At 60.6% G+C, this 57,671-nt stretch carries 46 protein-coding genes and 2 pseudogenes (1 of these 48 only partly in view); 11 read left to right on the top strand and 37 right to left on the bottom strand.

Annotation, left to right across the window (positions count from 1 at the left end; all coding sequences use genetic code 11):
• Positions 1-2 precede the first annotated feature (2 nt).
• A complete protein-coding gene (locus F8N96_RS20290; RefSeq protein ID WP_150799319.1) occupies positions 3-947 on the top strand; it encodes an alpha/beta hydrolase in 945 nt (314 codons plus the stop codon).
• Between the two features lie 3 nt (positions 948-950).
• On the opposite strand, the gene F8N96_RS20285 is transcribed toward F8N96_RS20290, so the two are convergent.
• Both F8N96_RS20285 and F8N96_RS20280 read right to left on the bottom strand, forming a co-directional pair.
• The gene (locus F8N96_RS20285) at positions 951-2,765 is read right to left on the bottom strand and encodes an ABC transporter ATP-binding protein (RefSeq protein ID WP_150799318.1); all 1,815 of its coding nucleotides are present in this window, start codon (positions 2,763-2,765) and stop codon (positions 951-953) included.
• A gap of 326 nt (positions 2,766-3,091) precedes the next feature.
• A complete protein-coding gene (locus tag F8N96_RS20280; protein WP_150799317.1) occupies positions 3,092-4,132 on the bottom strand; it encodes an AraC family transcriptional regulator in 1,041 nt (346 codons plus the stop codon).
• Between the two features lie 166 nt (positions 4,133-4,298).
• Here F8N96_RS20280 and F8N96_RS20275 point away from each other — a divergent pair, with 166 nt between their 5' ends.
• From F8N96_RS20275 to F8N96_RS20265, 3 genes are all read left to right on the top strand, one after another.
• Positions 4,299-5,150, top strand: coding sequence for a 3-hydroxybutyryl-CoA dehydrogenase (locus F8N96_RS20275; RefSeq protein WP_150799316.1), 852 nt, complete (start codon positions 4,299-4,301; stop codon positions 5,148-5,150).
• Positions 5,137-5,796, top strand: a complete 660-nt coding sequence (locus tag F8N96_RS20270; protein ID WP_150799315.1) for a TetR/AcrR family transcriptional regulator — start codon at positions 5,137-5,139, stop codon at positions 5,794-5,796. Before F8N96_RS20275 ends, F8N96_RS20270 begins: the two co-directional genes overlap by 14 nt.
• A gap of 91 nt (positions 5,797-5,887) precedes the next feature.
• The gene (locus F8N96_RS20265; protein ID WP_138965761.1) at positions 5,888-6,301 is read left to right on the top strand and encodes a VOC family protein; all 414 of its coding nucleotides are present in this window, start codon (positions 5,888-5,890) and stop codon (positions 6,299-6,301) included.
• A gap of 108 nt (positions 6,302-6,409) precedes the next feature.
• Here the strand turns inward: F8N96_RS20265 and F8N96_RS20260 are convergent.
• From F8N96_RS20260 to gabT, 7 genes and pseudogenes are all read right to left on the bottom strand, one after another.
• Positions 6,410-7,157 (bottom strand): annotated as a pseudogene (locus tag F8N96_RS20260) (AMP-binding enzyme); the annotation flags it as partial.
• Between the two features lie 264 nt (positions 7,158-7,421).
• Complete coding sequence (locus F8N96_RS20255) at positions 7,422-8,150, bottom strand: DUF4198 domain-containing protein (RefSeq protein WP_150799314.1); 729 nt, start codon at positions 8,148-8,150, stop codon at positions 7,422-7,424.
• A gap of 17 nt (positions 8,151-8,167) precedes the next feature.
• The gene (locus tag F8N96_RS20250; protein WP_150799458.1) at positions 8,168-10,198 is read right to left on the bottom strand and encodes a TonB-dependent siderophore receptor; all 2,031 of its coding nucleotides are present in this window, start codon (positions 10,196-10,198) and stop codon (positions 8,168-8,170) included.
• A gap of 307 nt (positions 10,199-10,505) precedes the next feature.
• Positions 10,506-12,629: a TonB-dependent siderophore receptor gene (locus tag F8N96_RS20245; RefSeq protein WP_150799313.1), complete on the bottom strand. Its 2,124-nt coding sequence runs from the start codon at positions 12,627-12,629 to the stop codon at positions 10,506-10,508.
• A gap of 208 nt (positions 12,630-12,837) precedes the next feature.
• Positions 12,838-13,326: an Lrp/AsnC family transcriptional regulator gene (locus F8N96_RS20240; RefSeq protein ID WP_150762732.1), complete on the bottom strand. Its 489-nt coding sequence runs from the start codon at positions 13,324-13,326 to the stop codon at positions 12,838-12,840.
• Between the two features lie 47 nt (positions 13,327-13,373).
• Positions 13,374-14,030: an HAD family hydrolase gene (locus tag F8N96_RS20235; protein ID WP_150799312.1), complete on the bottom strand. Its 657-nt coding sequence runs from the start codon at positions 14,028-14,030 to the stop codon at positions 13,374-13,376.
• 92 nt (positions 14,031-14,122) lie between these two features.
• Positions 14,123-15,415: a 4-aminobutyrate--2-oxoglutarate transaminase gene (gene gabT, locus F8N96_RS20230; RefSeq protein ID WP_150799311.1), complete on the bottom strand. Its 1,293-nt coding sequence runs from the start codon at positions 15,413-15,415 to the stop codon at positions 14,123-14,125.
• A gap of 288 nt (positions 15,416-15,703) precedes the next feature.
• On the opposite strand from gabT, the gene F8N96_RS20225 reads away from it, so the two are divergent.
• The 5 genes from F8N96_RS20225 to F8N96_RS20205 all read left to right on the top strand — a co-directional run bounded on the left by F8N96_RS20225 (position 15,704) and on the right by F8N96_RS20205 (position 19,186).
• Positions 15,704-16,630, top strand: coding sequence for a 2-hydroxyacid dehydrogenase (locus tag F8N96_RS20225; protein WP_150799310.1), 927 nt, complete (start codon positions 15,704-15,706; stop codon positions 16,628-16,630).
• 100 nt (positions 16,631-16,730) lie between these two features.
• The gene (locus tag F8N96_RS35095) at positions 16,731-16,910 is read left to right on the top strand and encodes a hypothetical protein (RefSeq protein WP_191635378.1); all 180 of its coding nucleotides are present in this window, start codon (positions 16,731-16,733) and stop codon (positions 16,908-16,910) included.
• A 341-nt stretch (positions 16,911-17,251) separates the two neighbouring features.
• A complete protein-coding gene (locus tag F8N96_RS20215; RefSeq protein ID WP_150799309.1) occupies positions 17,252-18,109 on the top strand; it encodes a GNAT family N-acetyltransferase in 858 nt (285 codons plus the stop codon).
• A 56-nt stretch (positions 18,110-18,165) separates the two neighbouring features.
• Positions 18,166-18,873: a cupin domain-containing protein gene (locus F8N96_RS20210; protein WP_150799308.1), complete on the top strand. Its 708-nt coding sequence runs from the start codon at positions 18,166-18,168 to the stop codon at positions 18,871-18,873.
• Positions 18,874-18,961: 88 nt separating this feature from the next.
• Positions 18,962-19,186 (top strand): twin-arginine translocase TatA/TatE family subunit, encoded by a 225-nt coding sequence (locus tag F8N96_RS20205; protein ID WP_150799307.1) that lies wholly within the window; start codon positions 18,962-18,964, stop codon positions 19,184-19,186.
• Between the two features lie 582 nt (positions 19,187-19,768).
• Here the strand turns inward: F8N96_RS20205 and F8N96_RS20200 are convergent.
• The 14 genes from F8N96_RS20200 to F8N96_RS20135 all read right to left on the bottom strand — a co-directional run bounded on the left by F8N96_RS20200 (position 19,769) and on the right by F8N96_RS20135 (position 36,765).
• Positions 19,769-20,848, bottom strand: coding sequence for a tartrate dehydrogenase (locus F8N96_RS20200; protein WP_150799306.1), 1,080 nt, complete (start codon positions 20,846-20,848; stop codon positions 19,769-19,771).
• A 40-nt stretch (positions 20,849-20,888) separates the two neighbouring features.
• Positions 20,889-22,346: an NAD-dependent succinate-semialdehyde dehydrogenase gene (locus F8N96_RS20195; protein ID WP_150799305.1), complete on the bottom strand. Its 1,458-nt coding sequence runs from the start codon at positions 22,344-22,346 to the stop codon at positions 20,889-20,891.
• A gap of 249 nt (positions 22,347-22,595) precedes the next feature.
• Positions 22,596-23,753 carry an acetylornithine deacetylase gene (argE, locus tag F8N96_RS20190; protein ID WP_150799304.1) on the bottom strand — a complete coding sequence of 386 codons (1,158 nt, stop codon included), beginning with the start codon at positions 23,751-23,753 and terminating at the stop codon, positions 22,596-22,598.
• A complete protein-coding gene (locus F8N96_RS20185) occupies positions 23,750-24,904 on the bottom strand; it encodes an NAD(P)/FAD-dependent oxidoreductase (protein ID WP_150799303.1) in 1,155 nt (384 codons plus the stop codon). Before F8N96_RS20185 ends, argE begins: the two co-directional genes overlap by 4 nt.
• On the bottom strand, positions 24,901-26,289 hold the full coding sequence (locus tag F8N96_RS20180; RefSeq protein ID WP_150799302.1) for an NAD(P)/FAD-dependent oxidoreductase: 1,389 nt from the start codon (positions 26,287-26,289) through the stop codon (positions 24,901-24,903). Before F8N96_RS20180 ends, F8N96_RS20185 begins: the two co-directional genes overlap by 4 nt.
• The gene (locus F8N96_RS20175) at positions 26,271-26,579 is read right to left on the bottom strand and encodes a (2Fe-2S)-binding protein (protein WP_150799301.1); all 309 of its coding nucleotides are present in this window, start codon (positions 26,577-26,579) and stop codon (positions 26,271-26,273) included. Before F8N96_RS20175 ends, F8N96_RS20180 begins: the two co-directional genes overlap by 19 nt.
• A 14-nt stretch (positions 26,580-26,593) precedes the next feature.
• On the bottom strand, positions 26,594-27,262 hold the full coding sequence (locus F8N96_RS20170) for a haloacid dehalogenase type II (RefSeq protein ID WP_150799300.1): 669 nt from the start codon (positions 27,260-27,262) through the stop codon (positions 26,594-26,596).
• Positions 27,263-27,625: 363 nt separating this feature from the next.
• Positions 27,626-29,467: an ABC transporter ATP-binding protein gene (locus F8N96_RS20165; protein ID WP_150799299.1), complete on the bottom strand. Its 1,842-nt coding sequence runs from the start codon at positions 29,465-29,467 to the stop codon at positions 27,626-27,628.
• A gap of 1 nt (position 29,468) precedes the next feature.
• Positions 29,469-30,341, bottom strand: a complete 873-nt coding sequence (locus F8N96_RS20160; protein WP_150799298.1) for an ABC transporter permease — start codon at positions 30,339-30,341, stop codon at positions 29,469-29,471.
• Complete coding sequence (locus F8N96_RS20155) at positions 30,338-31,294, bottom strand: ABC transporter permease (RefSeq protein WP_150799297.1); 957 nt, start codon at positions 31,292-31,294, stop codon at positions 30,338-30,340. Before F8N96_RS20155 ends, F8N96_RS20160 begins: the two co-directional genes overlap by 4 nt.
• Before the next feature lie 43 nt (positions 31,295-31,337).
• A complete protein-coding gene (locus F8N96_RS20150; RefSeq protein ID WP_150799296.1) occupies positions 31,338-32,984 on the bottom strand; it encodes an ABC transporter substrate-binding protein in 1,647 nt (548 codons plus the stop codon).
• Between the two features lie 78 nt (positions 32,985-33,062).
• Positions 33,063-34,337 carry an NAD(P)/FAD-dependent oxidoreductase gene (locus tag F8N96_RS20145; RefSeq protein WP_150799295.1) on the bottom strand — a complete coding sequence of 425 codons (1,275 nt, stop codon included), beginning with the start codon at positions 34,335-34,337 and terminating at the stop codon, positions 33,063-33,065.
• Between the two features lie 36 nt (positions 34,338-34,373).
• Positions 34,374-35,042 (bottom strand): haloacid dehalogenase type II, encoded by a 669-nt coding sequence (locus F8N96_RS20140; protein ID WP_150799294.1) that lies wholly within the window; start codon positions 35,040-35,042, stop codon positions 34,374-34,376.
• Between the two features lie 397 nt (positions 35,043-35,439).
• A complete protein-coding gene (locus tag F8N96_RS20135) occupies positions 35,440-36,765 on the bottom strand; it encodes an NAD(P)/FAD-dependent oxidoreductase (protein WP_150799293.1) in 1,326 nt (441 codons plus the stop codon).
• Between the two features lie 733 nt (positions 36,766-37,498).
• Here F8N96_RS20135 and F8N96_RS20130 point away from each other — a divergent pair.
• Together F8N96_RS20130 and F8N96_RS20125 are read left to right on the top strand one after the other, a co-directional pair.
• On the top strand, positions 37,499-38,962 hold the full coding sequence (locus F8N96_RS20130; protein WP_150799292.1) for an aldehyde dehydrogenase family protein: 1,464 nt from the start codon (positions 37,499-37,501) through the stop codon (positions 38,960-38,962).
• A gap of 34 nt (positions 38,963-38,996) precedes the next feature.
• Positions 38,997-39,125, top strand: a pseudogene (locus F8N96_RS20125) (AraC family transcriptional regulator); the annotation flags it as partial.
• Here F8N96_RS20125 and F8N96_RS20120 read toward each other — a convergent pair.
• The 14 genes from F8N96_RS20120 to tssH all read right to left on the bottom strand — a co-directional run.
• Positions 39,107-39,502 (bottom strand): DUF6124 family protein, encoded by a 396-nt coding sequence (locus F8N96_RS20120; protein WP_150799291.1) that lies wholly within the window; start codon positions 39,500-39,502, stop codon positions 39,107-39,109. The pseudogene F8N96_RS20125 and the gene F8N96_RS20120 overlap by 19 nt on opposite strands.
• A 262-nt stretch (positions 39,503-39,764) precedes the next feature.
• Positions 39,765-40,883, bottom strand: coding sequence for an OmpA family protein (locus tag F8N96_RS20115; RefSeq protein WP_150799290.1), 1,119 nt, complete (start codon positions 40,881-40,883; stop codon positions 39,765-39,767).
• A 15-nt stretch (positions 40,884-40,898) separates the two neighbouring features.
• Positions 40,899-41,345, bottom strand: coding sequence for a type VI secretion system baseplate subunit TssE (gene tssE, locus F8N96_RS20110; protein ID WP_064677099.1), 447 nt, complete (start codon positions 41,343-41,345; stop codon positions 40,899-40,901).
• A 3-nt stretch (positions 41,346-41,348) separates the two neighbouring features.
• A complete protein-coding gene (tssJ, locus tag F8N96_RS20105) occupies positions 41,349-41,885 on the bottom strand; it encodes a type VI secretion system lipoprotein TssJ (protein WP_150799289.1) in 537 nt (178 codons plus the stop codon).
• Entirely contained in the window at positions 41,866-42,963 is a 1,098-nt protein-coding gene (tssG, locus tag F8N96_RS20100; protein ID WP_150799288.1) for a type VI secretion system baseplate subunit TssG, read from the bottom strand. The genes tssJ and tssG overlap by 20 nt, the downstream gene beginning before the upstream one ends.
• On the bottom strand, positions 42,927-44,696 hold the full coding sequence (gene tssF, locus F8N96_RS20095; RefSeq protein ID WP_150799287.1) for a type VI secretion system baseplate subunit TssF: 1,770 nt from the start codon (positions 44,694-44,696) through the stop codon (positions 42,927-42,929). The genes tssG and tssF overlap by 37 nt, the downstream gene beginning before the upstream one ends.
• Positions 44,697-44,719: 23 nt before the next feature.
• On the bottom strand, positions 44,720-46,306 hold the full coding sequence (gene tssA / locus F8N96_RS20090; protein WP_150799286.1) for a type VI secretion system protein TssA: 1,587 nt from the start codon (positions 46,304-46,306) through the stop codon (positions 44,720-44,722).
• Positions 46,303-49,473 carry an ImcF-related family protein gene (locus tag F8N96_RS20085; RefSeq protein WP_412071818.1) on the bottom strand — a complete coding sequence of 1,057 codons (3,171 nt, stop codon included), beginning with the start codon at positions 49,471-49,473 and terminating at the stop codon, positions 46,303-46,305. The genes tssA and F8N96_RS20085 overlap by 4 nt, the downstream gene beginning before the upstream one ends.
• Positions 49,474-49,675: 202 nt before the next feature.
• Entirely contained in the window at positions 49,676-50,914 is a 1,239-nt protein-coding gene (locus tag F8N96_RS20080) for a hypothetical protein (RefSeq protein ID WP_150799284.1), read from the bottom strand.
• Between the two features lie 4 nt (positions 50,915-50,918).
• On the bottom strand, positions 50,919-51,176 hold the full coding sequence (locus F8N96_RS20075) for a PAAR domain-containing protein (RefSeq protein ID WP_082930463.1): 258 nt from the start codon (positions 51,174-51,176) through the stop codon (positions 50,919-50,921).
• Positions 51,173-52,222, bottom strand: a complete 1,050-nt coding sequence (locus tag F8N96_RS20070; protein ID WP_150799283.1) for a type VI secretion protein ImpA — start codon at positions 52,220-52,222, stop codon at positions 51,173-51,175. Before F8N96_RS20070 ends, F8N96_RS20075 begins: the two co-directional genes overlap by 4 nt.
• 1 nt (position 52,223) lies before the next feature.
• Positions 52,224-53,681 carry a hypothetical protein gene (locus tag F8N96_RS20065; protein WP_150799282.1) on the bottom strand — a complete coding sequence of 486 codons (1,458 nt, stop codon included), beginning with the start codon at positions 53,679-53,681 and terminating at the stop codon, positions 52,224-52,226.
• The gene (locus F8N96_RS20060) at positions 53,678-56,278 is read right to left on the bottom strand and encodes a type VI secretion system Vgr family protein (RefSeq protein ID WP_150799281.1); all 2,601 of its coding nucleotides are present in this window, start codon (positions 56,276-56,278) and stop codon (positions 53,678-53,680) included. Before F8N96_RS20060 ends, F8N96_RS20065 begins: the two co-directional genes overlap by 4 nt.
• 2 nt (positions 56,279-56,280) lie before the next feature.
• Positions 56,281-57,671, bottom strand: the 3' portion of a protein-coding gene (tssH, locus tag F8N96_RS20055) for a type VI secretion system ATPase TssH (protein ID WP_150799280.1). The gene runs 1,276 nt beyond the window's last position; 1,391 of the gene's 2,667 nt are visible here — the last part of the coding sequence; its start codon lies off the right edge, out of view — the gene reads right to left on this strand; its stop codon occupies positions 56,281-56,283.

Raw genomic sequence — 57,671 nt, 5'->3', positions numbered from 1 at the left:
CGATGCCCGCTTCCCTCCTCGCTCGTCTACGCCGACGCTGGCTGCCGCTGCTGTGCATGGCCGCACTGCTCGTCGGCCTGCCCGTGGGTTGCGCGGTGCTGGAGCATAAGGAGCGGGAGCTGTTGTTCCGCATCGAACCGGGGACTGCCAGTTGGTACAGCGGTTTGCCGAGCAGCGTCCAGGAGTTCGAGCTGCAGCCGAAAAGCTTCAAGGCCGGGCAAAGTATTCATGGCTGGTGGTGGCCGGCGGAACGGGCGAATGCGCCGGCGATCCTCTATCTGCATGGCGTACGCTGGAACCTCACCGGGCAGCTGTTTCGCATCCAGCAACTGCAGGCACTGGGCTATTCGGTGCTGGCCATCGACTACCGCGGTTTCGGTCAGAGTCACGGCGACCTGCCGTCGGAAACCACGGTGTACGAAGATGCACGGGTTGCCTGGGAACGCTTCACGTTGCTGCAACCGGACGCGAACAAACGGCTGATCTACGGTCATTCGCTCGGCGGCGCCGTGGCCATCGACCTGGCGGCCGAGTTGGGCCAGACAGCCGCAAAAGCGCAGACCCCGGTGCCGGCTCGCGGGCTGGTCATCGAGTCTACGTTCACTTCTCTGGCCGATGTCGCCACGGCGATGGCCAACACGTCCCTGCCGGTGCGCTGGCTGCTGTCGCAGAAATTCGATTCCATCGACAAGATCGCCGGGATCAACATGCCGTTGCTGGTGGTCCACGGGCTGGACGACCGCTACGTGCCGCCGCGCTTCAGCGAGCAATTATTCAATGCGGCCGTAGAGCCCAAGCGCCTGTTGCTGGTGCCCGGCGCATCGCACAACAACAGCATGAGCCGGGGTGGGCAAACCTACCGCAAGGCACTGGATAACTTGATGCAGTCGACACCGCCGGCCCAGGTCGCGGGGCCGGCTGTGCCTCGGCGCGCTCAGGATTCCTGAAGCTCAGCGATACCCCCTGGCCTGCAAGTTGAACAACTGCGCATAGCGCCCGCCCGCGGCCACCAGACTGTCGTGGTCCCCCCGCTCCAGGATCGAACCCTGATCCAGCACGATGATGTGATCGGCATTGCGCACGCTGGAAAAGCGGTGGGAAATCAGTAACGTCATGCGGCCTTCGGTGTGCTCGCTGAAATGCTCGAACACCGCCGCTTCCGCCGCCGGGTCGAGCGCCGAGGTCGGCTCATCGAGAATCAGGATGTCGGCCTCGCGGCGCATGTAGGCGCGGGACAAGGCGATCTTCTGCCATTGCCCGCCGGACAGTTCCTGCCCACCGGCGAACCAGCGCCCGAGTTGGGTCGCATAACCGCGATCCAGACGCTCGATAAACGGCGCAGCCATACCCTCGGCGGCAGCCGCCTGCCAACGCTGTTCATCATTGAACGCCAAGGTGTCGCCGACCCCGATGTTCTCGCCAACCGAAAACTGGTAACGGATGTAGTCCTGAAAAATCACGCCGATGCGTCGACGCAGCGCGTCTTCTTCCCACGCCTGCAGATCGCTGCCGTCCAGCAGGATGCGGCCCTGATCGGGACGGTACAGACGGGCCAGCAGTTTGATCAGCGTGGTCTTGCCCGAACCGTTCTCCCCCACCAGCGCCACACTGTGGCCGGGCACAAGGTGCAGATCGATGCCTTCCAGCGCGGCGCGACTGGCTCCCGGATAACGGAAACCGACGTTCTCGAAACGCAAACCATCGCCGGGCACCGCGCCCACCGTCAGGCTGCCGGTATCGACCACCACCGGTTCGGCCAGATACTCATAGAGACTCGACAGGTAGAGGCCATCCTCATAAAGACCACTGATGGCGCTGAGGCTGCTGCTTACCGCCGTCTGCCCCTGCTTGAACAACACCAGGTACATGGTCATCTGGCCAAGGCTGATGCTGCCGTGCACGGTATCGACCACCACCCAGGCATAGGCCAGGTAAAACGCCGCGGTGCCCAGCAGGCCCAAGCCGAAACCCCAGCCATCACGCCGCAGCGTCAACCGTCGGTCTTCGGCATAGAGACGGGCGAACGTGTCGCGATAACGCTTCAACAGCAGCGGCGCAAACCCGAACAGCTTGACCTCTTTGATATAGCCTTCGTGGGACAGCAGTGTCTCGATGTAATTTTGCTGCCGGCTCTCCGGCGCACGGCGGGTGAACAGCCGGAAGGCATCCCCGGAAAAATGCGCTTCGGCAAAGAACACCGGCAACGCGCCGACCACCAGCAGCACCAGGGCCCACGGCGAAAAATGCACCAGCAACACACCGAAGCTGATCAATACGATCAGGTTCTGGATCAGCCCCAACGACTTCATCACCAGCGCCAACGGCCGGGTCGAGGCCTCGCGCCGCACCCGCACCAGCTTGTCGTAGAACTCGGAATTCTCGAATTGCACCAGCGACAGTGTCTGGGCCTTTTCCAGAATCATCGTGTTGACCTTCTGCCCCAGCTGCACCCGCAACAGCGACTGCTGCACCGACAGCGCCCGCTGGGTCCCGGACAGCAAGGCGAGCACGCCGGCTTCGAACAACACATAACGCACCACCGGCCACAATGGCGCACTGCCCTGCTGCGCGTGCAACTGCATGGCGAAGACCACCGCATCGACGATGCGCTGGCCCAGCCAGGCGGCCAGGGCCGGGAGTACACCGGCGATCAGGGTGGCCAGCACCAGCCCCAGGAACAAACCTCGAGAGGTGCCCCAGACCAGCAGCAAGGCGCGTCTGGCCTGATCGAGTAGCGTAGTGACGCGGGAAAGGGCCGCAGGCATAGGGCGATGGACTCGGCAAAGGCAGGTCGCTGAACACGACAATGCCGCCATGGTACTTCAGCCGGAAGATTGCGCAGGCGGAAACAACTAAACGTTGCTCGCTTGACCCAGGCGTGGCTCTGATGAGGATCGAGTGATCTTCGGCGCTTCCGAGCTGTTCGACACACTTCTACAGTGGGGTGAAACCGAACATTCCAAGTCATCCGCAGTTGCCTGATTAAAGCGAGCTTCCATGTCTTCAAGACTCACGGTTGCAAACAGCGTTGAACAGAGACTAGGAGCTGCGACTCTACAGCCCGAAACCACCGAAAACATCGGGGTCGCGCTTAATCAGATCGGTCTGTCAGAGCCTTCTGACAATTCCCCTGAAACCGCGCCCGATAGCGCCCCGGACTCTCCCCCGTCCACTTCTTGAACGCCCGATGAAACGCACTCGGCTCCTGGAACCCCAACCGCTCGGCAATATCGCCGATGCTCGCCTTGCTCTGGCGCAACTGCTCGAATGCCACCCCGCGCCGCACTTCATCCTTGATCTCCTGATACGAACAGCCTTCGCGCTCCAGTTTGCGGCGGAAGGTGCTGGAACTCAGGTGCTGTTCCAGGGCGAAGGCCTGCAAGGTCGGCCATTCGCTGTAATGGCTGTGGCGCAGGCGCTGATGCACCTGCGACGCCAGGCCGTGCTGGTTGCGGAAGCGGATCACCAGCCATTGCGGGGCGGTGCGCAGGAATATTTTCAACGAGGCCAGGTCCTGAACCACCGGCAAGCGCAGGTAGTGGCTGGCAAATTCGATCTCGGTGCGCTCGGCGCCGAAGGTCAGGTTGTGCCCCCAGAGCAGACGGTCATCGCTCAGGGAGATGCGTTGATGGCGAAAGTCCGCACGATCGATGGGGATGCGTCGACCGCCCAGCCAGCACAGCAGGCTGATCATCAATATCAGGAAGGTCTCTTCGCCAAAACGGGCGAGGTCATCGTTTTGCGCGCGGGTTTCCAGGCTGATGACCGCCCGTTTGCCGCGCACGGTCAGGGTGCCGCGAAAATCCCGCAGGAACAGGGCGAAGTTGACCAGGCACTGGCGCATGGCTTTGTGCAGGTCGGGCTCCTGGATCAGCGCCCGGCAGATCAGGGCGAAGCTGCCCGGTGGCATGCCATGGGAGTCGAGGCCGAAGAATTCGTCGTCGAGTTCGCGGATCTGGATCAGCCACAGGGCGGCGAATGCACTGGCCGGCACCCGTGCCGTGGGTTGTTCCATCGATACCGGGTCGATGCCCGCCTGTTCCAGCGCAGCCCCCACGCGCTGTGGATCGTTCCCCTTCCCCTGGACCATGGCCTGCATGAAGTAGGCGGCCACCGAGTCTTTTTCCCGCATTTGAACGCTTCTCTCCCCATGACCGACTGGCAAAAAACACCAGTTGCGTTGAACAGTTTCGGCATAGGACAACCGCCCTGCCAGTTCTAGACTCGTGGCCAATAGTACGCCTTCGGCCGTTGCGGCGGCCAAGGTATCGCAAGGTTTGAGCGCAAGGACACAGAACATGAATCTGCAAGACATTGGCGTGATCGGTGCGGGCACCATGGGCAACGGCATTGCGCAAGTCTGCGCCCTGGCCGGCTTCAAGGTGACCTTGATCGACATTTCCGACAGCGCCCTGCAAAAGGCCATTGCGACGGTCGGCAAAAACCTTGATCGGCAAATCGCCAAGGATACGCTGACCCAGGAGCAAAAACTCGCCACCCTCGACCGGATCCGTACCAGTACCGACTACAGCAGCCTGCAGAACGTGCAACTGGTGATCGAAGCCGCCACGGAAAACCTCGAGCTGAAATTGCGCGTGCTGCAACAGATCGCCGCGCAGGTCAGCCCCGACTGCGTGATCGCCTCCAACACCTCGTCGCTGTCCATTACCCAACTCGCCGCCAGCGTCAACCAGCCCGAACGTTTCATCGGCCTGCACTTCTTCAACCCGGTGCCGGTGATGGGCCTGATCGAAGTGATCCGCGGCCTGCAAACCAGCGACGCGACCCACGCCCTGGCACTGGACATGGCCACCACCCTGGGCAAGACCGCGATCACCGCCGGCAACCGCCCGGGCTTCGTGGTCAACCGGATCCTGGTGCCGATGATCAACGAAGCGGTCCTGGTGTTGCAGGAAGGCCTGGCCAGCGCCGAAGAGATCGACGCCGGCATGCGCCTGGGTTGCAATCAGCCCATCGGCCCGCTGGCCCTGGCGGACCTGATCGGCCTGGACACCGTGCTGGCGATTCTCGAGGCCTTCTACGAGGGCTTCAACGACAGCAAATACCGCCCTGCTCCACTGCTCAAGGAAATGGTCGCCGCCGGCTACCTGGGACGTAAAACGGGGCGCGGCTTCCATGCCTATGCCTGAGCGTTGTTCACGTTTTGCCGAGTACCGGGACAAAGTCCTGGAGCTGTTTGCCAGCAAGGGTTTCGGCCAGGTCGGCATGCGTGAGCTCGCGACTTGCCTGGGGCTCTCCCCGGGCTCGCTGTATCACCATTACCCCAGCAAGCAGCACTTGCTGCTGGATCTGATCGAAGAGTTCTACGAAGAGCTGCTGGCCACCCTGGGGCGTATCGCCCAACAGGCGCCGGCCAAGCGCGACAAACTGCAGGCGCTGATCCGCGCGCATGTGAACCTGCATCAGGAGATGCCCTGGCATTTTCGCCTGGTGGAGCGCGACAGCGGCTGCCTGAACGAAGAGCAGCAGCAACGGGTGCGACAACTGCGCGAGCAGTACGAATGCAAATTGCTGCAGATACTCGGCACTCGGTCGCGGTTCAGTGAACAGGGCCGGTTGGCCGCCGGGCATGCGATTGCCGCCTTGCTCAACAGCGCACCCAGCTGGCTGGCGCAGCCTGCGCTGGATGAGCCGGAGCGTGATGAATTGCTCGAAAGCCTGGTGCGCGGCGCCATCGAGCGTGTGCTCGCGCCGCGACGGGTGCCCGAGGCGATAAGCCTGGCCTCGTCCATAGAAAAAACATCTAAAAAAACCCAACCGCCCGCTGCTTTTTAGGGCTTTGCTACCCGAGTCGACGCACATCGGAATTCACAGGCCAGGCACAGGGTCAACCGATGTGTACCCTTCAATGACCGGGAGCTGAAACATGAAAATCAATCCCTATCTCATCTTCAATGGCGACTGCAAAGCCGCCTTCACCTTCTATGCCCAAGCCCTGCAAGGCCAGATCGAAATGATGATGACCTTCGGTGAAAGCCCCGCGCGCGAACACTTTGCGGCGGACCTGCACAACCTGATCATCCATACCCGCCTGTCGGTGGGCGATCAGGCGATCATGGGCTCGGACACCACACCGGATCGCCCCACGGATGAAATGGCCGGATGTTCGGTGTCGCTGAATGTCGACAGCATTGCCGAGGCGGAGCGCGTGTTCACGGCACTGGCCGAAGACGGCAAGGTGCAAATGCCACTGGAGGCCACGTTCTGGGCGGCGCGCTTCGGCATGCTGGTCGATCGGTTTGGGGTGTCGTGGATGGTGAACTGCGAAAAAGATCAGTGACCAAAGGGCCCAACCTGAAATAGGTTGGGCCCTTTCCCGCCGGGAATCTGCGCTTTAGAACTTCCCGTACCAGACGAAGCTTCATGCTCGACATAGCTTATTTGTAGTTTATGAAGCGTTCATGGTTTTGTGGGTGTCGATCAGATGCTGCACCACACCCGGATCCGCCAGGGTGGAGATATCCCCCAACCCATCGTATTCCGCCGTCGCGATCTTGCGCAGAATCCGGCGCATGATCTTGCCCGAACGCGTCTTCGGCAACCCCGGCGCCCACTGGATGACATCCGGCGAAGCAATCGGGCCAATCTCTTTGCGCACCCAGTTTTTCAGCTCCAGGCGCAATTGCTCGGTCGGCACTTCACCACCGATCAGCGTGACATAGACATAAATGCCCTGCCCCTTGATGTCATGCGGCACACCGACCACCGCCGCCTCGGCGACTTTCGGGTGGGCGACCATCGCGCTTTCGATCTCGGCGGTGCCCATACGGTGGCCGGACACGTTGAGCACGTCGTCCACACGCCCGGGCTTCCGGGTTGATCGGCTCGCCGACCGATCCCAGCAGACGCAGGCTGCTGCCATCGGCGCCTTCCACGGCGGCAGTGCCCGAGGCCATCATCGCGCGGATCGCGGTCGGCGGGGTGTAGAGGATATTGACCTTGTGCTTGTCGACGATCTTCGCCACCCGGGTGATGTCCGGATAGTTCGGCACGCCTTCGAACAGCAAGGTGGTCGCGCCATTGGCCAATGGGCCGTAGACGATGTAGGTGTGGCCGGTGATCCAGCCGACGTCGGCGGTGCACCAGTAGACTTCGCCCGGGCGGTAGTCGAACACGCGCTCGTGGGTCATGGCCGCCGAACTTGGCCTCCGAGAAATCCGGATCGACTGTTTTCACCCCGGCAGGCAGCAGAATCCTTCAGCTGTAGTCAGCCCCATGGAAGGTGTCGACTTGTGCCCCATGCAAACGCAGCGTAACCCTCGCCCAACGTTCAAAGCTTGGGTTGAAATGGGCTTTAATCACACGACTGCTGTGACTGTAGTCATTTATCAGTCCCTGTCGCCGCTGCGATACAGCCGCCCAGGGGCGGCTGCGGCTTTGTTCAGCCCAAAGATGCAGTACTAATCATGGTGCGAACTGCCAAGAAAAGTCAGAGAGGTGAATAGGCCACGTTCGCTGATATCGTTGTCATTCTCGACCGGTACATTGACTTCTGCAGCGATGATGTTGAGGCCTTCGTTACGCACCACTATTTCTGCTCGACCTTCGGCATTTGTCTCGGCGCTGACCTCATGCGGCGCGCTACGGTAGTCCCCGATGAGCTTGACGCCCGCTGCGGGTTTGCCGTCCAGCAGTACGCGCACCGGCAGTGGTTTACCAGGGCCGACGTTAAGCGGGTCGATCTGCGGCACAATGACTAACTTCATTTTCTCCAGAGCCGGCAGTCTGGCCCCCTCCTGATAGATGGCCAGGCTGTACTTGTAGGTATGAAGCGAATGCACGGAGTTCGGAACTTGCGAGCGTCCGGAATTCACCCATTTCTTGTCCGGTGTTTGTGACCAGGCACCATTATCCAGAGCCACGGCCAAGATTGCCGGGGGCTTGATCGGTTGCAGGCGCGCGTGATCGTTGAGGCGCTGTATCGTTACCGGAATCTGTTTGCCGGTTGCGTCATAGGCCCAGGCACCGCTGATTTTTTCCGCTTTGAACGCATCATCTTCCGCGCCATCACCATAGATAACTTCGATATTGCCGCGACGCTGTTCGGTCCACAAACCATGCGCTTGAACCTGTCCAATAAACAAGGCAGCACATAGGCTTGCAAGGAGGGAGGGCTTGTGAATAGTCATGAAATACTACCTTGCACTTAGAGGTTGATGGTTAGGCTGAAGTTGACGTTGCGCGGATCGCCTGGCATGACCCAGGTACTGTTGTAGGAGCGTTCGTAATACTTGCGGTCAAAAAGGTTGTTCAGGTTCACGCCGACTGTGATGGCGTCGCTGGCCTTGTAATGGGCCAGCAGATCGACCGTGCTGTAGGCGGGCAATTCGAAGTCGCTCCCAGCCTGACCGGAGCGGTCGCCAACGTAGTTGGCCGCTGCTCCGAAATCCGAACCGCGCAGGGCGCCATCCTGAAATTCGTACACCGCCAACAGGCTGCCGCTATGGCGGGCAACACCAAGCAGGTCGCTGCCCGCAGGTATCGACTGGTCGCCCTTGGTGACTTCGGCATCGATATAGGCATAGGCGCCGATGATGCGTACGGCCTCGGTCAACTGCCCACTGAATTGCATATCCAAACCCTGACTGCGGGCCTTGCCGGCAGCGATGCTATTGCCATTGGCGTCGGTGGTTAGCACGTTCTCTTTGTCGATATGAAACAGAGCGATGGTGCCGCCGACGCGACTGTCGAACAGATCGAGCTTTAGGCCCGTTTCGTAGCCAATACCCTTCTCCGGCTTGAACACTTGGCCCTGGTTACCGATGGTATTGGGGCGAACTGAAGTGGACGCGTTAGCGAATACACCCACCTGTGGTGTTAGCTGATAGAGCAGACCGAAACGCGGGTTGGCAACGTCCTTCTCTTGTTCGTTGCTGACCCCACTGGTGCGATTGAGTGATGTCTGTTCGAAATGTTCGAGTCGCAAACCCACCAGGCCACGCAGCCGCTCGGTAAAAATAATCTGGTCCTGCAGATTAAGGGCATAGCTTTCTGTGCGTTCATGGAAGTCATTCGGGTTGACGATGACCGGCTTGGGTTGCCCATACACCGGGTTGTAGATGTCTAGACCATACCCAAGAGAGGTCGCGCTCTGCGGGTATTTCTGGCTGTTGCGATAGTTCTCGTATTCCAACCCGAACAACGTTTGGTGTTGCCATCTACCAGTCTCGAAGGTGCCGTGCAATTCGGCCTGGGTGATGTTGTCATTCCACTCGAAACTGCGATCTCGATGGAAACGCGTCACCCTGTTGCCAATCAGGCGCTGGGTTTCAGAACTTTCGCCTTGCAGCGTACCTTGGGTGTAATGATTCGCCAGACGTACCTTCCAGGCATCGTTCAAGTAGTGCTCAAGTGCCAGGTCCAGCGTCTGGTTGTCATTCCTGATATCTCCATCATTGGGTTCGCCAAGGAACGTGGAGCGTTTCACCGAGCCAAGCTCGCCGTTTACGGCCGGTATACCGCGATCAAATACCGACTCGGTGCGCGAAAACTCACTGTCTATAAACAAGCGCGTATCGGAGTCGAGTTGCCAGCCGAGCGACGGACTGACGATCTTTCGCTGGTTGCCGACATAGTCACGAAAGCTATTGTTGTCCTCTACCGCCAGATTGACTCGGGACAGCAGGCTGCCGTCTTCGGTGAGTGGTGTGTTGACGTCCAGACTGCTGCGGTAACGGTCCCAACTTCCGGCGCTGGCTTTGAATTCGCTGAACGCTTCAGGCTGCGGCCGCTTGCTGACAATGTTGATCATCCCACCCGGGTCTCCGCGGCCGTACAGACTGGCAGCCGGACCTTTGAGCACTTCGATTCGTTCTATTCCCGATGCATCCGGTGCACTGTAGCTGCCACGATTGACTGCGAAGCCGTTTTTGTAGAGTTCGCCGGTGATGAAACCGCGCACGCTGTAATTGAGAAGGGTCAGACCGCCAAAGTTGTTCTGCCTGCCTACCCCGCCAGCAAAATCCAAAGCGCGATCAATACGGGTAGCGTTGAGGTCTTCTAACACTTGGGCAGGTATGACGTTGATGCTTTGCGGGATATCGCGGATGTCTGTACTGGTCTTGGTAGCCGTCGCCGAACGGGTCGCGCGATAGCCGGATACCGGGCCGTCGGCGACTTCATGGCTGCTCGAAACCTCAATGGGCTCCAGGGTGAACGCGGTGCCCTGCTGTTCCATGGCACACGCGATTTCGCCCACAAGACCAAAGGTCAGCGCGCCAAGCGAGGCAAGCGTTGTCGATTTCTTTTTTCTCTCTGCACCCGTTCCCATTACCTGGCGGGGCAAAGAATTTAACTCAGGCGCCAACATCACGCTGCTCCTCTTCTGGCTTGGCAAACACGACGGACGAACCCAACCCGGCGCAATAGCGATATGTTATATCATAGCACTTCTCTGAGCGTCATTTTATTGATCCTGAGCGCCCCTGGCTTATCCCATCAGCTTGTTAAACCGATACGCCGCGCGCGCCCCAGCAAAGTCCTCTCTACAAGGTGTATGAAATTCCCGCCTGCACGGTTCTCGGTGCGCCCGGATACGCGTAGACGTTGCCAAAGGCGCCTTCGTCATAGTGGCTGTCGAACAGGTTCTTCAGGTCAAGGTTAAGCCGCAGATGTTCGTTGACTTTGTAATAGCTGAGCAGGTCAAACACCTTGTAGCTTTCCATGGAGAAGGCATTGGCCGCGGTCTGGCCGGCGCGCTCGTCCACATACTTGGCTCCCAGGCCCAGGCCCAGCCCTTTGAAACCTCCGTCCTGAAACTCATAGACGTTCAGCAGGCTGAAACTGTTGCGCGGAATATTCATCAGGCGGGTGCCTGACTTCAGCACGTTGTCCTGGGTGACTTCGGCATCCACATAGGCGTAGCCACCGATAATGCGCCACTCTGGCGTGAGGTTGCCGGCCACATTCAGATCAAAGCCACGGCTACGAACTTCGCCCGCCGCCACGCTGAACGTCGAGTCGACGGGGTCGGTGGTGAGCACGTTGCGCTTTTCGATCTGATAGATCGCTGCATCGACACTCAGCTGACTGTCCAGCGCTTCCCACTTGAAACCCAGCTCATACGACTTGCCCTTTTCCGGGTCAAACCCACCGCCCTGGCGACTGGCACCGGTATTGGGCTTGAACGAGCGAGCCGTATCGGCATAGACCGCCACGGTGTCCGTGAGGTCATAGGTAACCCCGATGCGCGGGGTCACGGCATTGTCGCTGGCCTGCCAGCTTCTGCCGCCCGGCACGAAGGTTTCATAGTCATGCTCGAAACGCTCGAAACGGGCTCCGGCCAGGACTCGCAAACGTTCGGTCAAGGCCACCTGATCCTGGACGAACGCGGCGTAGGTCTTGAGGTTTTCCTGGTCGTCGGTCGGGGTTCGGGTCAAGGCCGGACGGGGCTGGCCATATACCGGGTCGAAGATATCGATCGGGTAGGCACTCACCGCCCCGCTGGAGCGCTGGATGATCGACTGGTAGTCGTAATCCTCGTACTCGACGCCGGCCAGCAAGGTGTGATCGAAACCGCCCGCGCTGAAATGTCCGGTGAGGTTGAGTTGGGTGTCCTTGTCCGTCCACTCCAGTTTGCGGTAGTTGAAGTTGCGGCCTAGAGTGCGCCCGTCTGCGGCCACGCCGTTGGCTTCAACGGCATTGCCTTGCAGCGTACCGTCCAGCCACTGGAAGCCACCGCCCAAGGTCCAGTTATCGCTCAGCAGGTGTTCGAAACGCAGCTGTGCCATGTTGTTGTCGTTGTGCAGTTTGCCGACGTCTTTTTCGCCGAAGAAAGTGTCGCGAGAGGCCGTGCCGATTTGATTGGGATAACGCGTCACGCCGCGATCCAGCGGATGATTGTTGCGCATGAAATCACCCTCGAACACAACCTTGGTGTCATCGGTAGCCTGCCAGCTCAGGACCGGCGTCACGCCGTAGCGCTCCGTTTCAACATGGTCGCGGAAGGTGTCGCCGCCCTCACCCACCACATTCAGGCGATAGGCCAAACGACCTTCTTCGTCCAACGGGCCAGAGGCATCCAGCGTACCGCGACGCATGCCTTGATCATTGAGTTGGCTGCCCAGCGTGACGGTGCGCTCGGCCAGCGGCTGCTTGGATACCACGTTGAACGTGCCGCCAGGATCGCCGCGACCATACAACATGGTCGCCGGGCCGCGCAGGACCTCCAGGCGCTCGATGGTGTTCGCATCGGGCATGTTCGGATAGCCACGGTTGATCGGGAACCCGTTGCGATAAAACTCACCGGTAGTAAATCCGCGCACGGTGAAAGTCGTGAGCCCCTGGCCGCCGAAATTGTTGGCCCGCCCTACCCCGCCAGCGTAATCGAGCGCGTCCTGCAATCGAGTGGCACTGAGGTCTTCGACGACGTCCTTGGTCACCACGCTGATGGACTGTGGTGTTTCGTGGATTGAAGTGTCGGTGCGCGTCGCACTGGCCGAACGGCTCGCTCGATACCCCTGGACCGGCCCAAGGGCCTGCTCTTCGAATGTGCCATTGATGTCGATCGCTTGTAACTCTATCGATGCAGGCTCAGTCGAGGATTGTTCAGCCCAGCTGGTCTGGGAGATGGCTTGGATCACACACAGAGAAACGAGAGTTCGACGCATGGACAGACAACCTTTGAGAAGATTACCGGGCACATCAGGAGCCGGCAGGAATTGTAGTTAATAATATCAATTCCCATTCTCATTGGATAGTTTTAAGTTTGGAACTATAGAACCAAATGCACAATTAACTGTAACCCTGCCGCCTCATTGGCAAGCATCGAATTTAAGCGGCCAGGGAAATCAGCAAAACCAAGTTACCGGGCCAGCCTCAGTGACGTAATAGCCGACGGAGCGGGACACCATCCTTGAGTACAGGAGATTTGATGACGATGTAACTGAAGTACTTGGATATACCGATGTTCTTGTCCAGCAGCCCTTCGATCACTTCCTGGTAATGCTGAATACTGCAGGTCATGAAGCGCACCAGGTAATCGTAACCGCCGCTGACTAAATGGCACTCGAGTACTTCATCGACCAGGCGAATATTGGATTCGAACTTGGCGAAGTCCTCCCGCTTATGGTCGCTGAGTGTGACCTCAGTAAAAACAGTGACGAAGTCAGTGATCTTGGCTAAGTTCAGATGAGCTCTATACCCGGAAATATAGCCGGCCGATTCAAGCCGCTTGACCCGCTGCAAGCATGGGCTAGATGACAGGCCCACCGCGTCGGCCAGACTGACGTTGGTCATTCGACCGTCTTTTTGAAGTTCAACAAGGATACTGATATCAATTCGGTCTAGTTTGATTAAACCTTCCATCGGGTACCTCGTGATTGCCATTCGGTTAGACAGTGTTTTTAGCAAACTCAGCGTCGTAAAGATAGCTGATGCTGAGCGACCAGGTCGGCCATGCTGGTGATGCAAAAATCCGCGGAATATTCCTGGGTATAGTTCTCATGACCACGCCGGATCAGGCACAAACCAGCCGATTTTGGTGGCTGTGCCGGAGGTCTGGAAATCTGCAGAATATTTTTTGGCTCCAGGCTGTTGCTCAACAACCAAGCGCCATCCTCCAATGGATTGCTGGCTCGGGAATGCAGGTCTTCGAGCGCAATCCCCAAACGTTCACAGAGTTGCTCGCGATCTTCGGCATCACGATCGCAGTACACCAGCAACCGATAGAATTTGCGCAAATACAACATGGCACCGGGCGCGTCCTCGAACAACGACCAGTTGCACGCCGAACGGGCGAAACTCATGCCTTCTTCCCAACTGGCCTTGAGCCCCAAACGCTCTGCCAACTGGCGATGGGCAAAGCACAACAAGCCACTGAACCCCAGTTCGGAAAACCGTGGATAGAGCGTACGCACCGCCTCGTCAAACTCAGCCAATACCTCTTCCCTGCCCGGCATGCCCGGATGGTTTTCGAGCAAGGGTTGCAGGGCTGTCCAGATACCGGAATCCCGATCGACCAGGACTTCGTCGCAATCGATCAGCAGTGCACGATAATCAGTCAGGTACATGGTGTGTAGCCTCCCATGATGCATTCATCAATCCATGCGTTCCAAATGCCGCGGTTGGCGCGGCGCTACGATGCGCCAACCGCAGCTTGAGCTTAATTCAACACGCGTGACAATGCCGCCTCGAGAATCGCCAGCGCTTCGTCGATCTGGTCTTCTTCGGTTACCAGAGGCGCGAGGAAGCGCAGCACATTACGGTACACCCCGCACTTGATCACCAGCAGCCCGCCAATCCTGGCCTGATCGATCAATTGTTGGGTGAGCTCGGCATCGGGGCTGCGGGCCTCATCGTCCTTGATCAGTTCGATCGCCAACATGAAGCCGGTGCCGCGCACGTCACCAATGCGCGGGTGACGTGCCTGCAAGCGCAGCAGGCCCTGACGCAACCGCTCGCCCAACACTTCACCGCGCTCGAGCAACTGCTCTTGTTCGTAAGCTTCAATCACCGCCAATGCCGCCGCGCAAGCCAGGGCATTACCACCATAAGTGCCGCCCAGACCACCGGGTAACGGCGCGTCCATGATGTGTGCACGCCCCACTACGCCCGATATCGGCAAACCACCGGCCAGGCTCTTGGCGACGGTGACCAGATCCGGCTGAATGCCTGCGTGCTGGAAACCGAACCATTTGCCGGTGCGGCCGAAACCGGTCTGGATTTCATCGAGAATGAGCACGATGCCATGTTGTTCGGTCAGGGCCCGCAGCGCCTGGAGAAACTCCGGCGGCGCGGAAAGGAAGCCGCCATCGCCTTGCACCGGCTCGATGATGATCGCCGCTACGCGGTCCGCAGGTACTTGGGTCGCCAGCAATTCGTTCAGGGCTTGCAGGGCCATCTCGCTGGTGAAACCGCGATAGGCGTTAGGGTACGGGGTATGAAAAACCTCGGGAGCGAAAGGCCCGAAGTTCTGCTTGTAGGGTTGGCTCATGCCGGTCAAGGTCGTACCGAGCAGCGTGCGCCCATGGAAACCGCCACGAAAGGAGATGACCGCAGGGCGGTTGGTATGCGCGCGGGCGATCTTCACCGCGTTCTCCACAGCCTCTGCACCGGAGGTAAACAGCGCCGCCTTGTAGGCTTCGCCACCACCGACCAACTCGCACAAGCGTTGTACGAGGTCGAGATAGGGTTTGTAGGCCACTACCTGGAAGCAGGCATGGCTGACCTTTTGCAATTGCGCTTGCACCGCCGCGATCACCCTGGGGTGATTGTGGCCGATGTTCAGCACGCCGATGCCGCCGACGAAATCCAGGTAGCGCTTGCCGTCCACGTCCCACATTTCACTACCCTGGGCCCGATCGATGACCAGCGGGTGTGCGGTGACCAGCCCACGGGGCACAAATTGATCGCGTTGACGGAGCAAATTCGGGGTTTCTTCGACTTTACTGTTCATTGGCATCTCTCATGGTGAGTCTGGCAACCGGGTAGCGGCTGCGACGTGATTCACAGGGTAAGCTTTCGACGCAATTGTCTAAGCCGAACTTGGCCCTTGAGAAATCCGGATCGACTGTTTTAACCCGGGCAAACAGCAGAATCCTTCAGCTGTGGCCCGGCCCCATGGAATCTGCCGATATGTGCCCTCTACAAGGCAGCGTCATGCGTTTGCCCAGAATCATTCAACAGATCCTGCTCCGTCACTCGGGCATGCTTGAGGCTCCCTATTTAATGCGAGAAATGACCCATGGCCCTGCTCTATAAAGCCGACCCGGTGCGCGGCGAACACTGGAAGCGCCTGTTCGCCGAGCACGCCCCCGATATCGAATGGCGCGCCTGGCCGGACATCGGCGATCCGCAGGATATTCGCTACCTGGCGGCCTGGCAGGCGCCGGACGACCTCGAAACAACGTTGCCAAACCTGGAGGTCCTGTTCGCCTTGTCGGCGGGAGTCGATCAGCTTGACCTTGCCAAGCTGCCAACGAACCTGCCGGTGGTACGTTTACTCGACCCGGGCATCACCCGGGGCATGTGCGAATACGCCACTTTTGCGGTGCTGAGCCTGCACCGGGATATGCTCCGTTATCGCCAGCAACAAATGGCCCGGTGCTGGCAGGCTCACCTGCTGCAACCGGCAGCCAAACGCCGGGTGGGCGTGATGGGGCTCGGCACCCAGGCTCAACAGATTCTGGCTACGTTGCAGCCTTTTGGCTTTGCCTTGTCGGGCTGGGCGCGTAGCGAACATCAGATTGAAGGCGTGGATTGCTTTGCGGGTGCCGGGCAACTTCCGGCCTTCCTCGGCCAATGCGACATCGTGCTGTGTGTCCTGCCATTGACCGAGCAGACCAAAGGGATTCTCAATCGTGAGCTGTTCCAGCACCTGCCCAAAGGTGCGGCCTTGGTCAATATGGGTCGGGGTGGGCACCTGATAGAAGAAGACCTGCTTGAGGCATTGGCCAGCGGTCAACTCAGCGCGGCGGTGCTCGACGTACTGCAACAGGAGCCGGCGGCGCCGGACCATCCCTTCTGGCACCATCCGCAGATACTGCTGACACCGCATATCGCTGCGATGACCCAACCGGAAAGTGCCTTTGGCGTGCTGCTGGAGAATATCCGCCGACATCAACGCGGTGAGTCGATGCTTGGCCAGATTGACCGCGAACGAAGTTACTGAGTACCGATATCAACTCGATAGGCAGAGAACCAACACTAATAAGATAAATTGGGGTAAGCGATGAACATCGCAAAACTAAGCTCTCTCTCCCTGGCGGTCATTGCCGCCACCACGCAACTGGCACTGGCGGGTCAGCAACTTCATTGGCGGCACCTATAAAGTCAACAACAACCTCAGCCTGATGGCGTACACCAGCGAGGCCACCCACCGCGCGACTTCGTTCGAGAGCGATATCGACGAGGTCCGCCTGATCATCGAGTACCCGATGAGCCTTCTGTAAGGTTCGACCCTGGCCGGTTTTACCTGTGGACCGACCAGTGCTTTCTTGAAGGCTTGCTCTTTGCTCCCTTTAGCCTTTAGACGCCCATTCGGGCGTCTTTTTTTTTCAGCAATGAGTCCACCGCAAAGCGCCATTTGCTTGGCTTGCCTGCTGAAAATCGACCCGGTATTTGCTGCCGATCCCGCCACCCATTTGAGCAGTAACTGTGGCCTGCAGCGCTGTCGCTTACAGAATCTACCGAATCAACGGGTGCCTCTTGCCAGGCCCCTCGGCAGGTGAGATACCCCTACTTTCAGCAGAGAAATCCAGCCGCTCACGCTCCCTGTCCAAGGAGATCTGTCATGTCCAATTCGCAACGCCCCGCGTATAGCTACCGCCCCATGACCCCGGCAGATGTGCCGTTGGCCCATGCCTTGTCCGTACAGTTGAAATGGCCCCACCGCCTGGAAGACTGGGCCATGTTGCAGCGCATCGCGCAGGGTTTTGTCGTAGAAGACGCAGGCCGCTTGATCGGTACCGCCTTCACCTGTCCGCAGGGAGATTACGCCACCATCGGCCTGGTGATCGTCAGCGACGAGTACCAGGGTCAAGGCATAGGTCGCAAGCTGATGGAGCTGGCACTCGAGGCTTGCGGATCGCATACCGCCATTCTCAATGCGACGCTGGCCGGCGCTCCACTTTATGCCAGTCAGGGATTCGTGGACTTTGGGCACATACAACAACATCAGGGGCAAGCACTGCCCTCTGCACCCAATGAGCTACCAACAGGCGAACGCTGCCGTCCGTTGACCGAAGCCGATCGGGCCGATCAGATCCGCCTGGCCAACGCCGGCAGCGGCCTGAATCGACACGCCGTGCTCAATGATCTGTTCGACACTGTCGAGCACTCGGTCGGTATCGAGCGCGAGGGTCAACTGCGTGCATTCGCCATGCTGCGTCCATTTGGTCGCGGTCGCTGCATCGGCCCGCTCATTGCGGAAAATCCAGAGCAGGCCAGGCACCTGATCGCGGTGTTATTGGCCCAGGTGCCCGACGCATTCGTGCGCATGGACATACCGTCCGACAGCGGACTGTCCCCTTGGCTGGAAGAGGCCGGGCTGAAGCATGTCGACACCGTTGCCCAAATGGCTCGTGGCATCCCACCGCAGGCGATCGGCGGCGTGCGTCAGTTTGCCCTGGTAACTCAGGCCATCGGCTGAGCAAACCCACCCTTACATACACCGTTCACAAAACACACCCTTGGAGAAACACCCTCATGCTAGAACCCACTGCAGTGCTGTTGGCACACGCCGACGGCAGTCCCGTTCTAACAAAATTCACCCCCGGTTCATTAGGGGACAACGACCCTTTCGACAGGCAGATCGCGTATCTCGGGCCGGATGACATTGCTGCCGGCGTGGTGCAGGCGGGCGGACAATTCAGCGTCGATGAATATCCCTACAGCGAAATGATCGTGGTGCACGCTGGGCAAGTCACACTGCAGAGCCAGGATCGCTCGCTGCAACTCAATCCTGGTGACAGCGCCGTAATCGCCCGCGGGACCTCGGTTAAGATCCAAGCGCAACCCGACTCCTTCTGGGCATTCTGCGCCGATATCCAGCCTGTCGAGGCGTGCAATATCGGGCTGACGCCTCTCCCCCGGCAAGCTCTGCTTTCTCCCTCGACACCACCGGGTGAAGACATCCTGGTGAGCCCGACACCGCAATGTCGCTCGAACAATTTGTTCGTCGAAGAAGCGACCAACCTGCGCATCGGCGTCTGGGACTCGACGCCTTATACCCGCAGGGCAAGACCGCACACGATGCATGAATTGATGCACCTGCTCGAAGGCAGCATCTCCCTCCAGGTGGCGGACGGGCCCCCTTTGACGGTCAACACTGGCGATACGGTGTTCCTGGCTCTAGGCGCGCCATGCGCATGGACGAGCAGCGTCTACGTGCGCAAGTTCTACGTCTGCAAGTAACTCGAACGGCATTAGCGCCGGCAGATGGATTTCTCCTCCGCCGGCCCCACCACCCAGTTGATCAATCATTTGCTACGGAGTATGGACAATGGGAATAGGTGGCTTCAGTACCGGAAAACTTCTGATCATCCTGTTGATCGTGATCATGCTGTTCGGCACCAGGCGCCTGAAAGGCTTGGGCTCGGACCTCGGCGACACGATCAGGGGGTTGCGCAAATCCATGGGCGACGATAAGCCATCCACTGAGGAGCCCACGGACCCGCCCATTGACGTTCAGGCGCGCACGCTCGAAGACTCGATAAAAAAATACTGACCCCTTGTCTATGTCGGCTGGGAGTTGCAATTAATGGTCCAGGCGGCTCTCAAGAGATCACTCATCGCGGCATTGAAGCCTGTGGGCGCGACGAGCGCCCGAACCGGATGGATACAGCGACTTCGGCTTGCTTTAGTAGCTATTGTCGTCAATATTCACGAACCTCCTGTTCGTGCCAGTACGTAGACCGCTTTTGGCCGAATGGGATATGTTCGACCGGTTGTATTCGAGCCAATTCTGCGCGCACAAAGACGACAACCCTCCCCTCAATAGTCCGCAAATAGTCCATCCGGGGCCGTGCGCCGGGTCGATAGTTGCGTAGATAGAGAGCAAAGCACGGCCGCTGGCTGCCTTAAGAAATGACTGTCCAGCTTTTTTGCGCGCAAAAAAAAGCCCGCAGTGTGAACGGGCTAAAAGGGTGACATACCAGAATAAGTAGAGCGGTGAGACCGACCGGGCGCTCCGCGTCCGCTGTTGGGACGCAGAGCGTCCCGGGCTGCATTCCCACGCAGAGCGTGGGAACGATCAAGGGTGACACACAAGAATGAGTAGAGCGGTGAAGCCGACCGGGTGTTCCTCAGCTCAAAGTGCCGCGGCGATTGCCTTGCCGACATCCTGGGTCGAGCCCTGCCCGCCCAGGTCGGGGGTGATCGGCCCCTCGGCGATGATCTGCTCGATGGCCCTGAGGATACCGTCATGGGCCGCCCGGTAGCGCTCATCGCCATTGCCCAGGAAGTCCAGCATCAGGGCGCCGGACCAGATCATCGCAATCGGGTTGGCGATGTTCTGCCCATAGATATCCGGCGCCGAGCCATGCACCGGTTCGAACAACGAGGGGAAGCGTCGCTCCGGGTCGAGGTTGGCCGAAGGCGCGATGCCGATGGTACCGGCGCAGGCAGGTCCCAGGTCGGACAGGATGTCGCCGAACAGATTCGACGCCACCACCACATCGAAACGATCTGGTTGCAGCACGAACCGCGCGCACAGGATGTCGATGTGTTGCTTGTCCCAAGTGATGTCCGGGTACTGCGCGGCCATCAACGCCGTGCGCTCGTCCCAGTAGGGCATGCTGATGGAAATCCCGTTGGACTTGGTCGCCGCCGTCAGACGTTTGCGCGGTCGGGTCTGCGCCAGTTCGAAGGCGAACTTGAGAATCCGGTCCACGCCACGTCGGGTGAACACCGACTCCTGCAGCACGAATTCATGCTCGGTGCCTTCGAACATCTTGCCGCCGACCGAGGAATACTCGCCTTCGGTGTTTTCGCGGATCACCACGAAGTCGATGTCCCCGGCTTCGCGTCCGACCAGCGGACACGGCACGCCAGGAAACAGGCGTACCGGACGGATGTTCACGTATTGGTCGAAGTCACGGCGAAACTTCAGCAGCGACCCCCACAGGGAAATGTGATCCGGCACTTTGTCCGGCCAGCCCACGGCGCCAAAGTAGATCGCGTCGAAACCCTTGAGTTGTTCAAACCAGTCGACGGGCATCATCTGCCCGTGTTCCAGGTAATAATCGCAGTGGGCCCAATCGAGCACTTCGATACTCAAATCCAGTTGCCATTTTTTCGCCGCCTGCTCCAGTACCCGCAGCCCTTCCGGCAAGACTTCCTTGCCGATGCCATCGCCGGCAATCGCGGCGATTCTGAATGGTTTGCTCATCAATCGTGGCTCCTCAATAGCTGTTCAAAGGGTGACCGGATCACAGCCCACCGATGTGGAAGGCTTTGACTTCAAGGTATTCATCCAGGCCGTACTTGCTGCCTTCGCGACCCAGGCCCGATTGCTTGATACCGCCGAATGGGGCGACTTCCATGGAAATGAGCCCGGTGTTGAGACCGATCATGCCGAACTCCAGCGCCTCGCCGAACCGCCATGAACGGCGCAAGTCCTGGGTGAAGAAATAGGCGGCCAAGCCATAAGGCGTTGCGTTGGCCAGGGCCAGCGCTTCTTCCTCGGTAGTAAAGCGCATCAGCGGTGCAACCGGGCCGAAGGTTTCTTCGTTGGCCAACAACATCCCGGCATGGGCCTCGCCAAGTACCGTGGGCTGGACAAACTGGCTGTCGCCCGCGGGAATGCCGCCACAGAGCAGACGGGCTCCCTGGCCCAAGGCATCGTCGATATGCCGGGCGACCTTGCTTACCGCCGCCGCATTGATCAACGGGCCGATCTTCACGTCGGCGTCCAGGCCATTACCGACCTTGAGTTTGCCTACCTCCTCCACCAGGCGCCGGGCGAAGCGCTCGTAGATCCCGTCCTGCACCAGAATCCGGTTGGAGCAAACGCAGGTCTGGCCGCCATTGCGGAACTTGCTGAGCATGATGCCGGCCACGGCCTGTTCCAGATCAGCGTCGTCGAACACAATGAACGGCGCGTTGCCGCCCAGTTCCAGGCTCAAGCGCTTGATGTGTTCGGCGCTCTGGCGCATCAGCAGCCGACCGACAGCGGTGGAACCGGTGAAGGAGATCTTGCGCACTGTCGGATTGCCGGTGAGTTCTTCGCCGATGGCGGCGGGCATGCCGGTGACGACGCTGAACACCCCGGCCGGGATGCCGACCCGCTCGGCGAGCACGGCCAGCGCCAGGGCCGACAGCGGGGTCAGGTCCGAGGGTTTGACAATGATCGTGCACCCGGCGGCCAGGGCCGGTGCACATTTGCGGGTGATCATCGCGTTGGGGAAGTTCCACGGGGTGATCGCGGCGCAGACGCCGACCGGCTGCTTGAGCGTGAGCAAACGGCGGTCGCCGCTGGGTGCCGGTATGGTCTCGCCGTAAACCCGGCGGGCTTCTTCGGCGAACCATTTGACGAAACTGGCGCCATAGCGGATCTCGCCCTTGGCTTCATTCAGCGGCTTGCCCTGTTCACAGGTCATGATCAGCGCCAGGTCGTCGAGGTTGTCGATCATCGCCTGATACCAGCGCTCCAGCAGCGCCGCCCGTTCTGCCGCCGGGCGTGCGCGCCAGGCCGGCCAGACGCGCTCGGCCGCTTCGATGGCGCGTCGGGTTTCGCTGCCTTGCATCGCGGGTACGCGGGCGAGCAACTGGCCGCTGGCCGGGTCGATGACGTCAAGGGTCGCGGCGTCGTCGGCGCTGAGCCACTGACCGTCGATGTAAGCGAGTTCTACCAGCAGGCTGGGGTCTTTCAGGCGATTCTTGAGCATGGTCGAGTCCTGTTCCGAGACAGCCTTCAGTCTATTGTGTCGCCACAGACGAGGATGCTGAAAGCGCCGCCCCGGCAGCGTTGAATGCTGAAAATCAGGATTCGACGGCAGGCTCTACTGTTGGTGGGTGAGGGCCATCGTCGCAATCGGACGATGCAGATGTGTCCGCTCAAAATCGAGTGATGTAGAGCTACCGATGCCAAGCGGGCATCGCTGAACAAGCCTGTTCAGCGCAAGCAAGCGGGATACTTAAAACCGCATCGAGCCCAATATCCCTTGCAGGAAATGCTCGCCGGCCTCCATCTGGCTGATTTCGATGAACTCGTCAGGCTTGTGTGCCTGCTCTATCGAACCCGGGCCACAGACCACCACCGGTACATCCAGGCGTTGTTTGAACAACCCGCCCTCGGTGCCGAACGAGACTTTGGCGGTGCCGGTGCCCGGCGCCGCGAATTTTTTCAGAAAACGCACCGCTTCTACGCTCGGATGGGTGTCGAGGCCCGGGTAAACGTTCAGGGTTTCGATCTCGATATCCGCTACGCTGGACAGCTTTTTCGCTTCGCCCACGATCATTTCTGCCCGTTCGCGCATCTGCTCCAGGAACTGATCCGGGTCGTCCGCCGGCAAGTTACGCACTTCGAAATCCAGGGTACACAGGTTCGGCACGATGTTCAGTGCCTTGCCGCCGACAATCTGCCCGACATGCACGGTGCTGTAGGGCACATCGTAATCGGGGTCCTGAGCACCCTGCTCTTGCAACTGCTGCTGGCTATGACGCAGCGCGGCGATGAAATCGCAGGCCACGTGGATAGCATTGACCGAACGCGGTGCCAGCGAGGAATGTGCCTCCAGACCGCGACAGTAAGTGCGGTAAGAACCCTTGCCCTTGTGCCCGAGCACGAACTGCATGTTGGTCGGCTCTCCGATCACGCACAGAAACGGCCGCACCGGCGCCAGATGCAACACATCCAGTAAGCGTCGGACACCCACGCAACCGATTTCTTCGTCATGGGACAGCGCCAGTTGCAACGGCCGGTTCAATGAATGATCGGCGGCATCGAGCATGGCGTCGATGGCCAGTGCGACGAAGCCCTTCATATCGCAACTGCCACGGCCATAAATCCGCCCGTCCTGCACCGTCGCCTGAAACGCCGGGAAGGTCCAGGCCTGCCCCGCTGCCGGTACCACATCGGTGTGCCCGGACAGCAAAATCCCCGGCACTTCCTTTGGACCGGTGCTGGCAAACAGATTGGCTTTTTTGCCGCTTTCATCCTTGACGATCAATGACTCGATGCCCTTGGTCAGCAGCAGATCGCGCACGTACTCGATCAAGGCCATGTTCGACTCCGAAGAAACGGTGTCGAACGCCATCAACCGTTTGAGAATCTCCAATACACGGGATTTCATGAGACCTTGCTCCGTTGCTCGACTGATGAAGCGAACCGGTTGATGGAAAACGGCAAAATCGAAGTGCTGGTGCTACCGGTGCTGATCAGTTCCGCCATCACGTCGCCCACTCCCGGCCCAAGCTGGAAGCCATGGCCGCTGAAACCGAACGCATAATACAAACCATCGACGGTGCCGCTCGGCCCCATGACAGGCAGGGAATCAGGCAGGTAACCTTCGATGCCACTCCAGACCCGAATGATGTTCAGGTTGCCGACACCCGGCAGCAGACGACGCATTTGCTCGAACTGATTGAGGATGCTGCGCGGCTCGACCTGGGCCCGACGAGTGAGCATGTCGGGCTTGCTGCGGTAGCCGCCACCGATGACGATGTTGCCGCGGGGGATCTGGCGGAAATAAATCATTTCCTCCTCGATTTTGGTGTACACACCGATCACCGTTGGCAAGGCGTAAGGCACCGGTTCGGTCACGGCCATTTGCGGGCCTTTGGTCTCCAGCGGCACCGGTTCGCCAAACTGCGCCGAGAGCTTTTGCCCCCAGGCGCCCGCGGTCACCAGCAAACGCTCCGCGCTGAACTCACGACCATCGGTAGTCCTGATGCTGAACGCGTCCCCGACCTTGTGCACCTCGGCCACTTCAGTGCGCTCTTCAATCCGTGCACCGAAGCGACGTGCCGCCCGGGCAAACGCCGGGGCCGCCAGACGCGGGTTGGCGTGCCCGTCGTGGGGGGCATAGGAGCCACCCTTCACCTGCGGGCCGAGAAATGGAAAGCGCTGGTGCAACTCCTCGCCACGAAAGATCTTCAAGTCCAGCTGCTCCGCCTCGGGAGCATCTGCGTAGGCTTGCAGTTCGGCGATCTCGTCTTCGCGGTAACACACCCGCAGGTGCCCGCTGGCGATGAACTCCAGGTCGTCGTCGATCAGCTCCGGCAGGCGCTTCCATAACGCCCAGGAACGATTGGCCAGTTCCAGCTGCCCGAGGTAACGCCCTTGGCGCCGCACGTTGCCGAAATTCACGCCGCTGGCATACTGGCCGATCTGGTCGCGCTCCAGCAAAATCACCGACTGACCGCGCTGGCGCAGGAAAAACGCCGCCGCCGAACCCATGATGCCGCCGCCGACGATCACGACATCGGCTTTCTGTACCGTCATGGCGACACCTCCTCGGTGAGCATCGATAGAGGTTTGACCGGTGCCTGACCCCGCTGTCGGCCAACCTGTTGCACGCTGACGCCCGCAGCGGCGGCAATCACCTCGGCCCCGGCCTGGGAGCAATAACGCCCCTGGCAGCGGCCCATGCCGACCCGGCTGAAGGCCTTGGCCCGATTGACTTCACAAGCCCCCTTTTCACTGACGGCCCGACGCAACTCGCCGGCCGTGATCATTTCGCAGCGACAGACGATCGCCTGGTCCGGCAGCGCTTTGGCCTGGGCGCTTGGCCAGGGAAACGCCTGCGCCAGGCCGAGACGAAACTTATCCATCACCGCCAGCGCATGCCGTTGTTCGTCGCGCAACCCGGCATTCACCGGTTGCTGCTGATCCTCCAGCAGCGCCATGGCCACCAGTTTCCCGGCGTGTTCGGCGGCATCGGCACCGCGAATCTTCGAACCGTCGCCGGCGGCATAGACACCGCTGACCGAGGTCCGGCCGTCTTCATCCGTGGCAAGCCACCATTGGCTCGACGCTTCATCGAAGCGCATACGGCAACCGGCCAGGTCGGCCAATTGGGTTTCCGGACGCAGGTGATAACCCAGCGCGACGGCATCGCAATCCACCGTCAAGGTCTCACCACGTGCCGTGCGCACGCGTACGCCACTGACACCGCTGGACGCATCGCCGTGCACTTGAAGCGGCGAAATGCCCAGATGCACCGGGATCTTCGCCCGGTACAGCTGCGCCAATAATTTCATCCCGGCGAACAGCAACCCAGGGCACGCCAACAGTTTCGGCATGGCGAGGATGCGTTTGCTCAGAGGTGAAGTGTCGAGCACTGCCGCGACCTTGGCTCCCGCCTTCACATACTGACTGGCAACCAGATACAACAACGGCCCACTGCCCATGAACACCACGCGGTGGCCGATGGACACCGCCTGAGATTTCAGGGCAATCTGCGCACCGCCGAGGCTATATGTGCCCGCCAACTGCCAGCCTTCGATCGGCATCACGCGGTCGGTGGCACCGGTGCAGAGGATCAGCGCGTCGTAATCCACTGTCGAGTGTCTGCCCTGACTGACACAGCATAGTTGCCCCGGTGTCAGGTTCCACACCAGTGTGTCCGGGCGATAGTCGATCTGACCGCGCAAGCGATCGAAACTCTGGTGCAGATCGTTGGCCTTGGAGGCTTCGGTACCATACAGCGTGGCGTAATCCCGGGTAAAACCTTCGGGCTGGCGCCGGTAGATCTGCCCTCCATCCCGGCGATTTTCATCGATCAGGATGGGCTTGAATCCAGCGGCGACCAGGGTTTCGGCACAGCGTGTGCCGGCCGGTCCCGCACCGACGATAACGACTCGAGTGCTCAGCCGCGCAGTGGCCATACCGCCTCCGGTTGTGTGGTGACGATATCCAGGCCTTCACGGACTTCATTGGAGCAGGCGCGCAGACGCTCGCCACCCCGGGTCCAGACCCAACAGTCCTGGCAGGCGCCCATAAGGCAGAAGCCGGCGCGGCGCCCCGGATCGAATTCCGATTGGCGCAACGCCGAGCCCTGAGTCAGCAACGCGACCATCAGCGTATCGCCCTGCAGCGCCTCGATGGGCGTACCGTCTACTGTCAGCTGGACGGTTGGACGAGCCTGTTCGGCCAGCCTGACGAAACGCCCGCTCATACTTATGCTCCCACTCAGAGACCGACCAACCCGGCCAAACCGCCGATATCGGGGATCTGGTGGTAACCAAAGGCGGCGTTCGCCGGTTGCTCATGACCACGGGCAACGAAGGCCTTGTGCTTGATCTTCATGTCGTGGGCCGACATCAGGTCATAACGGAAGCTCGAGGACACATGCAGAACGTCCTCCGGCCCGCAGTTCAGGTTATCGAGCATGTACTCGAAGGCGGCCAGGCGCGGCTTGTAGGCTTGGGCTTGTTGGGCGGTGAAGACCTTATGGAAAGGTGCGCCGAGCTTGTCGACGTTGGACATGATCTGCTCGTCCATCGCGTTGGAGAAAATCACCAGGGGAATCTTGTCGGCGATTTTCGCCAGGCCAGCCGGCACGTCGGCATGCGGACCCCAGGTCGGTACGGCGTCGTAATAGAGCTGGCCTTCGCCCTTGTACTCGACACCCCAACGCTTGCAGACCCGCGCCAGGGCAGTCTTGAGGATCTCATCATATGGACGCCAGTCACCCATCACCTGGTCCAGGCGATAGGCGGAGAAGTCCTGGACGAACTGATCCATTTGCTCGGCAGGGACCCGATCGGCGAACAGTTCGCGCGTCATGGTCCCCATCTGAAAGTTGGTCAACGTGCCGTAGCAGTCAAAGGTAATGAACTTGGGACGAAGAAAGCTCATGAGTGCGGTCCTGAGTGATGGTTAAGGTCATGAGGGGGCAAGCAGTTACCCCGCTTTGAAAGCATCGATGCAACGTTGCATCACCGATTTATTACACCACCAAGCGACCCTGCATAAACTGTTAAAAGTATAGGCCGCCTGGAACAAATCACCGTTTACGAAGCCTCTCGCAGCAGACTTTGCGGAGAGTTCCAGGACTGGGCAAAGTACGCACTCGGCTATGGTCAGGCTCTTGAAGGACTTGGATAAAAACAGCGTTTTTTCGCATGAGCGATAAAAAAAGGCTAAAAAAAATGGTGTCCACTTCAGGTGGACACCATCACCTCAGGAAGGTGGCAGGAGGGCCCGCTCAGCCGCGCCCGTTCATGCATAGGCTCCCACGATCATGTTGTTGGCATGCTGGGTTTTCATCAACTCGGCACTGTCGTGATGGCAAAGAATTTCACTGCCGCCAACAATCAATCGACGGTCCGGCGCGACGCAATTGCACAGACCGTCTACCCGCACCGGGCAGCGACCGAGGAAGGTGCACAGCCCAGGTACGTTGGCTTTTGGGCCAATAGGCGGCAGCGTGTCGCAGGTCGTTGCTCCGCAGCTCTCCAGCCAGCCCTGGCGCAGTTCCGGCACAGAGTGGATCAACAAGTCGGTATAGGGATGGAAGGGTGCTTCAGCATACGATTTGCGGGTACCGGCCTGAATCTTGTGGCCGCTGTACATCACCACGATGTCGTCACACAGGGCTCGCACGGTAGAGATGTCGTGGCTGATGAACAGATAGGACACCCCCAATTGCTGGCGCAGGTCGCGCAGCAGTTCGAGAATCGCTGCACCGACCACGGTATCCAGTGCCGAGGTCACCTCGTCGCACAGAATCAGATCCGGCTTGGCGGCCAGGGCCCGGGCCAGATTGACCCGTTGTTTTTGCCCGCCGGACAGTTCGTTCGGACGACGCTCAGCCATCGTGCGCGGCAAACGAACGAGATCCAGCAACTCGCCGATACGCTCGCGCAAAGCTGCCCCCTTGAGGCCGAAATACATCTTCAGCGGACGACTCAGAATGGTGCTTACGCTGTGCATCGGGTTGAGTGCGGTGTCGGCATTCTGGAAGACCATTTGAATGCGTCGGAACTGCTCCTCCGTGCGCGACGACAGGCTACCACTCAGGGGCTGACCATCGAAGGTCAGCCCGCCAAGGGCCGGCTCCAACAATCCGGCCACTACCCGTGCCAAGGTCGATTTGCCAGAACCCGACTCCCCGATCACCCCAATGGCCTGGCCTCTGCGAACCGTCAGGTCAATGTCTTCCAACACGCGAATGGCCGGCATGCCTTGCGCGTTCTTGTTGCCGTAGCCTGCGGTCAACCCCTGAATGGTCAGCAAGGGTGTCTCTTCTGCGATGCCGCAAGGTGGACGGATCGTGGTGTCCGGCCGCGCCGCCGCCAATAAACTGCGGGTGTATTCGTGGGCCGGGCCTTTGAGCAAGGGCGCCGTAGCGCTCTGTTCGAAGATTTCGCCGCCATTGAGCACCACGATCTGATCGGCCATCTGCGCCACAACGGCCAGGTCGTGGGAGACATAGACCGCCGTCGCGCCACGTTCGCGAACCACCCGTTTGAACGCCCGCAACACATCAATCTGGGTTGTCACATCGAGTGCCGTGGTCGGTTCGTCGAGCACCACCAACAATGGATCGCTGATCAGCGCCATGGCCGCCATCACTCGTTGCAGTTGCCCGCCGGAAACCTGGTGGGGGTAGCGCTGGCCAATGCGATCGGGGTCTGGCAGGGCCAGGTCGCGGAACAACTCGATGGCCTTGGCCTCAAGCACAGACTGGGTGCCCAGGCCATGAATCAACGCGCCCTCCACCACTTGGTCAATAAGCTTTTTCGCCGGATTGAACGCCGCGGCGGCGCTCTGGGCGATGTACGACACACGGTTGCCGCGCAAACCCTGCAGTTCGCCCTCGCTCAACGCCAACATGTCGTGTTCGCCGATTTGCACCACGCCACCCGCCAGCCGACAACCGCGCCGGGCATAACCAAGCAACGCCAGGGCAATGGTGGTCTTGCCAGAGCCAGACTCACCGATCAACGCCAGCACTTCACCTTTTTCCAGGGAGAAGCTCACGCCCTTGACGATTTCCACCTCGCCGAGCTCGCCACAGGCGACCACTCGCAGGTCCTGGACTCGAATTAATTCGCTCATTTCAATGACCTCCCGAGCGTCGACTACGTCGCGACGACAGCCGGTCGATAAACAGATTCACACCAATGGTCAGGGTGCCGATGGCCAACGCTGGAATCACGATGGCAGGCGCCCCTTGGTTGAGGCCACCGATGTTCTCGCGCACCAGCGACCCGAGGTCGGCATCCGGCGGTTGCACACCCAGGCCAAGAAAGCTCATGCCGCTGAGCAACAGCACGATGAAGCCAAAGCGCAAGCCCAAGTCTGTCAGCACCGGGTTGAGTATGTTCGGCAGGATTTCCACGCAGGCGATGTACAGCCGACGCTCGCCCCGGGTTCGGGCCACTTGCACGTATTCCAGGGCTTCGATATTCACCGCCATGCTACGGGCAATACGAAATGCGCCGGGGGTGTAACTCAAGACCGCCGTGCAAATCAACAAGGTCACCGAGGAGCCGAAGGCCGACACCATGATCAGCGCGAGCATTTTGCTGGGGATCGAAATGAACGCGTCCATCAGGCGACTGATCAACTCATCCAGCCACTTGGGCGACACCACCGACAACAATGCGCAACTGGTCCCCAACGTGCTGGCCAGCACCGCGGCCACCAACGCCAGGCCGACGGTGAATCGTGCGCCTACCATGATCCGGCTGAGCATGTCGCGGCCCAGGTAATCGGTGCCTAAGGGGTAAGCAGCGCTCAGGCTGTCGAAGATATTGTCAGAGACCACTTCCCCCACCGGATGCGGCGCCAGCCACGGACCGAAGATGGCTACAAGCAGCCACATCACACACATCGCAGCGCCGACCAGGCCGAGCCAGGAAGATCCGTGGGAAATCTTGCCCAACGCCGATTTGGTCGTAGTCGGCGATTTCACAATGATATTGTTCATTGATTTCTCAGCCTCGGATTGGAAAGAATCGCGCACAGGTCGGCAATCAGCACCAACGTCAGGTACGCCGTACAAAACAACATGGTGCAGGCCTGGACCAGTGCCATGTCGCGATTGGTCACGGCATCGACCATCAGGCTGGCGATGCCGGGGTAGTTGAAGATCGTTTCGACAATGACCACCCCGCCCAACAGGTAGGACAGGCTCAGGGCGATGGCATTGGCGATGGGGCCGATGGCATTGGGCAAGGCATGGCGCAGAACGATGCGGGTCTTGCTGACACCTTTGAGCCGGGCCATTTCCACGTAAGGGCTGTCGAGCTGATCGATCACCGCCGCCCGGGTCATGCGCGACATCTGCGCGACAATGACGCAGCACAGCGTCATCACCGGCAATGCATAAGTGCGAATGAATTGCCAGGGTGACGTAATGTCACTGGCGTAGGACAGTGCCGACAACCAGCCCAGGTTCACCGCGAATATCAGCACCGCCAGGGTCGCGACCAGAAACTCCGGCACCGCCACCATGGTCAGCGTGAAAAAACTGAGGAAGCCGTCGATGCGCCCGCCCCGGCCCATGGCCGAACCTATGCCCAGCATCAACGCGACCGGCACTGACACCAACGCCGTGGCGGCCGCCAGCATCAAAGTGTTGGGCACCCGCCCGGCCATCAAATCGATGACCGGCATGGCGTTGGACACCGACTGTCCCATGTCACCGCTGAGCAGGTTCATCAACCAGTGCAGGTAACGCAACACACCGGGCTGATCCAGCCCCATTTTCAAGCGCAGGGCTGCCACTTGTTCCGGCGTGGCGAATTGCCCGAGAGATTGTTGCGCCGCATCACCCGGCAGCACCGCCGTGATGGCGAAAACCACCATGGATACAATGAGCAAGGTCAAGACCGCCGCGCCCAGGCGCCTGCCGATCAACCACAATGTGTTGCTATTCATCACCCGATCCTCATGCAATGTAGCAGCAAAAATCCGACCTTCATCAAGCCTCCAGCCAGATTTGCTCGGCAAACATGTAGCCCATGAAACCACCCAAGGGGTTGGTGCCGTAGCCTTTTACCCGCTGGTCGGCGCCATCGATATTGCTGATGAACACTGGTACGCCGATACCGCAATGCTCATGCACCAGGGCTTGCATGTCGCCGTACATCTTGCCGCGCTTGACCTCGTCGGTTTCACCGCGTGCCTGTAACAACAGCTGATCGAACTGGTCGTTCTTCCAGCCCGATTCGTTCCATGGCGCGCTGGACTGGAAGAACTGCGAGAACAGCATGTCGGCATTGGGCCGCGGGTTGATGTTGCCGAAGCTCAGCGGGTGCTTGGCCCAATGATTGGACCAATAGCCATCGCTCGGCAGGCGGTTGACGTCGAGCTTGAGTCCGGCCTGTTTGGCCGACTGCTGCAGCAGCACGGCGACATCCACCGAACCGGTCGCGGCCGGCGAGCACATCAGCGGCATGGTGATATTTTCCATGCCGGCCTTTTTGAGCAGGAACTTGGCCTTTTCCGGATCGTAGGTACGTTGGGGCAAATCAGCGTTGAAGAAACGTGCACCGGGTGCGATCGGGTGATCGTTGCCGACCCTGGCGAAGCCACGGTATATCGCCGACTTGATCTGTTCCCGATCCAGCAGCAATTTCATGGCCTCGGTGAATTCCGGGCTTTTGCCCGGCATCTGGTCCTGACGGATGATCAGGTCAGTGTAATTACCCGACGGCGAGTCCACGACCCGATGCTTGGCGCTGGCCTTGATGCGGACCGTTGAGCGCGGGTTAACCTCGTTGATGATATGTACGTCGCCCGATAGCAGCGCGTTGATCCGTGATGGCTCGTCGGAAATGGCGATAAATTCGATTTGGTCGAGATAGGGCAAGCCGGGTTTCCAGTAGTTGGTATTGCGCACACCAATCGAACGCACGCCAGGCTTGAATTCCTTGACCTTGAACGGGCCGGTACCGACGCCCTGGCTGAAATCGCTCGTACCTGCGGGAACGATCAACATGTGAGAGATGGCAAGAACCGATGGCAGTTCAGCGTTGGGGCCGCTCAATCGGATCTGCACTTCGTGAGGACCGTTCGCCTTGACTTCGGCGATCTGCGATGCCACCGCCAGGACCTTGGAACCGGTGATCGGATCCTTGTGCCGCGACAGGGAGAACACCACGTCATCGGCTGTCAGCGCCTTGCCGTTGTGAAAGGTCACTTCCTTGCGCAGGCTGATCACCCAAAGCGTGGCGTCCGTGGTGTCGATACGCTCGGCCAGCTCCAGTTGGGGCACCATATGACTGTCGAAACGCGTCAGCCCGTTATAGAACATGAAATGCCGTACATAGTCGGTGGACGACGAACCTTTGGCCGGGTCCAGGGTGTCGGCGGTGGAACTGCTCGAGCCTGCGACGCGGATACGACCGCCAGGCTTGCCTTTGCCAGGGCTTGAGGCTTCATCATCGGCAAACAGCTTGCCGGCGGCACCGAACAGGCTACCGGCGCCCGCGACGGCCACTCCGGCCAACCCCAGCATTTGCAATGCATTGCGGCGAGACATGCCGCGATTGAGCCCTTCGAAAACCCGCAGGCTCTCTTCACCGGTGATCAACTGTGAGTCGCTATTTTTTTTATTGTCAGTCATGTCAGTTCTACCTTTCGTAAGTGATAAGGCTCGATTGCTCGCAATTAGCGCAATTTGTTGAAATCTGTTCCCATGAACTCAGTGCAGGTAGTCCTGCAGCCGGTAATAGGCACCTACCAGTGGCAAGAACCAGGGTTTGCCAAAATGCCCGGGGATGGCGGGCCAATCGAGTTCGCGCCACGGATTGGCCTCGACCTTGCCGGCCATGACCTCAGCCATGACCTGCCCCATGTGCACCGACATCTGCACGCCATGACCGCTGTAACCCATGGAGTAATAAATCCCGCCATGCTGGCCGGCCCGGGGCAACCGATCAGAGGTCATGTCCACCAGTCCACCCCAGCAATAATCGACCTTGACGCTAGCCAACTGCGGGAACATCTGCACCATCGCCGCTTGCAACACTTTGCCGCTCTTGGCGTCGGACACGCTGTCAGACATGGCAAACCGCGCACGGCCGCCAAACAGCAAGCGGTTGTCCGGCGTCAGGCGAAAGTAATTACCGATCATGCGGCTGGTGACATAGGAACGGTGTGCCGGCAGCAAGCTGTCGATCAGGGCCTGCGGCAGCACCTCGGTGGCGATCACGAAACTGCCCACCGGCACGATCCGCCGCCGATACCAGCCCAATCCACCCTGCTGACATGTGCCTGTGGCCAGCAGAACCTGCTTGGCGTGCAGCGAGCCTTTGGTGGTGTTGACCTGATAGCCGCCGGCACTGGCTTTCCAGTCCGTCACCATCACGTCCTGAAAGATCAACGCGCCGTGACGGGCTGCCGCCTCGGCCAACCCGACACCGAAGCGGCCGATGTGCATCTGCACGCCGTTACGCTGCAGCATGCCGCCATGGAACTGCATCGAGTTGGCTTCGGCACGGGCCTCTTGCGCGGACAGCAATTCGACATCGGCATCCACCTCTCGCCGAATCAACTCGCAAGTACGCGCCAGGCTTTCGTAATGCATCGGCTTGGCGGCCAGCTTGAGCTTGCCATTGCGTGTGAGATTGCAGGCGATCTGCTCCTTCTCCACCAACGAAACGACGCTCTGCACGGCGCTTTCATAGGCTTGATAAAAAGCACGCGCCTTGTCAGCGCCGAGGCTGGCACTGAGTGCCACGTAGTCCTGGGCGACGCCGGTGCTGCAGTGGCCACCATTGCGCCCCGAAGCCTCGCCAATCACCCGCCCTCCTTCCAGCACCACCACGCTGGCCCCCTTCAAGGCCAGGGCCCGGGCCGCTGCCAGGCCGGTGAGACCACCACCGACGATGGCCACATCGACCTGCCCGGGCAACGCGCCGGACTGAGCACCGGTGAATGCCGGTGCGGTATCGAGCCAATAGGACTCACTGCCCATGTCTAACCCCTTTTGCCTTGAAGAGTGCCCTGAGACTCAGAGACCGACCAAACCGGCCAAACCGCCGATATCCGGGATCTGGTGGTAACCGTAGACGGCGTTCGCCGGTTGCTCATGACCACGGGCGACGAAGGCCTTGTGCTTGATCTTCATGTCGTGGGCCGACATCAGGTCATAACGGAAGCTCGAGGACACATGCAGAACGTCCTCCGGCCCGCAGTTCAGGTTATCGAGCATGTACTCGAAGGCGGCCAGGCGCGGCTTGTAGGCTTGGGCTTGTTGGGCGGTGAAGACCTTATGGAAAGGTGCGCCGAGCTTGTCGACGTTGGACATGATCTGCTCGTCCATCGCGTTGGAGAAAATCACCAGGGGAATCTTGTCGGCGATTTTCGCCAGGCCAGCCGGCACGTCGGCATGCGGACCCCAGGTCGGTACGGCGTCGTAATAGAGCTGGCCTTCGCCCTTGTACTCGACACCCCAACGCTTGCAGACCCGCGCCAGGGCAGTCTTGAGGATCTCATCATATGGACGCCAGTCACCCATCACCTGGTCCAGGCGATAGGCGGAGAAGTCCTGGACGAACTGATCCATTTGCTCGGCAGGGACCCGATCGGCGAACAGTTCGCGCGTCATGGTCCCCATCTGAAAGTTGGTCAACGTGCCGTAGCAGTCAAAGGTAATGAACTTGGGACGAAGAAAGCTCATGAGTGCGGTCCTGAGTGATGGTTAAGGTCATGAGGGGGCAAGCAGTTGCGCCGTTCTGGAAGCATCGGAGCAACGCTGCATCACGGATTTATTACACCACCTGAAGACCATGCATAAACTGTTAAAAGTATAGGCCGCTTGGCACAAAGCACCGTTTTGCAGGGCTTGCTCAGCAGACTGTGCGGGACGCCCCAGACTCGGGCGCTCACCCTCTGTTCAAGGGCTTTGCGGGCCGTCATGGTGCACCGACCAGCCATGCGAAAAAGCGCTCATTCGGCAGAATCTGCGCCTGCACAACAAGAACGGGCGCGGCCCTGAAAGGACGCGCCCGTTTATTGTCTTGCGAGTGGAAGCCTTGTGCCGCCAACCCGGATCTGCATCAGCAGGTGGCCTGTCTTCAGAATTCCGCGACTTTGCCCCAAGCCGATGACCGGAAGCGGTCCGGATGATAGGGACGAGGATCAACCAGAGGCTCGCCACCGCTGACAATGTCGGCGATCAAGTGGCCAGCGCCAGGGCCGATGCCGAAGCCATGGCCACTGAACCCCGCCGCCAGTACCAGGCCAGGCAGGGTCGCCATCTCGCCGATTCCCGGGACGCCGTCAGGCGTGCTGTCCACATAGCCTGCCCAGGCTCCGGTGACCGTCGACGCCTTCAGCAGCGGGACCAGGTCCAGCGCGCGCTTGTAAGTCAATTCAACGATCCTGGCGTCTGCCTTCGGATCAAGAATTCGCATTCTCTCCATCGGCGTTGGCTGGTCCAGCTGCCAACGGCCCAAGCCTTCATGACCCGACTGGACGCCTTGCAGGCCGCCGGGCGCCAGCTTGCGCCAGCGACGCTGGAACATCGGCAGGAACTGCGGGGCGAAGCGCAGAAGTTGCAGGGTGGGGTCAACACGCCCACTGCCACTGATGGACAGCGTGAACCCTCCATCAGAGCGACGGGTCATGGAGATGTCATTTGTGTGGAGCGCATCCGGTATCTCTTTGCCGCCCTTGGACACCGCCATCACCGTCTGGCGAATGGTCGCCTGGGGAAACCGGATGCCGTACTGACGGCAGAAAGAGGAGGCCCACGCGCCCCCGGCGAGCACCGCGTGCTTGGTGCGAATGGTGCCCTTCTCGGTGACGACTGCAGACAACCGGCCACCCTCGGTCTCCAGGCCACGCGCTGCGCACCCCTGGTGCACGGTGCCCCCAAGCTTGAGGATGGCCCGTGCGACCGCCGGGGCCGCACGGGACGGGTCCGCGATACCGTCGCTCGGTGAAAAGACCCCGCCTTTCCAGGGCTTGCCGGTCACCCGGCCACGTTGAGCGGCCTGTTCAGCGGTCAGCATATGAGTCGTTACATTGACAGTACGGGCAAATTCACCCCACCGCGCCCAACCGGCCAGTTCCTTCTCGTTGTTGCTGAGGTAGAGCAAGCCGCATCGTCTGAATCCTGTGTCCTCACCGGTTTCGGCGGCGAACTGCTCCCACAGATCCAGGCTTTTGGTCGACATCGGCAGCTCACGAGCGTCTCGGTTCTGCTGACGGCACCAGCCCCAGTTTCGACTCGATTGCTCGGCACCGACGCGTCCTTTTTCCACCAGTGCGACCTTCATGCCGCGCTTGGCCAGGTAATAGGCAGCAAAAGTTCCGATAATGCCACCGCCAATCACGACAACGTCAGCGTGCGTGGGAAGTTCAGGATTCGTCTGTACGGGCGTTAAAGGTGCAGGCATTTTGGGATGTCCATTGAGGGCCGGGGGCGCTGGTGTGCCGGCCATTCGCTGAGGATTGCGACCAGGGCAAGCAGTTGCTCCGTCTGGAAACATCGGCGCAAGGCTGCATCACGGATTTATTACACCACCAAGAGACCCTGTATAAACGGTTAAAAATAGAGGCTGCCTGGTACAAACCACCGTTTTACAGGGCTTGTTCAGCAGACTTTGCGGGACGGTCCGAACTCAGGCGCTCCACCCCGGCATGATCGACCCAGACCGGTGCGACCTGCAGGCACCGGACACTCAAATGGTTTCCAGACGCGCTAATTCGTGCGCATAAAAAGCCCGGCTTCATCTGCCTCCCCTACGCTCTGAAACACCTCGCCCTTCTCACCAAGGTGCGCCTGAAGACGCGTATCGTCAAAGGCGTGACCGCAGTGACATTGAACGCCCTTGCCGATCTCGGGCCCATAGCAACTGATTCATTTGAGCAGTGCCGCAAACAAGTGCAGATACAGCAGATTATCCTTTGCACATTTAAAGAACGGCATATTGCGCCTGGCCTGCTTTGTTAGCTTATTGAGAAGAATCGGCATCGCCACGTGCTGGCCCCCACGGCGATGTGCTGCCGGCTTGCAACCTTCAAGGTCACGTTCGGCTCGACCTTTGTTCCAGCGACCTTGCAAGGTCGCGGGACAGACCAACCTCTGCTGCCCACAGTGCCTGTTACCGCTCTAAAGGAGCTCCCTGGATGACAACACAATCTTCGAATAGCTACAGCATTGATCCGCAAACGTCTCACCGGTTTTATATCAATGGCTGTTGGACTGTCCCGGCAAGCCCGGCAAGTTTGCCGGTGGTCAATCCGACAAACGAAGAGGTCGTTGCGCAAGTCGCGAGAGGGTCTGCCGAGGATGTCGATCGGGCGGTAGCGGCGGCCCGTGCGGCGCTTGCGGGTTGGTCTGCCACTTCCACAGAGTTGCGCGCACATTTCCTGGGTAAGATCCATGACCTTATCCTTGAGCGAAAAGAGGTTTTTGCGCAGGCGATCTCTCTCGAAATGGGCTCGGCCATCGGTTCTGCACGGGCAATGCAAGTGCCTCTCGCGGCGGAACACGTTCGGGTCGCACGTGATCTGCTGTCCACCTATCGTTTCCAGACAATCGAGGGCGGGACCGCGATTGAACGCGAACCCATAGGCGTCTGCGGCCTCATCACGCCGTGGAACTGGCCGCTTTATCAAATCACCGCGAAAGTCGCCCCAGCTATCGCTGCCGGATGCACCGTGGTCCTCAAACCAAGCGAACTGTCGCCTTTGAGCGCCCTGCTTTTTGCACAAGTGGTTCACGACGCGGGCCTTCCGCCCGGCGTCTTCAACCTTGTGAACGGAAGTGGCCACGAGGTCGGCGCTGCAATGGCTGAACACCCTGATATCGACATGATTTCGATTACCGGCTCCAACCGCGCAGGCGCACTGGTTGCACAGGCGGCCGCCCATACGGTGAAGCGTGTCGGGCAAGAGCTGGGAGGAAAATCTCCGAACATTTTGCTCCCCGACGCCGACTTTGCCAAAGCCGTCCCATTGGGCGTGATGGCTGCGTTTCGCAACGTCGGACAATCGTGCAGCGCCCCGACCAGAATGATCGTTCCAAAGGACCGACTGGCGGAGGTCGAATCGCTGGCTGCCGCAACGGCCAATGCGATCATCGTTGGCGATCCGCAATCGCCAGAGACGGTACTCGGCCCGATTGCCAATGAAGCCCAGTTCAACCGCGTGCAAGCACTGATCGAAGCTGGCCTGAATGAGGGCGCAAAACTCGTTTGCGGCGGACCAGGACGCGTGTCGGGTTATGAAAAGGGTTTCTATACCAGGCCGACTGTTTTCTCCGAAGTGGATACCGCCATGCGGATCGCCCAGGAAGAAATCTTCGGGCCGGTGCTCTGCATCATTGCGTATGAAACCATCGATGAGGCGGTCGCTATCGCGAACGACACGGTATATGGGCTGGGCGCCCATGTTCAGTCTCAGGACCTTGATCTGGCGCGTGCAGTGGCGTCTCGTATCCGCGCGGGGCAAGTGCATCTGAACTACCCCGCCTGGAATCCAATGGCACCGTTCGGAGGTTATAAGCGATCCGGTAATGGTCGTGAATACGGTGTCTACGGCTTTGAAGAATACCTGGAAACCAAAGCAATCATTGGATTTGGCGGATAGCTGGATTCTCCTCCGAGCACAGGGAGCCCGTTTAGTGGAGGGTTTTATCAACGACAAGGTGGCGCAGTACTTGAGCTTTAACGATGCGGCGAACTTGCGGCGCTCGTTAAAGCGCTGGCTCGGGCGTACACCGAACCTGATCCGTCAGTTGTTCAGCAGTTGAGTCGTTTGCGGCGGCGACACATTATCCAGTACCCGATTCACCGCCAGCTCACCCAGCATGATGACCTGCTGAATCGCCAGCATCGTGTTGCGCTGGGTTCCGTCCACCAGCCCGGCCAGATCGCTGACCATGGCATTGGCTGACGCTAGTAATTCGCAGACCTGGGCCAGTAGCGTTTCGTTGTCGACTTCGGGGGCAACGATAAAAATCATCGCGGGTTTGCGTAGCCTGTCGGCGTTTTCGGGAGCGCTGGGTTTGAGGTAATGGTCCAGGGCCCGGTCGGCGGCCTGGTGAAATTTTTTCGAATCGCCGGAGGCATACGGGGAGGTGCTTTGCGCCGTTGATGGCTCGAGGGTCTTGAGTGTGTCGTTGGGCATGGTGACGCTCTGCTGAGTGATGAGAGCTACCACGCTAACCGCCGCACTTCCGACAGCCAACCCTAAAAATACGTCGGACATTTCCTGTTATTTCAGCTTGTTTTAATCAGCTGTGGGAAGCGCACAGCGCAAAACCAACGTAAATGTCGACGCTTGTTTAATCATCGGCAAAATGCCTTCGCGATGCCTACAACATTATGTGTCGTTGCCTACAGCTACGCCAGAATCCGCCGACTTTCTCTGCCGGCTGCCACGCCTGTTTTCAGTTTCCACAGGCCCCCTCTTGCGGCACCAGACGGATCTCGACACGTCGGTTGGCGGCGCGTCCGGACTCGGTGTCATTGCCGGTGACCGGCTGGCTGGCTGCGAGCCCCTGGACAGCAAAACAACGGTCCGGGAGGTCGCCCATGCGCTGCATCCAGTCACGCACCGCAGAGGCGCGGGCGCGTGACAGGGCAAGGTTCTGTCCGGCATCGCCCGTGGCGTCGGAATGCCCGACGATGACGATCAGCCAGCCTGGCCGGGCTTTGATGCCGGCCAGGGCATCGATCAGCACTTTGGTCGAGCCGGATCCGAGCTCGGCGCTGCCGGCATCGAACAGCATCAGACTGTCCAACTGCACGGGCTCGGCAGGCAGATGATCGCCGTCCTGGCCTGCCAGCCAGTGCTTCCACCCAAACCAGCCGGCCAAGGCGATGGCCGTCGCCAAAGCGAACAGCCACAGGGCCATTTGACGTCTCTTTGTCGTCGGGTCTGCAGTTGCCGCTTCGGGCATGCGAGGGGGCGGCAGGATCACCACCGGCATCACGAATGCCGGTTCTGGGCCTCTCGTCGACAACAGCACGGTTGCCTCCGCAGCCGGGCTTTGCTGCAGGCGCCGCATCAGGCTATCGACCTGCTGGCGCAGAGCCTGCAGCGTGACCATCGGCACTTGAGCCTGAGCGCCCAGTCGCTGGTGCAAACGGCTCAACCCGGTGTCCAGATGAACCAGTGCCGGCAAGCTGCGCGTATCCAGCGCCAGGCTGCGCAGCAAGGGCTGCAATTGAGCGAACAGCCCGTTCAGGCTCTCCAGGCGCATCGATTCCACGGGCGGCCACAGGTGCGGCCATTCGCAGCTCAGCGCCTCGATCAAGGCCACCCCTTCCACCATGCCTGACAGGCCATGGCGCTGGCTGCGCGCCAGCGCGTAAGCGACCGCGGTTTGCAGATCCGCCCCATTGCTCTGGAACAAGGTCAGGCACAACTGCTCGACCTTGACCCAGTTCACGTCCGGACAGGCCGGGTGGCTCAATTTGGCCAGTTCATCACGCAACGCCATGAACTCGCCGAAGCCGCGCGGATCACCGCCCGCGCGTATACGCATTTCAAACAACGCCGTCATCGCGCTTCCCTTCCGTTACAGGTTCATGGCCGACAGGTAGTGCTGCCGCTTCAGGTGACGCACCAGCACTCGGCCCTCGGGCGCCAGGGTGGTACCGAACGTTAGCCGCTGCCCCGCCTTGAGCTGCACGTCGAGGGCGTATTCCAGATGACCCGGTTGCACCTGCGGCAGCAGTTCGATGTTCACCGCCGCCAGGCGCGGTTCGTACTTGAGCAAGGTCTCGCCCATGCTTTTCATCAGCTCATGTGCCGCCGCGGGCAAACCCTGGAGGATCAGGCCCATATCCGGTAGACCGTAATCCGGCAGATGACCGAGCGTGCCCGCCCGGCTGTTGAGGATGCGTTGGAGGTTGTCCAGCACCGACAGGGTGTGCTGGTCCGCTTCGGCGACGCGATACAGGTCCAGCTCGCCGTCGAAATTCTGCAGCAGCATTTCGTAGAGCGAAGGATTGAAGTCGGTCATCGATCAGTCCTTGGCCAAAGGTCGCAAGGTCAGCCGGTTGTCCGCCAGTTCGATGACCCGGGCCCGGTCCGGATCCAGGTCATCACGGGTCAACGTCAGGCGCCACGTCTTCGGTTGGCTGTCGGGTTGGCGGAACAACGCGACCACGGCGACGGAGCGCGCGTTGTCGTCCAGGGGCACGCTCAGTTGCGCCCCCTCGCCCGGCTTGACCACCAGGGTTCGCTTGTCCAGCAGATCCGCGCTCAGCACCCGGTCGTCATGGCTCAGCAAACTGTCGTAGGTGGCCTTTTCCAGCACCTTGTTGTCGCTGAGTTGGTACACCCGAACCAGCGTGGCGACCGACAATGCATTCATGTCCGCGTCATCGACGTTCAGCGATGCCCGCCCACTGAAGTCCAGGTGCAAGGTTTTCACCTGCTTGTAGAAAATCGAACTGGCGGCGGAGGTGGTGCTGTCCGTCACTGACTGGGTCACCCCACAGCCGGCGAGCCATGCACCCAGCGCAACGACCATCGATGATTTAAAAACCGTACGTGACATGTTCTATCTCCCTGTCCCGGGCATTTTTCGAAAGGCCCTGGTAGCGGCCCAGATTGAGGGTGATGGTGTCGTGCGCCCCGACCTCCCAGGCGTCACTGCCCGGGCCCAGCACAGCGGTCATGCCCAGCCGTACCGGCGATCGCCCCAGCACCGGCGCCGGCAGGCTGCGCAGCGGTAGCGACAATTGCAGCTTCGCGGTGCAACGCCAGCCCAGGTACACACGCAGCAACACCCGCAGGTCGTTGTGCAACTGGCCAGCCGGCAGCCAGCCGCGGGCCTCGTCTTCATCCTCGGTGAACAGCGCCAGGTGCAACTGGCTATTGGCGTCATGCCCGACACTGCCCAGGGGCGTGCCCTGGGACAGACTCACCGGGCGCCGGCTGCACAGGCTCGCCGGCTGCGCCAAGGGGATTTTCTGCGGCCAATGGGGCGTCACCCGTGCCCGGGTTTCGGGAGCCAGCAGCTTGACCAGCGCGATGATGCCTTCGGCGTTGCGGGTGGGCAGGCGCATCACGCTCAGCAGCGCGAGGAAGCGCGATACCGGCGTGGCGATCTGCCGGGCGGTGCCGGGAATGCCCAGGCCGATCAACCCCAGCAGGCACTGCGAAGTCGCATCGGTGCCGCCCGCCTCGAAGGTGGCCGGATAGGAGTACTTGCGCCAGATGCGGTAGAACTGGGTGAAGATCCGGTGGTTGAAGATATCGAGGAAGGCTTCCACCGCCTCATGCCCTTCCCGTCGCTGGGCGATGTCGTCGAGAAACGCCGTCGGCATCGGCGAGTCGACCCCGTACAACCCGAGCAGGCGTGTGCGCACCGTTGCCGGGCGCTGCGGATGACCGTCGCTGGTTTCGATCGCCTTCAATTCCCCGGCCGGAAAGCCCATGCCAGGGTCGGGCCGAAAGCGTACCGGGTCATCCGCCGGATGCGCCGTGCTGCCCAGTGGCGGATGATCCGGCAAGGCCTGTTCCAGCAATTGGCAGAAGCGATACAGATTGGCCTCGGCCACCCGCCCCTGCAGTGCTTCCAGTAATCCACTGGCTTTCAGCCGGGAATACGTTGACTGTGGTTCTCGTTCCATCGCAGGCACTTTCCGGTAGGTTGCAGGATCAGCGTGAGCTGGTTGAACAAATGAATGTCGGCATACAGGCCGAAGAAGCGATGGAGCATTTCGCCGAACAGGCTGATGTCGCCCTCGCCGGAAAAGCCATTGGCGTCCAGGGTGACTTCGATATCCACGCCGCGCAGCAGGAAGCCTTTTTCGAAACGCTGGATCAGGTGGTGACGCACCTCGACGATCGCCGCCAGCCGACGTCGGTTCAGCTCGCTGCCCGTCCAGTCGTACAGCGCCAGGGTGCCGCGCAACACTTCGGCGTTGTCGAGCATCGGCAGGAAGTTCGAGCCCAGGTGGCTGAGCACGCGCCAGTGGAAACGATCGCGGTTCGGCGGATAGCACGGCAAGGTCGGCGCGCACAGGTTGCGCACCCTCAAGCCGGCCCGGGTGGATTGCACCAGGGTATCGAGCAAGGTGCTTTGCAGGGCCTTGCGCGGCAGCTGGCCGTGGGTACCGGTCAGGCGCAATGACAGGCTGGCATCGTTGAGTAGCAGGTCCTTGTCAAAACCCTCCCCTCCCAGGATCAGCCAGGTGTCATGCAGACCATTGGCGCCACGCTTCAAGCGCGTATGGAAGTAGCGCTCCGGCGCCTCGTCCCGCAGCATGCCGCCCTTATGGCGAAAGCTGGTGAATGGCACATAGTCCTGGCGCTCGGTGTTCCTCGAAGAGGTGACCTGGTCCACCGAATAGATCTCGGTATGACCGTCCTGCAAGCGCATGGGGCGCAGCAGGTAGTCGCTTTGCAAAGGTGCCAGGTCCAGCGGGTCGGACTCCAGGATGAACAGATTGATCACCGGCACCGCATGCAGGCGAATATGCCCGGCGCTCAGGTTGAACGCTTGAGGCCATGACTGGCCCAGCACCACCTCCAGTTCGAACCAGGGTGTCCCCTGGGTGATGTTCAACTGCTCCAGTCCGCAGAGGGTGACGAACATGAACTTCTCGCGGAAGGTGAAATACTCCAGCAGCAACTGATACCCGCTGAAGGCGCTGTCACCCTTGGGCCACAGACGGTCCTCGTCGGCGAAGCCCTTGGGCGTAAAATGGCCACGCAGCAACTGACGGTCCGTTTGTCCCGGCATTCGTACATACATCGCCTGGGTATTGAGGGTCAGTGCCTGATGCAGCGCACTCGCCAAGGGCGCATCGGCATTCAGGTACAGCGGCAGGCGACTGAGGTCGGTTTCGTTCCAATCGGTCATCGCGCCGCAGGCAAAGCGCAGCCGCAGTACCGAGCGTCCGTCGGGCTCATGCGCCAGGCGCACGGACTCCACGGCCAGCGGTCGCAGTGTCAGGTCCTGGGTGGTGGTGTAGCGGCATTGGGTGCGGTGCGGGCCGATGGGCTGCGACAACACTTCGAAACCGCTGGCGATCCGTTCGCTACGCTTCATCTCCTTGAGATCGGGTGCCAGTTCCACGATCGACAGCGATGGAATGGTGCGCAGGTAATGCGGCCACAGCAGGCTGACCAGGCCCTCGGTGAGCTCCGGCAAATCATCGTCGAGCTTCTCGCGCAGCCGTCCCATGAGGAACGCAAAGCCCTCGAACAGACGCTCCACGTATGGGTCGTGGGCGCCCGCCTTGTCCAGGTTGAGCTGCGCCGCCCGGTCCGGAAAAGCCTCGGCGAACTCCTTGCCGGCCTCGCGCAGATAACGCATCTCGGCGTCGAAATAACGCAGTGTCAGATTGTCCATGCTCAAAGAAAAAATCCTGATGAATGAGGTTAGCCGCAGAGCACTGCGGCACGTACCGGATCGATGGCCACCAGCGCCGCCAGCAGCGCCTCCATGCGCCGGGCAAGGGTGGGTTTGTCGGCATCGTTGCGCTGTGCTTTCAAGCGCAACAATTTGAGCAGGCGTGCCTTGACCTCGAAATTCAGCTCGGGCTCCCACTCGGCCAACGCCTGGCGCTGGGCGGTGGCGTCCAGTTCGCCCAGCAGGTGGATCGCCAGATCGCTCTTGCCATATTGCTCGGCCACCCGCGCCATCAGCAGGCGCAGCAACCAGCGCTGCCGTCCGGTCTGTATGCCGGGGCGCGCGGCCAGCCAGGCCAACGCCTGCTCGATGCCGTCGCTGTCGGCTTGAGCCAGGGCCTCACCTTCCAGTGACAGGATCTCGGTATCTGCGCCTGGCGCCGCAACGGTCGGTGCCGGTAACCATTGCTGGGGGCGATTGCCGCTGACATGCCGGGCAATCCACTCGCGGGTGGTCTCATCGGCGAACGGTGAACCGTCGCTCCAGCACAGCGCTTCAACGCCCGGCAGGCGCTCGATGAACATGCCCAGATCACGCTTGGCCACATCGGCCCAGCTGTCCTGGGGGGCGGGTTGCTTGCTCAGCGCCTGACAGGCATACCACTGCAGGTCCAGCCAGAAATGGTTCACGCCCTCGGCGTACATCCGCTCGACCTGATCGAGCAATTCAGCCCAGCTCTGTTGCAGATACAGGCGCTTGAGTTGTGCTCGATATTCGCCACGAGGCGCCGTCAGGCGCGTGATGCCATTGGCGTCCTGGGGCGGCGCCTGATGCACGGTGTCCCAGCGCAGGCTCTTCATCAGGCGATGAGCCGCCAGCCAGCCCAGGGGTTGCTCGCGCAGGTAAACAGCCAGGGCTCTGCCGCTGTCCAACAGGTCGCGGCCGGATTTGATCGTTGGCGCGTCGGGCGCAGCCGTTTGCGCACTGGTTTCATGACTGGCGCTGTTCTGCGGCACCAGTGCGTCCACGCCACCGGACTGCGCCAGGCGTGCCGACAAGGCGCCATACAGTGTGCCCAACGCGGGCCGTTGCTCCGGCGGCCACGCCTCAAGCCCGCGTTCCAGCCAGGCCAGCGCCGCCACGGTGCGTTCAGCCTCGTCCTTGACCACTTCCGGAAACAGCGAAAGGCTGTCCAGCACTTTGCCGCTGGTCAGCCACTCCAACGCCGCCTTGCGGCTATTGGGACGCGCGGGCAGTACCTCGTCGGCATAGCGTTCCACCAGGGCCGCCAGCAGGCCGAGACCGTCCGCCAACCCGGCTTCACCGTCTTTGTGCAAGCGCGCCCACAGGTAGTAGGTGGCAACGCGCAGGTCCTTGCAGCGTTGGGTGATGAGTGTCTCCGCCAGTCGCACCACCTGATCGACATCGGCGCCAGACAGTTTGTTGACCTCCTCACGCATGCGCTGGAAGTCATCGTCGTAGCCCGGATCCTCACCCACGGGCAAGTCCGTGCTGATGGGCTGCAACCAGGGCTGCCAACGCTCGGCTTGCAGGTGGGCCAGGGAGTGGGCATCGCGTTCACCCAGGCATCGGGCGATCAATGTACGCAGGTTCATTTGATCCTCCTCTTTTGCGCCTTGAGGACCGCCTCATCGTTTTCACTGAGAAAGATCTGCTGGGGCAAGGTGAAGTCACGCAACTTCAGCAACGCCAACGGCCCCGCCCCCAGTTCCGTGCGCAGGTTCCAGGTCAGCTCCAGGCCGTCCGGGGCCTTGAGCTGCAGGCGGTGTAGGCTGTCGCTGTCGTTCAACGGGGTGACCCGGGCTTTTTCCAGCAGACGGATCAACCCCCAGGTGCCTTCGTAGTCACCGAACAGCCGTTCGTTGGCTTGCACGCTGGTCCAGGTCAAACTGGTGCCGGGGTGGCTGCTGAAGCCGGGCCAGCTGAAGCGCTGCCAGCTTTCCTTCTGGTTGAAGTACTCGTGTTTCTCGCCATTGAGCACGAAGGTGGTTTGCACCACGTCGCGCACCGCTTTGCCGCGCAGTTCGAAACTCAGGCCCATGCCGCCATCGGTGTAGAGCACGTCGGCCAGGTGGCTGAGCTGGTTGATCGCCGTGAGGAACTGCGGGTTGAACCGCAAGCCCTGGCTGTGCCGCGGATCGGCCACCCAACGGCTGCCTTCCCGGCGCAATACACCGCCCAGTTGCTGCTGCAGGAACTGGTCGATGCGCCCGGAGTCGGCGCGGATCATCTGCCCCAGCATGGGCAAGGAGGCGTCGCTGCTGGTGGCGGCGAAGGGGAAACGCCCGGCGAAAGCGCTGTGCCAGTCGCTGACGATCGCGCGCTGCCACTGGCGGTTGAGCCCCGCCGCCGAGGGTTGCAGCACCCGTTGCCAGGCCTGGTCCAGCGGCTGCACCAACAGCGTCTCGCCCACCTGGCCCCACTCCGCGCCAAGGCTGGCGGCGAGCAGGCTGCCGTAGGCCCGGGTGTCGGTGAGCTCGACATTCTTGCCCTGGAACACGCTCTGCGCCAGGGCCTGGGTCATCGCCTGCGGGTCGGGCGCGTTGTGCACTTGCTGCAGTTTCAGGCGCACCCGGGTGACGCGGTTGAGGAAGGCCTGCAGGCTCAAGCGGTCGCTGTCGCCGCCTTCGGCGTCCTTGCCCAGCAGCGCCAGCAACGGGCCGAAGGTGGCGTCCAGCGGACCGCTCGGGCCCTGCAGCTGCTGGTCGATCGCCGGCACCGGGGTCTGGCCGACCAGTTTCTGCGCGGACTGCATCAGCGACTCGGCCAACGCCTGGCCGCGCACGCCGGCCTGGCCCTGGTAAGCCAGGGTGTTCATCAGCGCGATCAGCGGCGACTGGCGCACGTCGCTCATCAGCGTCAACTGGTCGATCACCTCGCCCAGGCTAGCGGCCGGCTGCCAGCGCAGACGGTTGAGAAAATCCAGCCAGGCGCTGGCGTAGTCCTCGAAGTAGCGTTGCGTGAGGCGCGCCCGCAGCACGTCCGGGGTCAGGTTGGCATCCAGTTCGGCGGGGTGGTCGCTGAGCACCCAGTCGATCTCCTCGCGGCGCGCTTCGGCGATGGCCTCGATGGCCTGGCGCACTTGGCCTTCCCAGGCCTGGCGGGTGAACACGCCGGGGACGCTGGCCTTGCTGCTGAACAGTGCGCCGGCCTCGGTGTCGCCGACCATTTGCGCCAGGCTCAAGGCCGGGGCGTGATTGGCCGCCCCCTCCAACACCTGTTGATAGAGGCTGGTTTCGGCATTGCGCTGGCCCAGTTGGCCGAGCAGGACTTGCCGGGCCTGGGCGACCAGTTTCGGGTCGGCCTTGATGCGCCACTCGGGGTGCGCGGCCAGGTGTTCGGTGTAGAACTGCCACAGGCTTGGTGCCAGGCCTTGCCACACGCCTGGGGATATTCCGGCGAGGGTCGGTTCGGCTTCTTGCAGGACTTTGGTCAGGAACGCCGCGTCGGTTTTTTCCGGGTGCGCCAGCATCAGGTAGGCCTTGAGCTGGTCGTAGGCGCCCCGGGCGCGGTGCGCGCGTTCGGCACTACCGGGGGGCAGCTTGATCAGGGCGCTGAGTTTGGCCTGCAGGTTGGCGACGGCCGGGTCGCGCAGCAGGCGCTGGTTGGCTTCGACATAGATCGGTTGGACTTTTTCCAGCAGGTTCTGGTTCTGGTTCAGGCCGAAGCGCTGGTACCAGGGGGCGCCGTGTTCGGCGCGGTAATCCAGGCGCGCCAGTTCGCGCATCAGGTCGTTGAGGGCCAGCAGTTGGGCGTCGCCCGTTTGCGACTGCTCCAAGGCGACCAGCGACGTCTGCACCTGGGCGATCTGCACGCGCTGGGTGGCGAAGGACAGCAGCATGCCGGCGCCCCACACCAGCGCCAGGCCCATGACCACTGCCGAGCCGATGCGCACCGGGTGTCGGCCCAAACGGCGACTGTGCACGGCCTTGTCCTCGAGCACGCCCTGCCAGGCCGGGTCGATGGGCCAATGGTGCGCCGCGTGATCCTTGTGTTCGGGCAACGGCAGGCTGAACCACAGCCCGCGTAACGGCAGACCGCGGGCGAATTCGCCGAACAGCGGCGCGAGCGCCTGGCGCCAGCGGGCAATGCCTTCGGCCTGCAGATCGCGCGACAGGCGCAGCAGGAAGTCGTGTTTCATGTCGCCGAATATTTGCGCCCAGCCTGATTCGCGCAAGGGCAGGATCAGCTGGTCCAGGGAGGTTTCCAGGTCTACGGCGGTGGCGCGCGCGGGCAGCAGGCAGCCTACCGGTTGGGTCGTGCGCTGGGGCTGCGGCCACTCGCTGTAGCAAACCTGCCACAGGTACAACGGCAACTGCCACTGCAGGTGGCGGGCCAGGGTTTGCAGGTAGCGCACGCCGGCGCCCATTGCGGCGGCATCGCTGGACTGCTCTTTGTTCAGGGCCCAGATCACGCCGTCGAGTGCGCGCCAGCGGTTGAGGCTGAGGTACTGTTTAAAAGGCGCATCCTCCGCATTGCCTTGCACGCTGCCGCCCCAGATCAGGACGGTGTCCTGGCCTTCCACCCAGTTTTTTTGAGTGAGTTGCGGGGCGATGGCGTGGATTTGTTCGGGTTCGCCGACGACCAGCAGCAGGCGGATTTTGCGGCGCCAGAAGGGACCGTGATTGCGGTAGAGATGATCTCGCAGCACCGATTCAGAAAAGGAGTCCGCCTTGTTTTCAGCGGCAGGCGCAGGAGCCGAAATGGCGCGGTCATCTCCTTTCTGCTGCCGAAAAGAGACGCGCCCCATCTTCAGGCCCATCAACAAGTAACCACCGCCCAGTGCCAACACTACCAAGATCAGACTGATCGTGCCCCACCAGCCCATCGTTTGCTCTGGCGTCTCCGGGTGGATCCCCAGCCACTCGGGTCGCCACCCGATCAGCAGACACAGGCTCACTCCGAACACAATGACCACGAGCGCTATCCACAACCCTATCGAACGACTATTGCGCATCAGCTATTTATTCCTGATTCGGAGAGGGGGGCATGACGGCCGAGCACCACAACCATGCGTCGGCGGTGATATCCCCACTGAAAATGAGATGTGGCTCTCCCTCGTCGCGGATCGACTCCACTGCAGCAGCAATCGCTACCCAGGGTGTCGCGCAACCTGGATTGCCCAGAATGGCGTCGAGGTCGTGCAACCCCTGTTCAACCTTCAACGGCATCCCGACGTCGCTGATCGCCGTGGTAATCGCCGAAGAACGCTGGGCATCGGTTCCGACGCACCAGGCATGCCGGATCGATGCCGCCTCCACCGGGACCCAGTCGAGGGCTTGGTGAGTGGCATAGAGCAAACCTTCAGAGGTCGGCGTGCGCACCGGTTCAGGACGATGCAGATAAGCCAGCGGCTCCAGCGTGGTTTGCGTCAGGCGGTTACCCAAGAGCAAACCCACCACCGCCTCGGCTGTATCTTCCGCTTGCGCGGGCGCAACCTGAAACGCCACCACCAGCAACAGCGTCTGTTCGCGGATACGCTGATCCAGCCAGTCATCCACCGCTGCCAGCCCGCGGCCTTCAAGTCGTGTGACCGTCTGGCGTATACCGGACTCGGACCAGACGTCCTGCCACAGTCCGTTGAGGTTTTCCTCGGAAACGCTGGTGTCCATTTCCAGCAACAGAGCCAGCGGCTTGTCCTCGGGCAGCGCTTGCAGCACCCGGGCGAGATCACTTAATACTTGCCGCAATACCCTGCGCAGCACCGCCTCAGGCATACCGCCCTGTTCGACCGCCAAGCGACTGTGGCGAATGCCCTCTTCACAGGGTTGCCAGGCAGCCTGGACACGTAAGGCCTTGTGCGCGTCGAGCAAAGCGTCCCGCTGCGCCTCGCCATCGTGCGCTCCCGATTCCCGCAATGCGGTATGCAAACTCACCGCCAGCACTTGCTGCGAGCGACGCCCCTGACGCATCTTCTGAACCAGGTCCGCTTCACGCTCATCGTTCCAGCCGTCAGCCACGCTCAATTGGCCGAGATACACCAAGGCACGGATCAAGCTCAGGAAAAACCAGATCGCCATGGGTGCCCCAAGCCCGATCTGCCAAAGCAGGCGCGGATGCTGAGTCAAGGCGTCACCTCCCAACCACAACGTCAGCCCGAGCCCCAGCAGCAGTAACACCGGCAGCAAAACCAGCCAACGCCATGCACGCGGGGCCGGTGGCGGGGTCAGTTCAGGGGGTACCTCGTACAATTTGACCGGCATAAAATCAGCTCGCCGTCGCGTTGGGCAAGGACGAAACCAAGGCACAGCCACAGGCGCACACATGCCCATGAAAGGCGATGGGGATGCCGTTGTTACGAAAGGTAGGATGCCCCTCGCTAATTATTGTCGGACCGTGTTTACCACACCGGACCGGATCACCTTGACGGGCCACGCCGATACCGCCAAAGCGCATCCCCGTGGCGCCTGATAGCACAGCACCGCCGTTGGTGGTGCTGTCGCCGATTCGGATAATTCCTTTCATGGATGTGCCTCCGTGCATGAGCCACCATCGTCACGCTGGATCAGGGTCCACTTCACTGACTGCTCGTCCTTGTGCGGCAGGCGTTGGCCTTTTTTCAGGTCGAGATATTCAAAGCCCTTACGGCCGAAGATCGACCATTTGCCGGTGTGGCTTGCGAGCTCTCCCGACATAGCCGTGATAAAGACACTATCCCGTCTGATGAACTGCGCTTCGCGCTCGGGCCAGGTGTACAGTTCGTCCGGTTCACCCTTAGGGAAGAAGCCTCGTTCGGGTACGTCGATGAATTCGTCTTCTACGCGGCGGATCAGTGTCCAACCGGTTTTAACCCTCTCGTAGTCTTCCCAGTCGTAGTCACGCTTACCAGTATCAGGATTGATCCAAGTGCTACGTCTTACGCCGCGCCGGACTTGTTCTTCTCCCTCAACCCACTCAGTGGGATACAGCAAGTGTGCAGCTGCAAAATCTTCATCTGGTAGGTAAATACCAATATGTTTAGGCTGCTCATCCTTTTCGATGCGCACGCTGAAATCCAGCTCGTAACGCGGAATACGCTGAGGCAACTCATCAAGTCGATAAACCCTATCCTGTCCGTTATAGGTCAAATCACCTTCATCCCAACGCCCTCCAGCAGTTGCCCCCAACCGAGAATCCAGCTCCGTAGCCCGGTCTTGCGTTAGCGAGATGCGCTCTTGTTCTTCTTCGGTCATCCAGCCGTCCCAGAACTCGCTGATGCCACGGTTGTTGGAGTTCATGGCATGACCTGCCTTGAATGCCAGCGGGTCGTTGTTGACTCGCTGGATATAGGCTTTGATATAGAAGTCCCGATCTGGACGGATATTGGGCAGCACGCGGCTTCCCCAGACGACATCGCCTTGCTGCCATTGCGGTTTGTTGCGCTGGCGCGGGTCGAGTTGGTGTTGCAAGCGAGCGTAGGCCTTTTCGTGGGCGTCAATCCAGTCGATGATTGCATCGCGGGTAGCCGCGAAGTGCTCGGGGGAGCTAAAACTTTCCAGCAAGTAGCATTCAAGAGGGTGCAAAATAGCCATTTCAAGGCTCCTTCCTAGTGTCAGGTAAACGCCATTTATGGGTTAACTCAGGCAGGCCCAAGAATGGCTTGATCGGGTCAAGGTTCGAATCGCCAATACCATCGTCATACCCCCAACCGGTTTTTTGCCGGGGAGCTATAAACTTAGGATTTAGATCATCTGGATTGAGCACAATCTGCTGCCGTCCGCCCTCTAACTTGTAGCTAGGATTTGGTTTGAGTACCTGGGTCCCGGCACGTCCTTCCCAAACCTGGAGCGGTTTGCCTGGTGGCACGGTATAGATGACGTACTCACCATTCTCGTTCCAGTGCTTCCATACCGCGAATTCGCGCCGCCACTGGCTTTTTGACTGCAGGACCGTGAACTCGCCCTCGCGCATCCAGCAAATGCTGTTGTCCCCGGAACTTGGGTCCAGAACTCGGTAGAGTCGCTCGCCGGGCGAAACTTTGGCCGCGTGCATGGATTTATCGAAGGTTTTGAATGCCCCCTTCAAACCGTTGTGCTTGGAGGTTGCACTGATATCTGGCCAGCCTTCGGCAATATGACTCAACGACTTTGACGGAAGTTTTTCCAAGGCTGGATAGCTCAAACTCTTCACTTCATCTACCCAATCCGGCTTTTTCTGCTTAATCAACTCCAACTCAGCGTCCTGACGCTGCCCCAGCACATGTGAATTGTTACCTGGCCGCGCACGGTAGGCATTATCCCCTTCGACCCGAAGGCGATTGATGATCTGGTCGAGATAGTCCTGCGCCGGGCGCAATGCCTTTGCCAGGCCTTCATCAGCCTTCTTTCTGACATCCATTATGATTGTCCAGAGTCGCTCTATCCGGATGCCCAATGCATCCGGCCCGAACTTCATGACGAAATTAAACAACTGACGCGTGACCCGCATAAGCTCATCCAGTCGTGCCAACAGCCCCTGTACGGACAGGCTCCTATTTAACTCATTCAGTTTCCCAGCCAGATAATGACATGGATTGTAAACTTTCATTGATACTAGGACTTTCTTTACTGCTGGATGGTACAAGTAACGATTTAATAGAAGCATCGCCTGATCAAGCACAGCCCCATCGATGCGCGGCGCAGGCTTCAGGGCTTTGAAAAGGTACTTCCGAACAGAAAAAACGATAATTTTAAGACAACCTTTCAGTAACGACCCCAATGTCGGAAACAACCCGATAAGCGTTAATATCAACGCTACCCAACTCCAGGTATCGCTGCTGTCCTTGTTAATTTTTCGACAATTCGCAACCAAATCACGCACATCGCCGATCTGATCCACTAGGGGAATCATGAAAATCAACGTTCCAGTGACAGTTTGTGCCGTGGTCGGATTTTCATGGAAATCCCCCTGTAACACTTCCCACAGCCAAAGCCATTTCCCCTCGACTCCTGAATAAGCGTCCTGCGGAGCAGACTCGTAGAACGCCATGGCGTTTTGCAGTTCCTGATTCATACTTTTTCCATTTCAGCGGGTTCACCAATCGAATGCTGTAGTAACAAGTCATAGGAAGGCCAAGGCTGATCCGGTCCAGGCTCGGGAAGTTGGTACTGCACACGCGCCGGCTTATCCGGAACCGGGCTGTGCAGAGCGTGACCTTGCTCGTCCAGCATCCCTTGCAGCACCAGGCCATTGTCGAACGTCAGGGTATAAGGCACGTCTGCAATGGGCTTGGCCGCAGCATCGTAGAAGTTCAACAGCAGCCTGTTGGGCATATCGGCCAACGGATCGGCCAATGGTGAGAGCGCAGTTTTCAATCTGCCCGCCGACGGGACGTAATCGAAGTGTGGAGACTTGATCTCGACTTCACCGGGTGAGCCAATCTCAATGCGATAGGGATCGAGGGTGATGTAGTTGCTGCCAACGTTGAGGGTGATTTTCTTTTTCGCAGTGATGCGGATTTCGTCCTCGGTGCTGCTGATGTCCAGACCTTGCCTGGCCAACAGTTCAAGGCGGTCGTTCTGTGCCTGGATCGTTACAGCGCCTTGGTTGGCAATTAACTTCAACCCGAGCTTTTGCGCGAACAGGCCAATGGCTTGACCTGCCGTCACCGTAAGACGCTTGAGCACACTAAAGTCAGTGTTGTTGCTCACTGCGCTAAGGGTCTGACCAGCCGCCAACTGCATATGCGCTGGCGTTACCAGCGCCACGCCGGCAGGGGCCGAGACGAGCAAGCCGGCCTCTTTCAATTGCCCCAACGCGGCCTTCAGCTGCTTGGGCACGGTCTCATCCGCCTCCAGCCCCCCTGCCACTACGGCGTTACGGGCTAACCCTTGCACACGTTGTAATGCCTCTTCCAGTTGCGCCAGAGCTTCATTCATGCCGAGCGTTTCGCCCTGCGCTTTCGGCTGTTCATTAGCACTGATGAACAGCCCCTTCCCCGCCCGAATCGACCCCCACCCATCGGTGCGCAGTTCAAACCCTTCACCCCGCCTCTGCTGCTCGGCATCGACCAGATGCCCCAGATTCAGCTGGCTCTTGCCACTGTGCTCGGTACTCAGCTTGACGTGCTCTTTGCCCCTTGTGTCCTCCATCCTCAGCTTGTTGTTGGCCGGCGTGCGCAGCACGTTGCGCTTGTAATTGCGCGCACGCAGGGTCACGTGGTCGCGGTGTTCGCTGTCGTGCAGGGCGTGGGCGATGTAGGGGCGGTCCGGATCGCCCTGTTCGAAGGCCACGGCCACTTCGGTGCCGGCGATCAGCGGCAAATGCAGGCCGTGGGTGTCGCCGGCGTAGGGCCGGGCCAGGCGCAGCCACATGCTTTCCTCGCCGGGTTTCCAGGTGTCGCGGTCGAACAGGAACTGCACGCAGTAGCGCCCTTCGACGTCGATTTCGGCGTAGGGGTCGTGTTTTTGCGGGTTGCTGACCCGGGCCGGGATCGTGCCGGCGATCTGCGGTTTGGGCTGCAGCGGTGGGCGGAAGCACACGCTTTCCGAATAGGGGATGGCCTGGAACCGGGCTTCGAAGCTGGCGTCGCGGGCGGCGCGGGTGCTGAGGTGGGTGATGACCGTGCCGCGGGCGAAGGCCTGGGGCGCGCCGCCGGTGATTTTCAGCACCTGGCCCGGGGCCAGGGTCGCGCTGCTGCTGGTGCCGCTGAGGCGGGTCTGGTCGTTGAGGTAGCGTTCGTGTTGCAGGCGGGCGTAGAAGTAGCCGGTTTCCGGTGGCAGGTCTTCGTAGAATTGATAGCGGTCGCCGAGGGCGGTGTAGGGTTCGGCGTAGTGGTAGGCCTCGCCGTAGGTGGTGGTCGCGCCGCGGGTGTGGTCGATCTCGCCGTCCAGGTGGGCGTAGGCGTCGCGGTGCTGGTAGGTGCGGATATTGACCTGGCGTTCGACTACCTGGTGTTGGGTTTGCAAGGCCCAGACGCCGTCCTGCTCGCTGCTGCTCAGGCCGGCCGGTGAGTGGCAAGGCAGCTGGATGCCGGACTGGTAATGCAGTTGGTCGTCGTGGAATTCGACGACGTCGAGGTGCAGGCGTTCGTCGCTGGTGAAGCGGTACCAGATGCCGACTTCGGCCAGCAGCCGGGCGATGAAGGCCAGGTCGCTTTCGCCGTATTGCATGACTTGCAGGCGCCTGGGGTACTTGCGCGTGAGCTTGAAGAAAAAATCCTCGCCGCGAAAATCGTGGCGGCTGCGCAGGATGTGTTCGACGATTTCCGGCACGGACTGGTGTCGATAGAGGCGGAACTGCTGGCCGCGGGCGAGCAAGGCCAGGCGTGGTTGCAGGGTGATTTCGTAGCGGGCTTCGTCGATGGAGCCGGACAGGCGCTTAAAGCCGGTGACCACGCCGTGCAGGGTGCGCAGCGGTTTGATCGGGAGGTCCCGGGTCAGGAAGCTGGGCTTGCGCGGTGGGGCGTGCAGGCTGAAACGGGCGTCGCGATTGAGCAGCTGGTCGGCGGCGATGTCCTGTTCGGTGCAGGTGAATTCGATGCCGTAGTGGAAGGGCTGGCTGAGTTGTTCTTCGCCGTGGAAGGCCAGGACGTCGAGGGTGGCGTCGAATTTGTGGACGCTGAGTGTGTGCCGGCTGTGGTCGAAGAAGGTGGGCAGTTGGCTGGACATGTTCACCCCTCCATCGCGGCAAGGTGCGCGGCGTCGTGGGCGTTGGTGAAATGCAGGGTCACGCCGTAATCGTCGCTGTAGCCCAGGCTCACGCCGTCGGTTGTCTGCCCGGCCGCCTGGCGCTGCAGCAGCTGCTGGCTGAGCACCGGCAGGATCTGCTGGTTGAGCAGGCTGTCGATGTTGCGCGCGCCGGAGTCGGGCAGCAGGCAGGCGGCAACCAGGGCGTCGTTGAGGGCCTCGTCGATATGGCAGGCCAGGCCGTAGTGACGCTGCAGTCGCCGAGCCACCCGGGCCAGCTTGAGAACGACGATGCCCTTGAGGGCGTCGGCTTGCAGCGGGCGGTAGATCAGGGTCTGGAAACGCGCCAGCAGGGCCGGCTGGAAGTGCTCGCGCAGGATCGGCCGCAGCAGTTCCTGCAGGGTGCTGTCCGGCGCGTCAGGATGTTGCTGCAGGCAGACCTGCAGTGGGTCGCTGCCGAGGTTGGAAGTCATCAGAATGACGGTGTTACGGAAGTCGATTTCACGCCCTTCGCCATCGCGCATGAAGCCACGGTCGAACACCTGGTAAAACAGGTTGATGACATCGCGGTGGGCCTTCTCCACTTCATCGAGCAGCACCACGCTGTAGGGCCGTTGGCGCACGGCCTCGGTGAGCACGCCGCCCTGGCCGTAACCGACGTAGCCCGGCGGCGAGCCTTTGAGTTGGCTGACGGTGTGGGCTTCCTGGTACTCGGAGAGGTTGAGGGTGATCAGCGACTTCTCGCCTCCAAACAGGCAGTCGGCCAGCGCCAGTGCGGTCTCGGTCTTGCCGACGCCACTGGTGCCCACCAGCAGGAACACCCCCAGCGGCGCCTGTTCTTCGGTCAGGCCGGTCCTGGCGGCCCGCAGCCGCTGGGCAAGGGCATTCAACGCCGGCTCCTGGCCGATGACCCGTTCGCTCAATTGCTGCTCTAGTGCCAGCAGGTTGGCGTGTTCGTCCTTGAGCAGGCTGCCCAGCGGCACCCCGGTCCAGTCGGCGATCACTTCGGCGACGCTGCGGGCGCTGACGTCGAGGGCCAGCAAGGGTTGGTTGCCCTGGGCGTCGGTCAGTCGTCGTTGCAATTGTTCGCAGACATCCGGCCGCGGTGGTTCGGCCTGGCGCGCATCGAGCAATTGTCGTGACAGGTCGAGTTCATGCCGGTATTGCTGTTCGAGCTCGGTGTGTTCACCTTGCAAATCCGCCTGTTGCGCAGCGATCGTCGCCAGGCGCTCGCCGGCGTTGTCGCCCAGGAGTTGCCTATCCTCTTCGAGGGCCTGGCGCTCCAGTTCCAGGGCGGCCTGCCGGGCCTTGAGCCGGACCAGTTCCTGGGGTTCACAGTCGAGGCTGATGCGCACTCGCGCGCTGGCGGTGTCGA

It is taken from the genome of Pseudomonas fluorescens (genome assembly GCF_902497855.1).
Lineage (GTDB): Bacteria > Pseudomonadota > Gammaproteobacteria > Pseudomonadales > Pseudomonadaceae > Aquipseudomonas > Aquipseudomonas fluorescens_BI.
The sequence above is the reverse complement of the archived record's forward strand: the minus strand, read 5'-3'. Positions and strand labels throughout refer to the sequence as shown.

Coding starts and splice junctions, on each gene's coding strand:
- F8N96_RS20145 (WP_150799295.1), bottom strand. CDS start 34,337: ATGGGCAGTGAGTCCTATTGGCTCGATACCGCACCGGCATTCACCGGT.
- F8N96_RS20065 (WP_150799282.1), bottom strand. CDS start 53,681: ATGAATCAGGAACTGCAAAACGCCATGGCGTTCTACGAGTCTGCTCCG.
- F8N96_RS20270 (WP_150799315.1), top strand. CDS start 5,137: ATGCCTATGCCTGAGCGTTGTTCACGTTTTGCCGAGTACCGGGACAAA.
- gabT (WP_150799311.1), bottom strand. CDS start 15,415: ATGAACAGTAAAGTCGAAGAAACCCCGAATTTGCTCCGTCAACGCGAT.
- tssE (WP_064677099.1), bottom strand. CDS start 41,345: ATGACCGACTTCAATCCTTCGCTCTACGAAATGCTGCTGCAGAATTTC.
- F8N96_RS20180 (WP_150799302.1), bottom strand. CDS start 26,289: ATGGCCACTGCGCGGCTGAGCACTCGAGTCGTTATCGTCGGTGCGGGA.
- F8N96_RS20060 (WP_150799281.1), bottom strand. CDS start 56,278: ATGTCCAGCCAACTGCCCACCTTCTTCGACCACAGCCGGCACACACTC.
- F8N96_RS20085 (WP_412071818.1), bottom strand. CDS start 49,473: ATGGGCCTGAAGATGGGGCGCGTCTCTTTTCGGCAGCAGAAAGGAGAT.
- F8N96_RS20115 (WP_150799290.1), bottom strand. CDS start 40,883: ATGACGGCGTTGTTTGAAATGCGTATACGCGCGGGCGGTGATCCGCGC.
- F8N96_RS20120 (WP_150799291.1), bottom strand. CDS start 39,502: ATGCCCAACGACACACTCAAGACCCTCGAGCCATCAACGGCGCAAAGC.
- F8N96_RS20245 (WP_150799313.1), bottom strand. CDS start 12,629: ATGCGTCGAACTCTCGTTTCTCTGTGTGTGATCCAAGCCATCTCCCAG.
- F8N96_RS20165 (WP_150799299.1), bottom strand. CDS start 29,467: ATGAGCGAATTAATTCGAGTCCAGGACCTGCGAGTGGTCGCCTGTGGC.
- F8N96_RS20200 (WP_150799306.1), bottom strand. CDS start 20,848: ATGAGCAAACCATTCAGAATCGCCGCGATTGCCGGCGATGGCATCGGC.
- F8N96_RS20195 (WP_150799305.1), bottom strand. CDS start 22,346: ATGCTCAAGAATCGCCTGAAAGACCCCAGCCTGCTGGTAGAACTCGCT.
- F8N96_RS20205 (WP_150799307.1), top strand. CDS start 18,962: ATGGGAATAGGTGGCTTCAGTACCGGAAAACTTCTGATCATCCTGTTG.
- F8N96_RS20255 (WP_150799314.1), bottom strand. CDS start 8,150: ATGACTATTCACAAGCCCTCCCTCCTTGCAAGCCTATGTGCTGCCTTG.
- F8N96_RS20235 (WP_150799312.1), bottom strand. CDS start 14,030: ATGTACCTGACTGATTATCGTGCACTGCTGATCGATTGCGACGAAGTC.
- F8N96_RS20155 (WP_150799297.1), bottom strand. CDS start 31,294: ATGAATAGCAACACATTGTGGTTGATCGGCAGGCGCCTGGGCGCGGCG.
- argE (WP_150799304.1), bottom strand. CDS start 23,753: ATGAAATCCCGTGTATTGGAGATTCTCAAACGGTTGATGGCGTTCGAC.
- F8N96_RS20280 (WP_150799317.1), bottom strand. CDS start 4,132: ATGCGGGAAAAAGACTCGGTGGCCGCCTACTTCATGCAGGCCATGGTC.
- F8N96_RS20210 (WP_150799308.1), top strand. CDS start 18,166: ATGCTAGAACCCACTGCAGTGCTGTTGGCACACGCCGACGGCAGTCCC.
- F8N96_RS20275 (WP_150799316.1), top strand. CDS start 4,299: ATGAATCTGCAAGACATTGGCGTGATCGGTGCGGGCACCATGGGCAAC.
- F8N96_RS20150 (WP_150799296.1), bottom strand. CDS start 32,984: ATGACTGACAATAAAAAAAATAGCGACTCACAGTTGATCACCGGTGAA.
- F8N96_RS20070 (WP_150799283.1), bottom strand. CDS start 52,222: ATGGCTATTTTGCACCCTCTTGAATGCTACTTGCTGGAAAGTTTTAGC.
- F8N96_RS20170 (WP_150799300.1), bottom strand. CDS start 27,262: ATGAGCTTTCTTCGTCCCAAGTTCATTACCTTTGACTGCTACGGCACG.
- F8N96_RS20240 (WP_150762732.1), bottom strand. CDS start 13,326: ATGGAAGGTTTAATCAAACTAGACCGAATTGATATCAGTATCCTTGTT.
- F8N96_RS20225 (WP_150799310.1), top strand. CDS start 15,704: ATGGCCCTGCTCTATAAAGCCGACCCGGTGCGCGGCGAACACTGGAAG.
- F8N96_RS20265 (WP_138965761.1), top strand. CDS start 5,888: ATGAAAATCAATCCCTATCTCATCTTCAATGGCGACTGCAAAGCCGCC.
- tssA (WP_150799286.1), bottom strand. CDS start 46,306: ATGAACCTGCGTACATTGATCGCCCGATGCCTGGGTGAACGCGATGCC.
- F8N96_RS20215 (WP_150799309.1), top strand. CDS start 17,252: ATGTCCAATTCGCAACGCCCCGCGTATAGCTACCGCCCCATGACCCCG.
- F8N96_RS20140 (WP_150799294.1), bottom strand. CDS start 35,042: ATGAGCTTTCTTCGTCCCAAGTTCATTACCTTTGACTGCTACGGCACG.
- F8N96_RS20075 (WP_082930463.1), bottom strand. CDS start 51,176: ATGAAAGGAATTATCCGAATCGGCGACAGCACCACCAACGGCGGTGCT.
- tssJ (WP_150799289.1), bottom strand. CDS start 41,885: ATGTCACGTACGGTTTTTAAATCATCGATGGTCGTTGCGCTGGGTGCA.
- F8N96_RS20250 (WP_150799458.1), bottom strand. CDS start 10,198: ATGGAACAGCAGGGCACCGCGTTCACCCTGGAGCCCATTGAGGTTTCG.
- tssG (WP_150799288.1), bottom strand. CDS start 42,963: ATGGAACGAGAACCACAGTCAACGTATTCCCGGCTGAAAGCCAGTGGA.
- F8N96_RS20160 (WP_150799298.1), bottom strand. CDS start 30,341: ATGAACAATATCATTGTGAAATCGCCGACTACGACCAAATCGGCGTTG.
- F8N96_RS20135 (WP_150799293.1), bottom strand. CDS start 36,765: ATGCCTGCACCTTTAACGCCCGTACAGACGAATCCTGAACTTCCCACG.
- F8N96_RS20290 (WP_150799319.1), top strand. CDS start 3: ATGCCCGCTTCCCTCCTCGCTCGTCTACGCCGACGCTGGCTGCCGCTG.
- F8N96_RS20285 (WP_150799318.1), bottom strand. CDS start 2,765: ATGCCTGCGGCCCTTTCCCGCGTCACTACGCTACTCGATCAGGCCAGA.
- F8N96_RS20130 (WP_150799292.1), top strand. CDS start 37,499: ATGACAACACAATCTTCGAATAGCTACAGCATTGATCCGCAAACGTCT.
- F8N96_RS20080 (WP_150799284.1), bottom strand. CDS start 50,914: ATGCCGGTCAAATTGTACGAGGTACCCCCTGAACTGACCCCGCCACCG.
- F8N96_RS20175 (WP_150799301.1), bottom strand. CDS start 26,579: ATGAGCGGGCGTTTCGTCAGGCTGGCCGAACAGGCTCGTCCAACCGTC.
- F8N96_RS20185 (WP_150799303.1), bottom strand. CDS start 24,904: ATGACGGTACAGAAAGCCGATGTCGTGATCGTCGGCGGCGGCATCATG.